This window comes from Paenibacillus mesophilus, assembly GCF_005938385.1.
Lineage (GTDB): Bacteria > Bacillota > Bacilli > Paenibacillales > NBRC-103111 > Paenibacillus_AB > Paenibacillus_AB mesophilus.
In genome coordinates, this window is record NZ_VCRA01000003.1 from 115,343 (window position 1) to 172,448 (window position 57,106).

The 57,106-nt window shown below is 53.0% G+C and carries 63 protein-coding genes, 1 tRNA gene and 1 other annotated feature (2 of these 65 cut by a window edge); of the genes, 7 read left to right on the top strand and 57 right to left on the bottom strand.

Annotated features, from left to right (window positions below):
- The 18 genes from FE783_RS05720 to galT form a co-directional block, all read right to left on the bottom strand.
- Positions 1-5 carry the start of an extracellular solute-binding protein gene (locus FE783_RS05720; protein WP_158301642.1) on the bottom strand. It extends 1,264 nt beyond the left edge of the window, so the window shows 5 of its 1,269 coding nt (coding positions 1-5); it begins with the start codon at positions 3-5; its stop codon lies beyond the left edge, outside the window.
- 627 nt (positions 6-632) lie between these two features.
- Positions 633-791: a hypothetical protein gene (locus FE783_RS37905; RefSeq protein ID WP_202916136.1), complete on the bottom strand. Its 159-nt coding sequence runs from the start codon at positions 789-791 to the stop codon at positions 633-635.
- Between the two features lie 55 nt (positions 792-846).
- Complete coding sequence (locus tag FE783_RS05725; protein WP_138878390.1) at positions 847-1,635, bottom strand: CheR family methyltransferase; 789 nt, start codon at positions 1,633-1,635, stop codon at positions 847-849.
- Positions 1,636-1,806: 171 nt separating this feature from the next.
- A complete protein-coding gene (gene ndk / locus FE783_RS05730) occupies positions 1,807-2,250 on the bottom strand; it encodes a nucleoside-diphosphate kinase (RefSeq protein ID WP_138878391.1) in 444 nt (147 codons plus the stop codon).
- A gap of 93 nt (positions 2,251-2,343) precedes the next feature.
- Complete coding sequence (hepT, locus tag FE783_RS05735) at positions 2,344-3,318, bottom strand: heptaprenyl diphosphate synthase component II (RefSeq protein ID WP_138878392.1); 975 nt, start codon at positions 3,316-3,318, stop codon at positions 2,344-2,346.
- Between the two features lie 4 nt (positions 3,319-3,322).
- Positions 3,323-4,174, bottom strand: coding sequence for a menaquinone biosynthetic enzyme MqnA/MqnD family protein (locus tag FE783_RS05740; protein WP_338015781.1), 852 nt, complete (start codon positions 4,172-4,174; stop codon positions 3,323-3,325).
- Positions 4,175-4,176: 2 nt separating this feature from the next.
- Complete coding sequence (locus FE783_RS05745) at positions 4,177-4,785, bottom strand: UbiX family flavin prenyltransferase (RefSeq protein WP_138878394.1); 609 nt, start codon at positions 4,783-4,785, stop codon at positions 4,177-4,179.
- Positions 4,779-5,654: a UbiA-like polyprenyltransferase gene (locus FE783_RS05750; protein WP_138878395.1), complete on the bottom strand. Its 876-nt coding sequence runs from the start codon at positions 5,652-5,654 to the stop codon at positions 4,779-4,781. The genes FE783_RS05745 and FE783_RS05750 overlap by 7 nt, the downstream gene beginning before the upstream one ends.
- Positions 5,644-6,381: a demethylmenaquinone methyltransferase gene (locus tag FE783_RS05755; RefSeq protein ID WP_138878396.1), complete on the bottom strand. Its 738-nt coding sequence runs from the start codon at positions 6,379-6,381 to the stop codon at positions 5,644-5,646. Before FE783_RS05755 ends, FE783_RS05750 begins: the two co-directional genes overlap by 11 nt.
- Before the next feature lie 12 nt (positions 6,382-6,393).
- Positions 6,394-7,257: a heptaprenyl diphosphate synthase component 1 gene (locus FE783_RS05760; protein WP_138878397.1), complete on the bottom strand. Its 864-nt coding sequence runs from the start codon at positions 7,255-7,257 to the stop codon at positions 6,394-6,396.
- 102 nt (positions 7,258-7,359) lie between these two features.
- On the bottom strand, positions 7,360-7,902 hold the full coding sequence (locus tag FE783_RS05765) for a hypothetical protein (protein WP_138878398.1): 543 nt from the start codon (positions 7,900-7,902) through the stop codon (positions 7,360-7,362).
- Between the two features lie 134 nt (positions 7,903-8,036).
- Positions 8,037-8,264 carry a trp RNA-binding attenuation protein MtrB gene (gene mtrB, locus FE783_RS05770; RefSeq protein WP_138878399.1) on the bottom strand — a complete coding sequence of 76 codons (228 nt, stop codon included), beginning with the start codon at positions 8,262-8,264 and terminating at the stop codon, positions 8,037-8,039.
- A 185-nt stretch (positions 8,265-8,449) separates the two neighbouring features.
- Positions 8,450-8,523 (bottom strand) — tRNA-Pro (locus FE783_RS05775).
- A gap of 110 nt (positions 8,524-8,633) precedes the next feature.
- Complete coding sequence (locus FE783_RS05780; protein ID WP_138878400.1) at positions 8,634-9,992, bottom strand: IS4 family transposase; 1,359 nt, start codon at positions 9,990-9,992, stop codon at positions 8,634-8,636.
- A 250-nt stretch (positions 9,993-10,242) separates the two neighbouring features.
- Positions 10,243-12,045, bottom strand: a complete 1,803-nt coding sequence (locus FE783_RS37910; protein ID WP_202916137.1) for a stalk domain-containing protein — start codon at positions 12,043-12,045, stop codon at positions 10,243-10,245.
- A gap of 246 nt (positions 12,046-12,291) precedes the next feature.
- A complete protein-coding gene (gene galE / locus FE783_RS05790) occupies positions 12,292-13,281 on the bottom strand; it encodes a UDP-glucose 4-epimerase GalE (RefSeq protein WP_138878401.1) in 990 nt (329 codons plus the stop codon).
- A 24-nt stretch (positions 13,282-13,305) separates the two neighbouring features.
- Positions 13,306-14,502 carry a galactokinase gene (locus FE783_RS05795; protein ID WP_138878402.1) on the bottom strand — a complete coding sequence of 399 codons (1,197 nt, stop codon included), beginning with the start codon at positions 14,500-14,502 and terminating at the stop codon, positions 13,306-13,308.
- Positions 14,499-15,482, bottom strand: a complete 984-nt coding sequence (gene galT / locus FE783_RS05800; RefSeq protein ID WP_138878403.1) for a galactose-1-phosphate uridylyltransferase — start codon at positions 15,480-15,482, stop codon at positions 14,499-14,501. Before galT ends, FE783_RS05795 begins: the two co-directional genes overlap by 4 nt.
- 224 nt (positions 15,483-15,706) lie before the next feature.
- Here galT and FE783_RS05805 point away from each other — a divergent pair, with 224 nt between their 5' ends.
- A complete protein-coding gene (locus tag FE783_RS05805) occupies positions 15,707-16,945 on the top strand; it encodes an ROK family transcriptional regulator (protein ID WP_138878404.1) in 1,239 nt (412 codons plus the stop codon).
- A gap of 110 nt (positions 16,946-17,055) precedes the next feature.
- Here FE783_RS05805 and FE783_RS05810 read toward each other — a convergent pair whose 3' ends face one another.
- The 25 genes from FE783_RS05810 to FE783_RS05925 form a co-directional block, all read right to left on the bottom strand.
- The gene (locus FE783_RS05810) at positions 17,056-17,331 is read right to left on the bottom strand and encodes an HU family DNA-binding protein (protein ID WP_138878405.1); all 276 of its coding nucleotides are present in this window, start codon (positions 17,329-17,331) and stop codon (positions 17,056-17,058) included.
- A gap of 137 nt (positions 17,332-17,468) precedes the next feature.
- The gene (gene spoIVA, locus FE783_RS05815) at positions 17,469-18,947 is read right to left on the bottom strand and encodes a stage IV sporulation protein A (RefSeq protein ID WP_138878406.1); all 1,479 of its coding nucleotides are present in this window, start codon (positions 18,945-18,947) and stop codon (positions 17,469-17,471) included.
- Positions 18,948-19,307: 360 nt separating this feature from the next.
- Entirely contained in the window at positions 19,308-20,054 is a 747-nt protein-coding gene (locus tag FE783_RS05820; protein WP_138878407.1) for a hypothetical protein, read from the bottom strand.
- A 34-nt stretch (positions 20,055-20,088) separates the two neighbouring features.
- The gene (locus FE783_RS05825; protein WP_138878408.1) at positions 20,089-20,430 is read right to left on the bottom strand and encodes a 2Fe-2S iron-sulfur cluster-binding protein; all 342 of its coding nucleotides are present in this window, start codon (positions 20,428-20,430) and stop codon (positions 20,089-20,091) included.
- Positions 20,420-21,079: a nucleotidyltransferase family protein gene (locus tag FE783_RS05830; protein WP_138878409.1), complete on the bottom strand. Its 660-nt coding sequence runs from the start codon at positions 21,077-21,079 to the stop codon at positions 20,420-20,422. The genes FE783_RS05825 and FE783_RS05830 overlap by 11 nt, the downstream gene beginning before the upstream one ends.
- Entirely contained in the window at positions 21,042-21,341 is a 300-nt protein-coding gene (locus FE783_RS05835; RefSeq protein ID WP_138878410.1) for a 2Fe-2S iron-sulfur cluster-binding protein, read from the bottom strand. Before FE783_RS05835 ends, FE783_RS05830 begins: the two co-directional genes overlap by 38 nt.
- A 15-nt stretch (positions 21,342-21,356) precedes the next feature.
- Complete coding sequence (locus FE783_RS05840) at positions 21,357-21,536, bottom strand: DUF2768 family protein (protein WP_138878411.1); 180 nt, start codon at positions 21,534-21,536, stop codon at positions 21,357-21,359.
- 154 nt (positions 21,537-21,690) lie between these two features.
- Positions 21,691-22,893: a fibronectin type III domain-containing protein gene (locus tag FE783_RS05845; protein WP_138878412.1), complete on the bottom strand. Its 1,203-nt coding sequence runs from the start codon at positions 22,891-22,893 to the stop codon at positions 21,691-21,693.
- Positions 22,894-23,077: 184 nt separating this feature from the next.
- Entirely contained in the window at positions 23,078-23,356 is a 279-nt protein-coding gene (locus FE783_RS05850) for a stage VI sporulation protein F (RefSeq protein ID WP_138878413.1), read from the bottom strand.
- 71 nt (positions 23,357-23,427) lie between these two features.
- Positions 23,428-24,474 carry an NAD(P)H-dependent glycerol-3-phosphate dehydrogenase gene (locus tag FE783_RS05855; RefSeq protein WP_138878414.1) on the bottom strand — a complete coding sequence of 349 codons (1,047 nt, stop codon included), beginning with the start codon at positions 24,472-24,474 and terminating at the stop codon, positions 23,428-23,430.
- Complete coding sequence (gene plsY / locus FE783_RS05860; RefSeq protein WP_138878415.1) at positions 24,471-25,103, bottom strand: glycerol-3-phosphate 1-O-acyltransferase PlsY; 633 nt, start codon at positions 25,101-25,103, stop codon at positions 24,471-24,473. Before plsY ends, FE783_RS05855 begins: the two co-directional genes overlap by 4 nt.
- Before the next feature lie 14 nt (positions 25,104-25,117).
- Positions 25,118-26,440: a ribosome biogenesis GTPase Der gene (gene der / locus FE783_RS05865; RefSeq protein WP_138878416.1), complete on the bottom strand. Its 1,323-nt coding sequence runs from the start codon at positions 26,438-26,440 to the stop codon at positions 25,118-25,120.
- Positions 26,441-26,638: 198 nt separating this feature from the next.
- On the bottom strand, positions 26,639-26,821 hold the full coding sequence (locus FE783_RS05870; protein WP_138878417.1) for a capping complex subunit for YIEGIA: 183 nt from the start codon (positions 26,819-26,821) through the stop codon (positions 26,639-26,641).
- Positions 26,822-26,824: 3 nt separating this feature from the next.
- The gene (locus FE783_RS05875; protein ID WP_138878418.1) at positions 26,825-27,736 is read right to left on the bottom strand and encodes a YIEGIA family protein; all 912 of its coding nucleotides are present in this window, start codon (positions 27,734-27,736) and stop codon (positions 26,825-26,827) included.
- The gene (locus FE783_RS05880; protein WP_138878419.1) at positions 27,733-28,362 is read right to left on the bottom strand and encodes a YphA family membrane protein; all 630 of its coding nucleotides are present in this window, start codon (positions 28,360-28,362) and stop codon (positions 27,733-27,735) included. The genes FE783_RS05875 and FE783_RS05880 overlap by 4 nt, the downstream gene beginning before the upstream one ends.
- Positions 28,363-28,486: 124 nt before the next feature.
- On the bottom strand, positions 28,487-29,713 hold the full coding sequence (rpsA, locus tag FE783_RS05885; protein ID WP_138878420.1) for a 30S ribosomal protein S1: 1,227 nt from the start codon (positions 29,711-29,713) through the stop codon (positions 28,487-28,489).
- A 122-nt stretch (positions 29,714-29,835) separates the two neighbouring features.
- Complete coding sequence (locus FE783_RS05890) at positions 29,836-30,414, bottom strand: lysophospholipid acyltransferase family protein (RefSeq protein ID WP_138878421.1); 579 nt, start codon at positions 30,412-30,414, stop codon at positions 29,836-29,838.
- A complete protein-coding gene (cmk, locus tag FE783_RS05895; protein ID WP_138878422.1) occupies positions 30,414-31,097 on the bottom strand; it encodes a (d)CMP kinase in 684 nt (227 codons plus the stop codon). The genes FE783_RS05890 and cmk overlap by 1 nt, the downstream gene beginning before the upstream one ends.
- Positions 31,098-31,250: 153 nt before the next feature.
- The gene (locus FE783_RS05900) at positions 31,251-31,499 is read right to left on the bottom strand and encodes a hypothetical protein (RefSeq protein WP_138878423.1); all 249 of its coding nucleotides are present in this window, start codon (positions 31,497-31,499) and stop codon (positions 31,251-31,253) included.
- 77 nt (positions 31,500-31,576) lie between these two features.
- Entirely contained in the window at positions 31,577-32,230 is a 654-nt protein-coding gene (locus FE783_RS05905) for a flagellar brake protein (RefSeq protein ID WP_202916139.1), read from the bottom strand.
- Between the two features lie 312 nt (positions 32,231-32,542).
- Positions 32,543-33,895: a germination protein YpeB gene (ypeB, locus tag FE783_RS05910; RefSeq protein ID WP_138878424.1), complete on the bottom strand. Its 1,353-nt coding sequence runs from the start codon at positions 33,893-33,895 to the stop codon at positions 32,543-32,545.
- Between the two features lie 130 nt (positions 33,896-34,025).
- The gene (locus tag FE783_RS37915) at positions 34,026-34,178 is read right to left on the bottom strand and encodes a hypothetical protein (protein ID WP_202916140.1); all 153 of its coding nucleotides are present in this window, start codon (positions 34,176-34,178) and stop codon (positions 34,026-34,028) included.
- A gap of 55 nt (positions 34,179-34,233) precedes the next feature.
- Positions 34,234-34,929 carry a glutamic-type intramembrane protease PrsW gene (gene prsW, locus FE783_RS05915; RefSeq protein ID WP_138878425.1) on the bottom strand — a complete coding sequence of 232 codons (696 nt, stop codon included), beginning with the start codon at positions 34,927-34,929 and terminating at the stop codon, positions 34,234-34,236.
- 116 nt (positions 34,930-35,045) lie between these two features.
- A complete protein-coding gene (locus FE783_RS05920; RefSeq protein WP_138878426.1) occupies positions 35,046-35,648 on the bottom strand; it encodes a genetic competence negative regulator in 603 nt (200 codons plus the stop codon).
- Positions 35,649-35,918: 270 nt separating this feature from the next.
- Entirely contained in the window at positions 35,919-36,215 is a 297-nt protein-coding gene (locus tag FE783_RS05925) for a hypothetical protein (protein ID WP_138878427.1), read from the bottom strand.
- Between the two features lie 162 nt (positions 36,216-36,377).
- On the opposite strand from FE783_RS05925, the gene FE783_RS05930 reads away from it, so the two are divergent.
- A complete protein-coding gene (locus tag FE783_RS05930; RefSeq protein ID WP_138878428.1) occupies positions 36,378-37,151 on the top strand; it encodes a polysaccharide deacetylase family protein in 774 nt (257 codons plus the stop codon).
- Here FE783_RS05930 and FE783_RS05935 read toward each other — a convergent pair.
- Both FE783_RS05935 and FE783_RS05940 read right to left on the bottom strand, forming a co-directional pair.
- Complete coding sequence (locus FE783_RS05935) at positions 37,108-37,314, bottom strand: hypothetical protein (protein WP_138878429.1); 207 nt, start codon at positions 37,312-37,314, stop codon at positions 37,108-37,110. The two genes, FE783_RS05930 and FE783_RS05935, sit on opposite strands and share 44 nt — an antisense overlap.
- The gene (locus FE783_RS05940; protein WP_138878430.1) at positions 37,301-37,909 is read right to left on the bottom strand and encodes a CPBP family intramembrane glutamic endopeptidase; all 609 of its coding nucleotides are present in this window, start codon (positions 37,907-37,909) and stop codon (positions 37,301-37,303) included. The genes FE783_RS05935 and FE783_RS05940 overlap by 14 nt, the downstream gene beginning before the upstream one ends.
- 79 nt (positions 37,910-37,988) lie before the next feature.
- Here FE783_RS05940 and FE783_RS05945 point away from each other — a divergent pair, with 79 nt between their 5' ends.
- The gene (locus tag FE783_RS05945) at positions 37,989-38,915 is read left to right on the top strand and encodes a hypothetical protein (RefSeq protein ID WP_138878431.1); all 927 of its coding nucleotides are present in this window, start codon (positions 37,989-37,991) and stop codon (positions 38,913-38,915) included.
- 311 nt (positions 38,916-39,226) lie between these two features.
- Positions 39,227-39,466: a binding site (T-box leader), on the top strand.
- Positions 39,467-39,590: 124 nt separating this feature from the next.
- A complete protein-coding gene (gene serA / locus FE783_RS05950; RefSeq protein WP_138878432.1) occupies positions 39,591-41,183 on the top strand; it encodes a phosphoglycerate dehydrogenase in 1,593 nt (530 codons plus the stop codon).
- A 412-nt stretch (positions 41,184-41,595) separates the two neighbouring features.
- Here the strand turns inward: serA and FE783_RS05955 are convergent, their stop codons facing one another.
- The 10 genes from FE783_RS05955 to FE783_RS06000 all read right to left on the bottom strand — a co-directional run bounded on the left by FE783_RS05955 (position 41,596) and on the right by FE783_RS06000 (position 51,262).
- Positions 41,596-43,407, bottom strand: a complete 1,812-nt coding sequence (locus FE783_RS05955; RefSeq protein ID WP_138878433.1) for an ATP-binding protein — start codon at positions 43,405-43,407, stop codon at positions 41,596-41,598.
- Between the two features lies 1 nt (position 43,408).
- A complete protein-coding gene (locus tag FE783_RS05960; RefSeq protein ID WP_138878434.1) occupies positions 43,409-44,128 on the bottom strand; it encodes a response regulator transcription factor in 720 nt (239 codons plus the stop codon).
- 25 nt (positions 44,129-44,153) lie between these two features.
- On the bottom strand, positions 44,154-45,413 hold the full coding sequence (gene ccsA / locus FE783_RS05965; RefSeq protein ID WP_138878435.1) for a cytochrome c biogenesis protein CcsA: 1,260 nt from the start codon (positions 45,411-45,413) through the stop codon (positions 44,154-44,156).
- Positions 45,410-47,092: a cytochrome c biogenesis protein ResB gene (gene resB, locus FE783_RS05970; protein WP_138878436.1), complete on the bottom strand. Its 1,683-nt coding sequence runs from the start codon at positions 47,090-47,092 to the stop codon at positions 45,410-45,412. Before resB ends, ccsA begins: the two co-directional genes overlap by 4 nt.
- 16 nt (positions 47,093-47,108) lie before the next feature.
- Positions 47,109-47,633, bottom strand: coding sequence for a thiol-disulfide oxidoreductase ResA (resA, locus tag FE783_RS05975; RefSeq protein WP_138878437.1), 525 nt, complete (start codon positions 47,631-47,633; stop codon positions 47,109-47,111).
- A gap of 75 nt (positions 47,634-47,708) precedes the next feature.
- Positions 47,709-48,458: a pseudouridine synthase gene (locus FE783_RS05980; RefSeq protein ID WP_138878438.1), complete on the bottom strand. Its 750-nt coding sequence runs from the start codon at positions 48,456-48,458 to the stop codon at positions 47,709-47,711.
- Between the two features lie 18 nt (positions 48,459-48,476).
- Positions 48,477-48,818, bottom strand: a complete 342-nt coding sequence (locus FE783_RS05985; protein WP_138878439.1) for a peptidoglycan recognition protein family protein — start codon at positions 48,816-48,818, stop codon at positions 48,477-48,479.
- Between the two features lie 143 nt (positions 48,819-48,961).
- A complete protein-coding gene (locus FE783_RS05990) occupies positions 48,962-49,504 on the bottom strand; it encodes a spore maturation protein (RefSeq protein ID WP_138878440.1) in 543 nt (180 codons plus the stop codon).
- Positions 49,505-49,510: 6 nt separating this feature from the next.
- Positions 49,511-50,110, bottom strand: a complete 600-nt coding sequence (locus FE783_RS05995) for a nucleoside recognition domain-containing protein (protein WP_138878441.1) — start codon at positions 50,108-50,110, stop codon at positions 49,511-49,513.
- A gap of 27 nt (positions 50,111-50,137) precedes the next feature.
- On the bottom strand, positions 50,138-51,262 hold the full coding sequence (locus tag FE783_RS06000; protein WP_238402910.1) for a D-alanyl-D-alanine carboxypeptidase family protein: 1,125 nt from the start codon (positions 51,260-51,262) through the stop codon (positions 50,138-50,140).
- Between the two features lie 311 nt (positions 51,263-51,573).
- On the opposite strand from FE783_RS06000, the gene murA reads away from it, so the two are divergent.
- Positions 51,574-52,878, top strand: coding sequence for a UDP-N-acetylglucosamine 1-carboxyvinyltransferase (gene murA / locus FE783_RS06005; protein ID WP_138878443.1), 1,305 nt, complete (start codon positions 51,574-51,576; stop codon positions 52,876-52,878).
- A 252-nt stretch (positions 52,879-53,130) separates the two neighbouring features.
- Here murA and FE783_RS06010 read toward each other — a convergent pair whose 3' ends face one another.
- Positions 53,131-53,862 carry a FadR/GntR family transcriptional regulator gene (locus FE783_RS06010; RefSeq protein WP_138878444.1) on the bottom strand — a complete coding sequence of 244 codons (732 nt, stop codon included), beginning with the start codon at positions 53,860-53,862 and terminating at the stop codon, positions 53,131-53,133.
- Positions 53,863-54,089: 227 nt separating this feature from the next.
- On the opposite strand from FE783_RS06010, the gene FE783_RS06015 reads away from it, so the two are divergent.
- Together FE783_RS06015 and FE783_RS06020 are read left to right on the top strand one after the other, a co-directional pair.
- Positions 54,090-55,514, top strand: coding sequence for an FAD-binding oxidoreductase (locus FE783_RS06015; protein ID WP_138878445.1), 1,425 nt, complete (start codon positions 54,090-54,092; stop codon positions 55,512-55,514).
- Positions 55,501-56,919 (top strand): (Fe-S)-binding protein, encoded by a 1,419-nt coding sequence (locus tag FE783_RS06020; protein ID WP_138878446.1) that lies wholly within the window; start codon positions 55,501-55,503, stop codon positions 56,917-56,919. The genes FE783_RS06015 and FE783_RS06020 overlap by 14 nt, the downstream gene beginning before the upstream one ends.
- Positions 56,920-56,991: 72 nt before the next feature.
- On the opposite strand, the gene ytfJ is transcribed toward FE783_RS06020, so the two are convergent.
- On the bottom strand, positions 56,992-57,106 hold the 3' end of the coding sequence (gene ytfJ / locus FE783_RS06025; protein WP_138878447.1) for a GerW family sporulation protein. It continues 431 nt past the right edge of the window; only the last 115 of its 546 coding nucleotides appear in the window; its start codon lies off the right edge, out of view; it ends in the stop codon at positions 56,992-56,994.

Genomic DNA, 57,106 nt, shown 5'->3' on the forward strand with positions numbered 1-57,106 from the left:
ACCATCTTCTCCGGTTCCCCCGACTTCCCCAAACACCCCGTAAGCGCTATCATCGCGGTCATGCCTAACAAAATGCATTTACTAATCGAATTACGACTTACTGTCATCAGTGGCAGCACCATCCCCATATAAAAACTAGTATTCCATTAATAATGTTGTCCGAATATAACAACACATACATAATATGGTATCACACTATTGGGAAAATTTGTAGTCATCCCACCTAAGAGGTGAACGCGCAACCAGGCATTGAAAATAAGTGTAGTTCGGTAGTAAAAATTCCACGAAAAAAAGCTTCATGACAAAGTCATGACGCGGCTGGTCAGCACATATGATCGTTCCCTACACGATACCTACAGCAAATACGCCTTACCTAATCCCCACAAACTGAAAGCGAGTACTAAGACCGTTCACGAAAGTGAACCGTCTTAGTACAGCAGCGTTCCAAGCACACAGCAGCGCCGAAGCGCCGATTCCCACACTTGAAGCGGGGTCTCGGGGCGGCAGCCATGAGTCCTCCCCCTTGGCAAAGGGGGAAAGAGGGGGATCGGTCATTAATAGGGGGATCGAAAAACCACAAAAAAGCACGCCCCGCCAGGGACATGCTTTACGATCGATGTCATTTTGTTCAATCATCCGTTAACGGGCTGCGGGTAGATCCGGGACGGGTCGGCCTTCAAGTCGTTCACCATTCCCATTACTTGCGTCGAATCGATCCCGAGAATTTGCGCACACTCCTGGATCGTGATGAATCCGCGCCGATAAGCCATAATGACCTTCCGTTTATCCATAAGGGTAAAACCTCCTGATCGTTCTACACCTTAGTATAGGAATTTATGGAAGCCTTTATACATGCGCCGTCCGTTTCCGGTAAATAAACGTATCCGCCGTCTCGAATTCGTATTGGCCGGGCGAGAAAATTTGCTCCGTGCTGCCGACGAACAGCAGGCCTCCCGGCTTCAAGGCCCGGCTGAATTTATGATACAGCAGATGCTTCGCCTCTTCGGTAAAATAGATCATCACATTGCGGCAAATGATCAGGTCGAATTGGGTGTCGAACGGATCGTGGAGCAAATTCTGCTTCGAGAAGCGGATTTGCTTCTTCAGCAAATCGACGATCGAAAACGTCATATCTTTCTGGTGGAAATATTTTTTGATATACGTCTGCGGCACGTCGCGAAGCGACCGATCCGGATAGATGGCCCGCCGCGCCTTCTCAAGCGCCCCCTCGTCGATATCGGTAGCCACGATTTGCGACGATTCGAGCACGCCGAGCTCAGCCATGATCATGGCGAGGGTATAAGGCTCTTCCCCTGTCGAGCATGCGGCGCTCCAGCATTTCAGCCTGCGGGAGACGCGGGCCATCTCGGGAATGAACTTGCGCTCCAATACTTCCCACCGGTTCGGATTGCGCCAAAACTCGGATACGTTAATCGTCATGCGATCCAGAAACTCGTAATACAGCTCCTTGTCCCGGACCATTGCATCGAAGAACGCCGTGAAGGAAGCGAATCCTTTCTTCGTGTATAACGTAGTGAGCCTCCGTTTCATTTGCGCTTCCTTGTACTGGGACAAGTCAATCGCCGAATATTGTTTCACTTTCTTTATGAACGTCGTGAAATCCAGGTCTTCCACCCTTGTCACCCCTAAGAAGATATACAGAGCTACTGCGTAGTAATGCATACGCTACTGCTTTTTCAATCGCAGCAGCTCTTGCGCTAGAAAAGAAAAAAATCCCGCATGCATTTATTCCATGCATACGGGACTTTTTCCTCCTTGCTAATGGGGAACGGTGTCGAAAAATTGTTAAATCCATTGCTGAATCGTCTTCGAATAATCGAGCAGCTCTTCCGGCTCGAAGAAAATATTGATCTCCCTTACCGCGTTTTCGGGAGAATCGGAGCCATGTATAATATTGCGGTTCGTATGTACGGCATATTCGCCTCGGATCGTTCCAGGTGCGGCTTCAAGCGTATTGGTTTTGCCCATCATGATTCTGGAGATGGCGATGACTTGATCGCCCTGCCATACCATCGCAAAAACGGGGCCGGACGTGATGAAGTTCATCAAGTCTTCATAGTAGGGTCTGCCGTGGTGCTCGGCATAGTGCGCTTCCGCTTTTTCCTTCGAAACCATCATCAGCTTGCTGGCAATCAGCGTAAATCCCCGGCGCTCGAAACGGCTCACGATTTCACCGATAAGACCTCTTTGCACACCATCCGGCTTGATCATCAAAAACGTTCTCTCCATAAACGATCCCCTCCGCACAAGCAAATTGTATCAACCATTGTTGGCTGATTTATGGGAAACCATACGTGACGGTCACCCGACAAAATAGCGCAATCAATAAGAACGGTTGCCGATAAAATAGGCGATATCGATCAAATCCCGCTTCGCACGAATATCCGGCAAAACGGACAAAGCATCGATGGCCCGATCGATGTAACGGGACGACAGCTTGTCTGCTGCCTCTATGTAAGGACCGTTGCGAATCATACGCAGAAACGGCGTGACATCCGTCTGTCCGTCGGCGATACGGATTCGCTCGATCTCGTCCAACAGGGCGTCGCGGATACGCGGATCTTCCAGCGCGCAAAGAACCGGGAGGGTAAGGTTTCCTTGGCGAATATCGCTGCCGGGAGGCTTGCCCAGTTCTTTCTCCGTTCCGGTTAAATCTAATATATCGTCGCGAATTTGGAACGCCATTCCTACGTTATAGCCGAATTTATACAAGATGTTATGAACGGCATCGTCGGCCTCCGCGGCCACCGCTCCTAGCTGGCAGCTGATCGCGATGAGCAGCGCCGTCTTCCGTTTAATGCGGAGCAAGTAGTTGCGAAGCGTCTGATCCGTCCGGAAGAAATAACGGATTTGCTCGATTTCCCCGACAGTCAGCTCCACGATAGCGTTGGACAAAATTTGATGGATTCTCGGATCGTTCAACTGCGCCGCCACAGTCAGCGCTTTGGCGAAAATATAATCGCCGGTATACATCGCGATGCGGTTATCCCATTTCGAACGGACGGTCAGCCGTCCTCTTCTCGTATCCGCATCGTCTATGACATCGTCATGAACGAGGGTCGCCATATGAATCAATTCAAGCGGCACCGCGATATGCTGCACCCGCTGCAGGTCGTACCGTCCGAACTGGGCGGAGAGCAAGACGAAGACGGGACGAATCCGTTTGCCCCCCGCTTTCAATAGATGAAGCGAGGTTTCCCTCAGCATCGCATGTTCGGTTTGAACGCTCTCCTCCAGCTCCCGCTCGACGTAAGCGATGTCTTTTTTCATTCGAGCATAAATATCCAATAGTTTCATTACGTCACCTGGTTACGGAATTATCGGTCCACATGTGGAGCGGCGCCGGTTCGCGCAGCAGCCCCAGCTCATTCGCATAGCGGAAATACAGGCTTAGCCCCCTCCTCTGCTCCGGACCGAAATCATGACTCAAATTATGAAAGTAGCCGCGCCAATAATCCAATGTACCGCCGATTTCGGCTTGCGCTTGCCGGACGATCGGCTCCGGATTGGCCAAGCCTGCCGCTTTGCTCTGCAAAAAGGAGTCGTGCACAGCGGCTACAAGGTCCGGATGCTCCCTGATCGTTTGCTTGCGAACGGCCCATACCGCGAATGACATCCATTGTCCGGTGTACTGCTGCCATAGTCCGCCCATATCGGACACTTCATACGGTGTGTCGGCCCAACTGGCCCGGATGGCGTCGTCGCCGATGAGCAGCGCCGCATCTGCATGTTTCATCATTGTATCCAAAGACGGCGCCGCATACACATAGTTCGGCGAGACGCCGACAAAAACGCGAAGTATGATTTTCAGCAGATTGACCGTGGTAGCCGAAGTCGTCGGCAGTACAACCGTGCAACCGTCCAGCTCCCGGAGAGGTTTTTTATGGAAAAGAAGCAAGGAATTCACTTTGCCGTAGGCGCTGACGGAAAGCTCGGGAAAAAGCTCGTACCGGTCGTGCGACTCCGCGTACGCAAACGAAGAGATCGCCCCCATATCGACCTCCCCGGCCAGCATCGCCCGGTTCAGTCCGGTCGGGACTTGCTCGATCCACTTCAGTCTGGAGCCGAATCTTTCGTGAGGAAAAAAGTGATAAATAGGCCAAACGTTCGTGTAATTGATTTTCCCGATGCGTATTAGCGAATCTTGGTGCATATTCATGCATCTCCCCATCGTCGAAACAATTCGTTGTCGATTCCCATGTTATCCATCACTTTGCCGACCATAAAGTCGACGAGCTCGTCCATCGATAAAGGTCTATGATAATAAGCCGGCATAGCCGGGACGATACTGACGCCCATACGGGAAAGCTTCAGCATATTCTCCAGGTGGATGGCGTGCAGCGGCGTTTCCCTCGGCACGAGGATCAGCTTGCGGCCTTCCTTCAGCATGACGTCGGCCGCGCGCTCCAATAAATTGCCGGATGCTCCGTGAGCAATCCCGGACAGCGTTCCCATGCTGCACGGCACGATTGCCATGCCTGCGGTCCGAAAAGAACCGCTTGCTATACTTGCACCGATATCGCCGATCGGGTAGTAGCGCGGTTTGAGCGCGAAACGCTCGAATTTGAGCTCAAGCGTCCGCTGACGGTGGGCCGAATCCCAATCAAGCTCTTCGTGCAGCACACGCCAGCCCGCATCCGTAATGACAAGATGAACCGGCAAATCGCGCTCGAGCAGCGCCTCGCACAGTCTGACGCCGTATACGGCTCCGCTCGCACCGGTCAAACCGACTACCCAGCCGGGACGGTTGTTGCTCTCTACCATAAGTAGCGCACCACCAGATCGAGGAATGTGAAAGAAAACACAACCACGCTCAGAACGCCATTCATCGTGAAGAACGCTGTGTTCAGCTTGGACAAGTCGTTCGGAGACACGATGTAGTGCTCATAGAACATGATGACGTAGGATACGACCAACCCCGCCAAATACCACCAGCTCAAGTTGGTCATGAGAAACAAGCACATCAAGCCGACGGCGGTAAAGACATGGAACAAACGGGCCAGCAATAAAGCCCGCGCGATGCCGAATCGGCTCGGAATCGAGTGAAGCCCTTCTTTACGGTCGTAATCGGCATCCTGGCATGCGTATATGACATCGAAGCCGGCTGTCCAGAAGGCGACGCTCAAATAAAGCACGACCGCAGTCCAATCGATGCTGCCCGTCACGGCTACCCATCCGCCGAGCGGTGCAAGCGCAATCGTCAAACCGAGAATAAGATGACAAGCCCATGTAAATCGCTTCGTGTAAGAATATATAACGGTCATAAAGACGGCAATCGGCAGAAGCTTCATCGCTAACGGGCTTAAATTCGCCGCCGCCCAGAACAACAGGGCGAACGAGATGACGATGAACAGCAGTACTTCGAGCGACGACAACAGCCCTGCCGGAATGGCCCGGTTTGCCGTACGGGGATTTTTTTTGTCTATCGCTTTGTCAATCAGCCTGTTAAGCCCCATGGCGGCGCTCCTCGCCCCGACCATCGCTAAGATAATCCACCCGATCTGGGCCCAGGAGGGGAGAGCGTCGAATTGAACGACCGATCCGAGCACCGCCCCCATGAACGCGAAAGGCAGCGCGAAAATCGTATGCTCGAATTTGATCATTTCCAAAAAGATTTTGACTTTATTCCACAAAACCGGCACCCTCCCGTTTCCTCTTTACCCCGATATGAAGTGCGGCGACGCCGCCCGTAAGCGGATATGCGCGAACGTTCTCGAGGCCGATGCGCCGGAAAATGTCGGCCAGCTGTTTATGGTCCGGAAAATGAACAAGCGACTCCGGGAGCCACTTGTATTGCTCATAACGTTTGGCGACCAGCTTGCCGATCAACGGGAGCACGCGTTGAAAATAAAAATAGTAAATCGACTTGAACGGCTGCCACGTCGGCTTCGACAATTCGAGGGAGACGACAAGCCCCCCCGGCTTGACGACCCTCTCCATTTCGCTCAGCACCTTCTCCAAGTCGGGTACGTTCCGAAGGGCGAAGCCGATAGTGGCATAATCGAAGCTGTTGTCCTCGAACGGCAGCTGCATCGCATTCCCGTGAATGAGCGAGATTTGCTTGTCCAAGCCGAGCTTGGCGATTTTCTGTTCTCCGAAATCGAGCATGTTCCGGCTGAAATCGAGTCCTACTACGTTCCCCGTCGCGCTCGCCTCGGCCAAGCTTACCGTCCAATCGCAAGTTCCGCAGCAGACGTCGAGCGCGGTCGCGCCGGGTTTGACGTCCATATGCCGCATCGTAAATTTGCGCCAAGCTTTATGACGGCGGAAGCTGAGCAAGTCGTTCATCAAATCGTACTTCGGGGCGATGTTCTCAAATACCGAGTGCACGAACCGTTCCTTGTTTGTCTTCATCTCCATATTCGGTTCACCTCACACTTCTTCCAACGCCCGCGTAGCCGTCAGCGCCTTGGCGAACGGATCTCCGATCCGGTTCAGCTCGTTCACCAGCTTCTCCGAGTCGAACTGCCGGATTTTGTCCGACAGCAGCTTAAACTGAAGCTCGAGCATTTGGAGCAGCGTCGCGCGAACATTGTATTTGTGGAAAAGCATCCGCAGCTTGCCGGGATCGGTATCCCCTTGCTGGAGCTGCTTCCTCTCCTCTTTCGTACCGACTTGCAGCAAATGCCAAAAAGCCCATCCGGATCGAACGTCGTTCCCCTTCTCGAGGCGGTGCAGCTCGTCCAGAAGCACTTCACAGCGCGTATATCCTTGCAGCATATCGTGCCAGCTGTTCGGCTTCAGCCCTTCCAGCACCCGGGAAAACGTCAAGTACAGCTGCATCTTGATCGTGACCGAAGCTTGAACGTACTCCTCCGCCGTCATTTTCCATTGCCTCATGCGCAGGTATAAATTCATCTTCAGCTTGTTCACCTCGCATATGGCGAACGCCATATGACGGGTCATCTCCACTTGTCCGGCTTGGGCCAATAGCTGATAAAACCGGCTGCTGAAGTAATCCCCCGCAAGCACTTTCAGCTGCCGGGAGCGGGCTTCCTTCTTTTCTTTGCGTTCGTTCGTTTCCGACACGAGGTCATGCGTATCGAGACCCATTTGGGCGAGGGACACGACGATGGCGTAAAGCTCGCTATTATCGACAAGATCCGAGCTTTTGCGCAGGAACGCGTACAAAAGCTGTGAACGAAAATTCGGTAGCTCCGGCAATTCCGTATGATCCCGGATCATATCATATTCAGTGTAAGGTTTCGTCGCATCCGCAACCGAGTAACTGTTCATACATGCCTCCGTGCCGCCGACAAGCGTCAATATTGCGTTCTTCCGTGCATCCAAATCATTATATCACAACAGCAAGCGCAGCGCACAATCTATTGTACATCTTCAGCGGCGATGCCGGTCAAGCCACTTATGCGTGTAAGTGAGGCTAAAATGTGAACTTAAAAACTGTTCTTTCGTTTCTTTCGTCTGCATTTCCGTTTGCTTGGAGGCTCCGGCGCTAAGGTCTGACCGTTTCGCATCCATCGCCAGCAGCAATTGGGGGTTTTCGCTGCCGGTTGTCGAATATTCCATTACCCGGATCAGCAGCTGCTTTACGTTTTTCGTACCCGCGAAGCCGAGACGGGCCAGCTCGTACAGATCGTCGTAAATCGGATCGGAATTCGTTTCGTTCGGCTTCGATTTCAAATCGACCGATAATATCGTATCATTCCATTCGACATGCGAAATATCCAGATGAAGCGGATACCGGACAAACAGATCGACGAGATTGCGGTCGGTAAGTGAAAGGGCATAATCGGCGCGGAATACGGGAGCGTCCGTACCGCCTATCTGCACGGTGCGGTCCAGCTTCGGCACTAGCGACAGCATTGCGGCGAATCCGATGGAAACAAGCAAGGCGATCGACGCCCTTTGGTACGATTTCACGACAGTTCCCTCCCGATACGGCTCTTATCTACATTGTACATAATAAAAAGGCAGGCTATGCCTGCCTTTCGCACGTTTTCGGGGGAAGGAACCGTCATCTCAAGGCCGATACGTTATCTGCGACAGCTTCCAAATTACTCCTCGGTATTCACCGTGCCGAACCGGGTCATTACGATCGCTTTGCCGCGGATTTTGACCGCCGAAGTATGCTCTGTAAACTGCGCGATCATAATTTCCCCTTTGTCCAGCTTCTCCGTATGGTGAAACCTCGTATCGTGTCCGCGCGTCAGTCCGATAACGTGAACGCCGTTTTCCTTTGCCTTTATCACAAAATAGTCGCCTTGCACCGTCTCATTGCTCATGTAAAGGTTCATCCTCTCTCTTCTCGACTCGGCTGTATTCCATTCCATCCTATCATGCGAAAATAGGTGCCGTTTGTCAAACGGTTATGCGTGAATAAAGGCCACTCCTGCCGTGTATGTAGAATACGCCGGAAGCAGTGGCCCTTATTGCGGGTAAATAATCTGATGCGAAAACTGCAAAATGATCGGAGTAACACGATTTGAACGTGCGACCTCACCCACCCCAAGGGTGCGCGCTACCAGGCTGCGCTATACCCCGACGATAAAAACGAATAGCTAAAGCTAATCCAATACTACCAAAGTTATATATTGCTAAATGACATTATAAAATGTTTGACGGCAATTGTAAAGTATTTGTTAGTTATTTACTCAAGTTTCGCAGCTTAATTTTGGCATCAAAGCCTTGATATAACTCGGCAAACTTGAAATCCATTGCTGTACTTGACTTAAAATGGCAGACTTCTCCCGTTTGTTCTTCGTTTGGGAGAGCTCAAGGAAGAAAGAGAAGATTTGCTGCAAAGCAGCTTTCAGGTCGAGGTCTCGGACTTCGTCGGAAAACTGAAAAAATAACCCGCCTAGTGAACGTTGATCTTGATGTTCACGTCGTTCCCACTCCATTAAAAGATAGCGAGTGAAGACAATCGTCGTATGGCTGATCAGCATATCAAAAGAACGGCCTTGGAACTCGGTTCCCAGCTTCAAATAAGACTTTGTGAATTTGAAGAAGGTTTCGATGTTCCATCGTATCCCGTAAATGCGGACAACTTCAGCATCCGTCAGTTCTACATCCGTGCTCAGTATGGCAAGCCATTCCCTACGGCTATTGCGATTTTGAACGAAAACTAATTTGATCGGCAATCCACAATCCGTCCGTACAAGGATCGAACCGAGCAGTTCTTTTTTGGTGGACCGAGGTAGTCCTGCGTGCAGTTCTTTTAGCGACATTCGTTTGTTGCCAACCTGGTAACGCTGTTTCATATCTTTGATCATACCGATCACATGTAAGCCTTTCGACATCAGGCTACGTAGCAACGGGGCTTGGGTGAACCAGCTATCCATCAAAACAAAATCCGCCGCAAATCCAAGCTGAAGAGCACGATCCAAGAGCGCTACGACGGCATCCGGCTTGCGAGAAAAAGCTTCCATACGCCGTTTGTATCCTTGCGTACGTTTGGATAGACGCTCCTTCATTTCGCAGAAACGATTCGTTAGTTTGGCGGAACTAAGCATAACAAAATCGATGGGTGCAAAGCTGAATCCGTCCGACCATCCAAGCGTCAGCATGTTGTACCCTCTCACGAAACGCCCCGTCGTATGGTCATGAACGCGTGCCAATAATTCTGCCTTTTTACAACGGTTTCGTTTCAGGACGGAGTCGTCCACAATAAAGGCACGAATGCGAGTGGCAGAGGTAAGCGACTCAAAGTGCTGGACGATCTTCAAGCTTAGCATCTGGAAGAACCGACGCCATGCAAACCCGGGATGATTCAGGAAACGGTAAACAACATCTTTTCCGGGCAGTGATGAACGGTGACTGCTTTCGAGCAAGCGAGACCAACTACGCTGCTGAAAAACTAACGTGAAGATGAGCTGGAAAACAGCAAGTGCCGGAAGGCCAAACGATTTTCGAATACCCGCTTGGCGGAGTAAATTGCCCAACTTCAAAGTAGCAAACATGCTTGAAAAGCGTTCCTCACACTTTTCAGACAGGGAGATGTGGTGTAATATAAAGGTTACGCACCTTTCTTGTTTGGAATGGTAATCTCGACAATTCCCATTTTACCAAACATAAAAGGTGTTTTTCTGTCAAGTTTGCTAGTTTTATGCCGAAATGTCAGTATCCTCAACACCTAAACGCGTTTTTCAAGCTGCGAAACTTGAGTTATTTATTGGGTTGGAATTAAGAAACAAATTCCGACTTCCATTGCACGATCGAACAAAGGAAAAAATCCGCCCGAAAAAGGACGGATTTCGGTACTTACTCTTTATTCTTAATAATAACTGAGCGAGAATAGTTATCCCACTGGACGTCTGCTCCAAGCGCTTCGCTTACAAATCGAACCGGAACCATTGTTTTTTCATTAATTAGCTGTGCAGGTACATCAAGCGTAACTTTTTTGCCATTAACCAAGGCTTCATTAGAATTTATCGTCAGGGAAATATTGATATCGTCTTTTGTTGCCGTTACTGTTTGGGTCGCCCCGTCCCATTCCACCTTGGCCCCGAGTGCTTCAAATATAGCTCGTAACGGGACCATCGTTCTACCGTCGACGTTAACAGGAGACTGATCATATTTCTGTAATTGGTCATCCACTAATACGATGATATCTTGTGTTTCATTGTAAGTTGTAAATTTGGGATTTGAAGTTGCTTTGCTGCCTGTCTTGGGGTCTACAACTTCTATGACAAGATAATAACCGCCCGTCTGAATGTTCATTTCTTTTATAGTTTTTGTTATCGGCTTCGCAGGATCGAACTTGAAACGCTGTATTTCATCTCCATCAACGTCCAGCAAAACGACAAAAAAATCATAATTCTTATTGACGGATTTAGTCGTTATCGTAAACGTGAATGTACCATCCCCATTCACGATAATGGTACCCGGGAACTCGTCACCTGAAGGGATAGATAGTTGAGGCTGCGGTATTGTCCAAGTAACCGAACTGGATCGGAGGACCTTATCTGAACCGTCTACCATTTCCATTTGCAATATATATGCACCCGGAACAAGCGACTTGCTGCTCAAGGATACTCTTGGATTACTTGGATATACGCGAGTCCTTTTCACCTCTTTGCCATATAAGTCGGTGATAACAAGGTAAAATTTTGTAGAACTGCTATAGGACTGTTTTTGAATAATGATTCGGATTGTGCCGTTTTGCGTTACTTCCACACCGCCTGGAAATGTTCCATTACCTAATCCGGAAGTATTCCCTTGCGATTGAGCTCCAGATCCGTTCGAAACTGTCCATTTGACCGGAACCGATTTAATCGTATCTTCTCCACTGCTCAATTCAATGATTATAGAATAGTTGCCTGGTTGTAAGGCCAGATCATTTGCCGTAATTCTAGGTTTCTTTGGGTCTATTGCAACCCTCTTGACCTCTTTACCATCAACATCAATAACGACTAAATAAATCTTTGCATTCGCATAAGCAGGTTGCGTTTGCAATGTAATAGTAATTGTGCCATCCTGATTGACGTTCACTTTACCCGGAAATGAGGCCATTGAATTGATGTAACCAATCGGTTGAGCTGATGAGGTTAAGGTCTGATTGCGGCATCCTGGTTCTGGTGCAATAGATATTGCTCCTGTGTTTTTTGGATCATAATTTCTTGCTTCCAGTTTGGCCATGTAGTTGTCTCTAAACGTAATGAAGTCTGTAATATTCATCGGAAGGTTTCGGGCACTAATGACTATATCGCCCAACTTCATGGATACGGTATAGTTTTTCCCGTCCTTCCCAAGTACCGTTTGCTGGACAGTCTTCATATTGATTATGGAGTCCACTTTGGCCCTTCTCGCTTCTTTGCCATCCTTAGACAAGAAAACGATTTCGATATAATCGCTGTATTCTTCGGGTATTAATACGCTTGCCGATAAGTAACCTTCCTTGGTTAATGTAGCTCCGTTAATAACTACATCGTTTAGAGTTGGATTAGGGATGGTGTATGGAGTTTGAACAGGAGCACATATTGCATTTGCTTCTTGCCCCCCTGTTCCCACCATCATAAATGCGGTTGCTAACATGAACAGACACATTTTCTTGATGAAATTCATTCTACGCTCTCCCTTTATGAGTAATATTTTCCAATACCATTAATATAATGCATTAGTCCCAAAATGACTACAATTAATTATGGCCCTATTGAACTATACCAGTCTGGAAAACGTAAATTTATTGCTTTTTAACACGAAAAGACCCCTCCCGATTTACCAATACAGGCAAATGGAGAGCGGTCTGACATGACATTTATTTATTTGTCTTAACGCAAAATAATAAGTTCTACGCCTCAACCTAACGGCTCAGTCCGCATAGCCGGCCGGGTTATGTTTATGCCAATTCCACGCCGTCTGGATGATCGTCCCGAGGTCGGCGTATTTCGGCCGCCAGCCGAGAACGGTCCGCGCCTTGTCGGAGGAAGCGATCAAAACGGCGGGATCGCCTGCGCGCCGGGGGGAGACAACAGCCGGAATCGGATGCTCCGTGACGCCGCGTGCCAGGTCGATGACCTGCTTGACCGAGAAGCCCGTTCCATTCCCAAGGTTGAATACGTCGCTCGAATGACCGGCCCGCAAATGCTGCAGCGCAAGATAATGCGCATTCGCCAAATCCATCACATGGATGTAGTCGCGGATGCAGGTCCCGTCTTCCGTCGGGTAATCGTCGCCGAAAATGTTTATCGCTTCGCGTTGTCCGAGCGGAACTTGCAAAATGATCGGAATCAGATGGCTCTCCGGCTTGTGATCTTCCCCGATCAAGCCTTCCGGATGCGCGCCGCAGGCGTTGAAATACCTAAGAGAAACGAATTTCAAGCCGTAAGCACGGTCGCACCAGCGGAACATGTTCTCCATCGCCAGCTTCGTCTCGCCGTAAGGACTCTCCGGATGGGTCGGTGCGGTTTCTTCGATCGGTACCCGCTCTGGCTCCCCGTAGGTGGCCGCCGTCGACGAGAAAACAATTTTGCTTACCCCATGCTCCACCATCGCGTTAACGAGCGAATATGTGCCGAACAAATTATTGTCATAATAAGCGAGCGGCTGCTGCACGCTCTCGCCGACCAGCGAGCTTGCGGCAAAATGGATGACTGCTTCAATTTCATTTTCACCGAATACCCGCTTCATGAAAGCCGCGTCGCGAATATCGCCTTCATAGAAACGGGCTTCGGACGATACGGCCGAACGGTGACCCGTTCTCAAATTATCGACGATAACGACTTGTTCGCCTTGGGAAAGCAATTCTACGACAGTATGACTGCCGATATAACCGGCTCCTCCGGTTACAAGAATGGCCATGCTCTTACTCCTCCTATTCCGCGATTACAATTGCAGCTCTTTAGCCCCATCCCCGATCTCGCAAACGTAGAACGAAGGAACGAGTCCCGTCTTAGCCGTATACTGCTCAGCCACGGTACGCTGAAACGTTTCCACCGCTTCGTCCTTCACGATGCTGACGTTGCAGCCGCCGAATCCGGCTCCCGTCATCCGGGTTCCGACGCAGCCTTTTATCCCGCTTGCCACCTCGTACAGCGTGTCAAGCTCGAAGCCCGTCACCTCATACAGGTCGCGAAGCGATTCGTGAGAGGCGTTCATCAGCTTGCCGAACGTAGCGAGATCTCCCTGTTCCAGACTGGAACGCGCTCTCAGCACACGATCGTCCTCCGTCACGACATGCTCCGCGCGATTGCGGATGATGGGGTCGGATATTGCGCTCTTGACCTGTTCCCATTGCTCGAGCGACAGCTCGCCGAGATTTCCCAGTCGAGGGAGCTTTTCCTTTAACAACTGTACCCCATCTTCGCATTGCTGTCTACGTTCGTTATATTTGGAGTCGGCCAATCCTCTACGTTTGTTCGTGTTCGTAATGACGAGCTTGCAGCCGTCGATGCGAAACGGCACATATTGATAGTCCAGCGTATCGCACTTCAGCATGACGGCATGATCCCGCTTGCCCATTCCGACCGCGAATTGATCCATAATGCCGCAATTTACCCCGACGAAGCGGTTCTCGGCAAGCTGCGACAGCTTCACCAGCGTAAGCATCGGAAGCTCGATTTGTGCCAGTGTCGAGATGGCCAGAGCCGTTGCCAGTTCGATCGATGCGGAAGAAGACAAACCCGCGCCGTTCGGCACGTTGCCTACATACAAAATGTCCGCTCCCCGAAGCTTGGAAGCGTAAGCTCCGTCTTCCAGCTTAAGCAGTTCGGCCAAAACGCCTTTCGGGTAATTCGCCCAGTCGTCTTCCTTCCGGAACTCGACGGCGGATACCGCAACATCCGCTTCCGCGGCGAACTGCATCGACCGGAATCGGTACATTCCGTCGTTCCGCGGTTTTACTAGCGCATACGTACCGAACGTAAGCGCAGCGGGAAAGACGTACCCGCCATTGTAGTCCGTATGCTCGCCGATCAGGTTGACTCTGCCGGGTGCGAAGAAGCACCGGACCCCCTCCGCATCTCCGAACCGTTCCGAGAAGGCACGGAGCAGCTCGTGTAAATCGATGGCAGACGTTGTCATGACATTCTCCCTTCCTTTCGCAAATAACGTTCATACGCTTCCCTCATCTTGGGAGCCGTCTCTTCAACCGCCATCGGATTGGCTGCCGCCCAAGCGCCCATCTCCGACGAGGCGTACCATTTGATTTTGTCTTTGTCGCGAAGCGGCGGATAAAACTCGATATGGAAATGGTAATAGCTCTCGACGTCATCGCCGTTGACCGGTCTTTGATGGAGAACCATCATATACGGGAACAGCCTGTCAAACAATTGATCCATCGTGCCCGTCGTATCTTTCAGCATTTGGGCAAGAGACCGTTTCTCCTCGGGGCTGAAGTCCGGGAGCGCCGTCATATGCCGTTTGCTGACAATAAAGACGCCGTAGGGGAAATCGGTAAAATACGGAAGATAGCATAAGAAATGCTCGTTCTCGATCACGATCCGCTTCCGGAATTCGACTTCGTTCTTGTTCATGTCGCAAAGAAGGCAGGTGCCGCTCTCCTCGTGATGGATTCGGCAGCTTTCCAGTTCCGTTTTCAGCTTGAGGGGCATGTGGGAATACGCGTAAATTTGCCCGTGCGGATGCGGCATCGTCACTCCGCATTCTTCTCCCCGGTTCTCGAAGATCATGACGTACTCGTGATTAGGATCATTCGACAGCTCGACGAAACGGTCCGTCCATACGCCGATCAGTTTCCCGATATGCTCGACCGGAAGCTCCGGCAGCGTCTTGGTATGCTCCGGCGAGTACAAAATCACTTCGCATTTTCCAAACGATTTCCGGGTTTTGTACAACGCCGTTTCAACCGGGTCCGGCTCGGGCGGATTCGGGCTCAGAGCCGGGAAATCGTTCTCGTACACATGGACGTCATACTCGTCCGGCACTTTGCCGGAGCCCGGACAAAACGGACAGTACCCTTTCGGCATATGCGGCCTGTTTTGCCGATTCGACGCGACCATGATCCAGTCGCGCAGCAGCGGGTTATAGCGCAGTTCAGCCATACAGCATCCTCCTTGCCCTCGCGGGCAGTCGCTACTTTGTTAATTAATTTAATAAAGTCTAGATGATTTAATATTACTCTCTCCTTCAGCGGAACACAATATAATTTTCGCAAAACCTTTATGCAATACGAAATCGCCGCTAATATATCGGTTGGATTGATTTCAGCAACTTTATTAGTTATTCTAATTAAGATAGCAAATGCGACAACAAGGACGGGATAGGAATGACGAAGCCTCTGACCGGCAGCTTTCAGTTGATGAAATCGTTGAACCGCTCCCTCGTCATGACGACGATTCGGAACGAAGGCCCGATTTCGCGCGCGGACATCGCCAAGCGGATCGCTTTAACGCCGCCAACGGTAACGAATATCGTAAACGAGCTGCTGGAAGAGAAGTTCATCGTGGAAAGCGAGATCGGCGCATCGAGCGGCGGACGTAAACCGATTCTGCTTAAGCTGAACTCGCAATCGTTCTCGATCATAGGCATCGACGTGGGCGGCAATACGATCAAATCGCTGCTGACCGATCTGGATGCGAACATAATCCGTGAAAACCGAAGAAGCATGCCCCCGCGGCCGAATGCGGAAACGTTTCTTGCCGAGCTCAATCAATCCGTATCCGACTTGATCGGGTCGGCCGGAACGGAACGGCCCGTAATCGGCATCGGCATCGGGATGCACGGCTTGGTCAATCCGGAGGAGGGAGTATCCGTCTTCGCGCCGAACCTTCATCTGAGAAACGTTCCTATCCGCGCTTCTCTAGAAGAGGCGTTCGGTCTTCCCGTCTATGTGGAAAACGACGTTGCGGCGATGGCTCTAGGAGAGCAATGGTTCGGGGGCGGCCAGGACACCGATCATTTCATTTGCGTGAACATCGGGGTCGGCGTAGGTGCGGGCATTATTTTGAACCGGCAAATTTTTCGCGGGAGCAGCTATTCCGCCGGGGAGATCGGACATACGACGGTCGATCTGAACGGTCCGCGCTGCAATTGCGGCAACTACGGCTGCCTGCAGACGCTTGTCTCAGGCCCGGCAATTGCGGAGACCGTACAGAATGAAATCGCTCTAGGCCGACGCAGCAAGCTGCAGCCGTCCGCTTCTGGCAGTCTGCAGTCGATCACAGGCGAGCACGTGTGCGAGGCGGCGAAGGAAGGCGATGAGCTCGCGATCGAATCATTCCGCAAAGCCGGCCGGCTGCTCGGCATCGGCCTGACGAACATGATCCATACGCTCAATCCGCAAAAAATCATTTTGGGGGGCGGCGTCGCGCAAGCCGGCCCGTTATTGACCGAACCGCTGGCCGAAACGGTTAAAGAGCGCGCGCTGGAGTCATCCGTCCGTCATCTGACAATCGAAGCGTCCCGGCTCGGTAATCGCGCGACTGCAATCGGTGCCGTTACGATCGTCTTGAGCCGTTTGTTTGCCGAGCCGCAACTGCCGAAAGAATCGGGCATCCGCCAGTAGCGGCCTTCCTTGCCCTGAACGTGAAAAAGTGCCTGACGTCATCAGACAGGCACTCGGAATTGCTGTACTTAGTTCGGATTTTCAATAAGCGGCACCATGCCCCTGCAAGGTCATTGCGCGCAAACGTCGCGCAGCTGCTTGCCGGGCTTAAAGGCCGGTACTTTGCTGGCCGGGATGTCGATTTCTTCACCTGTCTGCGGATTGCGTCCTTTGCGGGCGGAACGTTCACGAACTTCAAAGTTCCCGAATCCTACGAGTTGCACCTTATCTCCGCCTTGCAGCGCCTCGGTTATCGCTTCGAAGACGGCGTCAACCGCTTTCGTAATGTCTTTCTTGGACAAGTCGGTCGTCTCTGCCACTTTGGCGATCAACTCCGATTTATTCATGCCATTCACCTCCCCCCACGAGCTATTGCCGTTATTCTCTGTGTTCACCGTTTCATCGAAAAATATACGTAGACGCGGCAAAAAAACATACAGCCTCTCCCTTTGCGGAGAAAGGCTGTATGACTTGTGCTTTCTTCTTACAAAATGATGGCGATCAAGCCGCCCGAGCCTTCGTTAATAATTCGGCCAAGCGTTTCCTGCAGCTTGTAGCGGGCATTGTCCGGCATCATCGCGAGTTTCCCCTGGATGCCCTCCCGTACGATCGAGTTGAGCGAGCGGCCGAAAATATCGGAATCCCAAATTTTCAACGGATTTTCTTCAAAGTCCTGCATCAAGTAGCGGACCAGCTCTTCACTTTGCTTCTCGGTACCGATAATCGGGGCGAACTCGGACTCGACGTCGACACGGATCATATGAATCGACGGGGCCGTCGCCTTCAGCCTTACCCCGAATCTCGAGCCTTGCCGGATCAGCTCGGGCTCATCGAGCGACATATCCTCGAGACTAGGCGGCGCGATACCGTATCCGGTCGTCTTGACCATTTCCAGCGCTTCGGCGAACCGGTCGTATTCCCTTTTCGCATGGGTGAATTCCTGCATGAGCTGAAGCAAATGGTCTTTGCCGCGAATTTCGACGCCGACGACTTCCATCAAAATTTTATCGTACAGCTCGTCGGGCGCGTACAAATCGATCTCCGCCACGCCCTGCCCCATATCCATGCCGGCCAAGGCGGCCCGTTCTATGAAATCGTACGTATCGAAATTGGTCACGACGCGGTCGACGTCGCGCAGACGACGAATGTCCTTCACCGTATTGCGGACGGAATTTTCGAAGTGCGAGCGCAGCCAATGGTTCTCGCCGAGGACCATTACCCAGCTAGGCAAGTTGACGTTTACTTCGTGTACCGGGAACTCGTATAGCACTTCGCGCATCACTTGCAAAATATCGTCTTCCGTCATCGTAGCAACACTCGTTGCCATGACGGGGATGTCGTACTTGGCGGCCAGCTCGTTGCGAAGCTCGATCGTTTCCGGACTCGTCGGCTTGATCGAGTTCACGATCAGAATGAACGGCTTGCCGACTTCCTTCAGCTCGTTGATGACCCTCTCTTCCGCTTCCTCGTAAGAGGAGCGCGGAATTTCCGCGATCGAGCCGTCGGTCGTGACGACGACACCGAGCGTCGAGTGCTCTTGAATCACTTTGCGCGTTCCGATTTCCGCCGCTTCCTGGAATGGAATCGGCTCTTCGAACCACGGCGTAGTGATCATGCGCGGACCGTTCTCGTCCTCGTATCCTTTGGCGCCTTGCACCGCATAGCCTACGCAATCGACTACCCGGATATTGACATTCAGCCCTTCCGCCACATTGAGTCTTACGGCGTTATTCGGAACGAATTTCGGTTCGGTCGTCATGATCGTTCGGCCTGCCGCGCTTTGCGGCAGTTCGTCGGTCGCCCGGACCCGTTCGGCTTCGTTCTGGATGTTCGGAAGCACCAGCGTTTCCATGAACCGTTTAATAAACGTAGATTTCCCCGTCCGGACCGCCCCAACGACACCAAGGTAGATGTCTCCCCCAGTGCGCTCTGCGATGTCCTTAAAGATATCCACTTTCTCCAATGAGATCCCCTCCTAGGCAGGATAATGAACGAAGCAGATGTCGCAATCGGATTGTTGACGGCTGCCGGCCGCAGACTTCCCTCTCAGTGCGACGATACTCGTACATGTTTTTTACTACTAAAACTATATGTACTAGGTTTTGCGAATATGACAGAGAACATTTTAAAAGTTTCGGTCGAAGCTCGCATCGGAATCTATCGATCTACCAACCCCTTCAACGTCAATGCCACCCCTTCCATCACTATATGTCGGTGCAGGTGCACTTATTCGGGACGTTGCGGGAAAGTAGGCAAACAAAAAAGCCCCTTAAAGGAGGGGCTGAGGAATTCTGTCTTCAGGCGCATTCCGGATCGCAGCCGTTCAACGAGCCGAAGCTTTCGGCTCGTTGTCGGTCCAATAATAAGGAAATGATTTGACAGGCACGTAAGGAGCCTCGGAAACGAGCAGCGAGCGCAGGTCCAGATCGGCTTGCGCCGTCTTCATCCCTTTGCGCTCCATCGCTTTCATGATCTCGGGCGCGTAATCGATCGCAACCGTACCGTTCGAGCTGACCAGGTAGCTTAAATACGTTCTGGAATATACGCTTTCCGACTGGGCCGTTTTTTTGCCGAGCTTGGCAAAATCGAGCCGGTACACGTCTTGTCCCGCGGGCTCGCCCTGCGGAATCGCGCCGTTATTGGCCTTCCTGTACTCGTCGACCCATTTCTGGATATCCCCCGCTTTCTGATAGCCGGTAATGTCCATCAGCTTCACTTCCGGCTTCTGCTCCGGGTTGACAAGCACGAACAGGAACGAGCCGCCTTTCTCGAAGGCGATTCCCGGCACTTGTCCAAGGTACGGACCCTGGGTCAGCTTTTTTAAGTCGAGCACATATTTCTCATAGATCGGCGTTTCGGCTTCCGAATTTTTGATCGGCAGCACGCCATTTTTTTCTTTGTAACGATCGACCGCATTTTGCACGACCAGGATGCTCTCCGCTGCGGTCGCTTGGTTTTCTTTGCGCATTTCTTTCGGGTACATGCACCCGGATAGAACGGGAAGCAGCACGGTCAGCGCCATGATGCCCGCCACTCTCCCGGACACCCGGCGTCTTATATGCGCGAACATCGGATCCCCCCTTCCTGTCTCCACCCTACATGAGCTACCATTGCTCCTCTTCCCGCTGCTTGGCCAACTGCGCGCGTATCGCCGCCTTGAGCGGATCTTCCGGCACGCGCACGGTGCAGCCGCGCAGCACCTTGGCTTGGCAGGCCAATCGGAACCCCCGTTCGATCATCTCGCCGAGCTTCCTTCTCTCGTTTTCTCCCGGCCCGCTCAACCCCGCTCCGTCCTCCACAGTCACTTTGCACATCAGGCACGAAGCGTTCCCGTCGCATCTGGTACGGATATGGACTCTGGCTTTCTTGGAGGCGTCCAGTACGGTTGTACCGGGCTTCACTTGAACTTTTTTGTCGTCCGGCAAAAACCGGATTTCAGGGTTCATCGGGTTCCCCCTTCCGCCCTGACGGAATTCGAAAAAGCTCCTTCAAACGATCGACGTACAGAGGGCCGATCCGATTGTCTTGCAGCAGCTCGTTCAATAGAGGTATGTGCCTATCGGGCTCGCCCCGCATCGCTTCCGCCAGCGGCTCGAAACGATCCGGGCGATCGCGGAGAACATTAAACAGCAGCTCGTGCACGAGCGGCATGAACCGGATCGTCGCGCCCCCGATAAGCCCTTCGTAAGCGTAAGAGGCGAGCAGCGATTGGACCCGAACCTCGTATTCGGCCGCATCCAACCGCACCTTCAGGCTGCCGACAAGCTCCACCTGTACGCCTTCTATCGAGTAATGGCTAAGCAAGGAGCCATACATTCCGGTTTCGCTGTATATTTGCTCGTCAGTAGAATAGGCCTGCAGCGCACGATGAATCTCTCCTGCATGCTCCGCATCGACATATACGTCCAAATCCCTCGGAACGGCTTGAAGCTCGACCCCTTGCAGCAGCGCGCCGCAGCTGCCTCCCACAAGCCAAGCCGGTTCGCATTGCTTCAGCTCGGTACCCATAACGAGCAGAGCCCGCAGTACGGCCTCGGGAACTTTTGCCGTATGCGGCTCAAAAATACGGTTTGTTCTGGACGGCAATCGTTCCATCGCTTCTCACCTTCGCTTGGCATCCGAGCCGGTATCCCTGCTCGAGCTCCTCATCGTCCAAGCTGGCAAGCTCCGCCTTGGTCGGCTCGTGCAAGTAGTCCATCCCGTCCAATACGAGACAGCGGCAGCGGGAGCATGTCCCCCGGGTACAATTAAATCCCCAATCGACGTCCGCCGCAAGCGCCAGCTCCAGAATACTGCGTCCTGTCTCGGCGGCGGTCGTCTTGCGTTTGGTCCGCCCTATCAACTCGATCAACTGCATTCCCTCCGTCTTCCGTTATAAAATCGATAGCAGCATATACACGACGGACACCAGCAAGATGACAAAGGCGATCACCGACACGATTCCTCGTGTAACGCCCTTCAATTTGATCCTGGCAAACGAAATCAAAAAAGAAGCCAATACCATGAGCCCCATTCCGATAAAGGAGGCCCACATTTTATCCATGCTGCTCATTGAATCACCCTATATAGAAGTTCTATCGCCCCTGATTATAGCATTCCGCTACCCTTTTGTGAAATCGACGAATTCGCGAACAATGTCCGGCGGTTCCGGAACGAAAAAGAACCGCAGCGGCAGCTCCGCATACGGTTCATGCGATATTGCATATTCATCTCGACTTATAGGCATTCGCTTCGAACGACACGATGCTCGGGAAAGCGATATAATCGGTACGCGTAACGAACGGTCCTTTGTTATCATTGCGGATAAGCGGGTATGCGGCAGGCCCCGCTCCGTTCGATCTGGTTTCGTACCACGAAACGAAAGCGGCCGCTTCCGGCACGGACAGGTCGTACTCCTTCACGGCGCCGCCTGTCAGTACGATGTTAAGCAATACCCGGTCAGGCAAAGGTGCGAAAGGAACAACCGACGCCGGAGTGCTCGGTGCACTTTCCCCGGCACCGTTTACCGCCGTCACGACGTAGGAATAAACTGTCCCGTTCTCAACGGCCGAATCCATATAATAGCCGTAGACGCTGCTCGCCACTGTCGTGTAATTCCCGCCGGGGACGACGGATCTTTTAATATGGTAATAGACCGCTCCCGTGACCGTTTCCCACTGGAGCACCACTTGCCCGTCACCGGCGGAAGCCGTCAAATGCGCGGGTGCCGCAGGCGCGGATTGATACGGATACGCCCAGACGGGAGCGGAGTTCGCACTCTCCCCGAATTCGTTGAATGCCGACACGACATAGTAGTAAGGCGTGCCGTTTACAACCGTTGTATCCCGATGTTGCGTGCCTCCGTATACGGTTTGAACGACCGAGTAAGGGCCGCTAGGCAGCATCGACCTTTTGACCCGGTAGCCGGTTGCATAAAGATCGGCATCCCAGCTCAGCTGCACGGCGCCGTCCGATCCGGCCGCCACTAGTCCGGTCGGGGACGATGGCGCTATCGGGGAAACGGACCCGTAAACGTCCAGCTCGTAGACGCGGATGGACTGACCCGGATTGGCCGAAGTAAGCCGCAACGATTTGACGCGGTCGACGTCGATGGCGAACGGTGCGGAAGGAACTGTCGTCGACGCTCCGGCTGCGGCTATGGCGATTCCGTTCGAATCGATCATATAGAGCTGGGCATCGGGCGAATCCGCATAAAGAATAAAGCCGGTCAAGTCGACGGGACGCGGAAAGCTCCATACGATAGACTCGTTCGAAATCGTTTCGTACGTTTGCCACTGTCCGTCGGTGACGGCGAAGCGAGGGGGCGCGGGAGGAGACGCCGGCTTCCCTCTGAGCAAACCGGGCGCTGCATTCGTTTCCGCATAAACGGCCGTCCCTGCAAACATCATACACCATACCAGCATAATCATAACAAGCGTCTTCCTCAATTCACATCTCTCCTTAACGTTGGATTCGTATGGGGAACATACGTTCTCAGTATAGGAGATAGAGGCGAATGGGGACAACACGACACTTCGGACAACTTGGACCTTTCATGGAAAAACAATAAAAGCAAGCCCCGGTTAAAGGCTTGCTTCTGCTGCATGGACGAAGCTATTTCTTCATCATCATTTTCATCAATGCTTCCATATTGTTCGGATTCATCCCGCTTTTTTGTACGGCGTGCACGATTTCATTGACGGTCGATTCCGAAACCGGCACTTTGACCATGCTGGACACTTGCTTGATCAGCTGCCGAAGCTGTCTCTCGCTTTGGACGGTGGACGGCTTGACGCCGCTCGCCAGCTTGTAGATGTCTTTCTCGGAAACGTTTTTGCCCGATTTTTTCTTGACGGTATTGAGCACGTCCTTCGATATCTCTTTTCCGCTCATGCCTGACCTCCTCAACGTTACTTACCGTATTGTATGAGGACGCCACGATGAACGTGTAGGCGCTGTTCCGGTTAAAGCATCCATTTCTCACCGAACGAGTCGGCGATTTCTTCGATTTCGTGAGTGCGGACCCGCCCCATCAGGTGGCCTACCGCGAGCTGCGGCTCCTTGCCCGCAAACAGCACTTCGTGCAATTGATCGGTGATCGGCATCGACACCTCGTATTGCTTTGCCAATGTATATGTCGTCTTCGTCGTCTTAACGCCCTCTACGACCATGCCCATCGTTTGCAGCACTTCGTCCAGCGGCTTTCCCTGACCCAGCATATAACCGGCGCGCCAGTTGCGGCTGTGCTTGCTCGTACAGGTAACGACGAGATCACCGACGCCCGCAAGTCCGGAGAAAGTCAGCGCATGGCCTCCCATCGCTACGCCCAAACGGGCGATTTCCGCGAGACCGCGAGTCACGAGCGCCGCTTTGGCGTTGTCGCCATAGCCAAGCCCGTCGGAGAGACCCGCCCCCAGCGCGATAATGTTTTTGAGCGCTCCGCCTACTTCGACGCCGGCGACGTCCGGATTCGTGTAGACGCGAAAATACGAATTGATCAGCGCGTCCTGCGCTTCCTCCGCCGCTGCGAGCCGATCCGCGGCTACGACAACCGTTGTCGGACAGCGCTGGATCACTTCCTCCGCATGGCTCGGACCGGACAATACGACGAGACGTCCCGGATCGATCTGCGGAAGCTCCTCGGCGAGTACGGTCGTCATCCGCTTCATCGTCTCCGGCTCGAAGCCTTTGGTCGCATGAATGACCGCTGCGGAAGGTTGTATGTATGGCTTCGCAAGCCGGGTGACCTCCCTCATCGCATGAGAGGGGGAGGCGAATACGATGAGGCCGGCGCCGGTCAGCGCCTCCTCCATCGATACGGTTGCACGGATGCTGTCCGACAGCCGGAAATCCCCGGTATACTTCCGGTTCCGGCGATCCCGGTTTATTTCATCGGCTTGATCCTGGGAGCGAGTCGTAAGCGTTACTAGAAACTCGTTGTCCGCCAGTACGGAAGCAATCGCCGTCCCCATGCTTCCGGCTGCGATAACCGCCGCTTTGCGCATGCTCATCCCGCTTTCTCCTTCCCGCCGGACGATCCGCCCGTCTTTTGGCCGATTTTATTTTCTTTGCCCTTCACCAGCTTGACGATATTCGTCCGGTGACGGACAATCGCGAACAAACCGATCAGCAGCGTAGCCCAAAAAATGTCGCTCGGAAAATCCATAAAACCTACTAATATTGGAATAAGTGCGGCAAAAACGAGCGAGCCGAGCGATACGTAGCGGGTCAGAACGATAAGCAAAATAGCGGCGGCGCCGGCGATCAGCGCCGGCACCAGACACAAGGTCGCCGTCACGCCAATCGTCGTCGCGATTCCTTTACCGCCTTTGAATCCGAAGAACACCGGCCAGTTATGTCCCGCAATCGAAGCAAGACCGGCCAGCACCGGGATATAGGAAACGTCCGCACCGGCACCCAGCCATTTGCCGATCCATACAGCGGCTATTCCTTTCCCCGCATCGAGCAGCAATACCGCGATCGCAGGTCCGACACCGATGACGCGCAGCGTGTTGGTTGCTCCCGCGTTGCCGCTGCCGTGCTTGCGGATGTCGATTCCTTTAAACAGTTTCCCGTACAAAAAGCTGAAGCTGATCGAGCCGAGCAAATATGCAAGCAATACCGGAACAAACGTATGCACGAGCGACTTCTCTCCTATTCGTCGTCTGATTTTTTGCGTGTAAACAAGCGGATTGGCGTTCCTTCGAATCGGAAAGCCGAACGAATGCGGTTTTCCAAATACCGCTCGTACGAGAAGTGCATCAATTCCGGATCGTTGACGAACAGCAGTATAGTCGGCGGCTTCACCGACACTTGAGTGGCATAATTGATTTTGAGTCTTCTGCCCTTGTCGGTCGGAGGCGGATTATAGGCGACCGCATCGGAGACGATGTCATTGAGCAGGTGCGTCTGGACGCGCATCGCGTGCTGCTCGCTTACTTCTACTACAACCGGCAGAAGCTTGTGCAGCCGCTGCTTCGTCTTGGCGGAGACGAAGACGATCGGGGCGTAAGTCATGAACAGAAAGTGGTCGCGTATTTTTTGCGTAAACTGCTGCATCGTTTTGTCGTCTTTGTCCACGATATCCCATTTGTTCACAACAAAAATGGCCGCTTTCCCGGCTTCGTGCGCATATCCGGCAATATGCTTGTCCTGCTCGATGATGCCTTCTTCCCCGTTAATGACGACCAGAACGACATCGGACCGTTCGATTGCGTGCATGGCCCGCATGACGCTGTATTTCTCCGTCGTCTCGTACACTTTGCCGCGCTTGCGCATCCCGGCCGTATCGATAAGCACGTATTTCTGTCCGTCCTTCTCGAACGGCGTATCGATCGCATCGCGAGTCGTCCCCGCCATGTCGCTCACGATGACGCGCTCTTCGCCCAATATAGCGTTGACAAGCGACGACTTGCCGACGTTCGGCCTGCCGATCAAAGCAACGCGGATCGTATCCTCCCCGTATTCCTCTTCTTCCTTCTCGGGCAAATTGTCCACGACCGCCTGGAGCAAATCCCCGATGCCGATGCCGTGCGACCCCGATATGCCGATCGGATCCCCGAAGCCGAGCGAATAAAACTCGTAAATGTCGTCCTGCCGTTTCAAGTTGTCCACTTTATTTACGGCCAATATAACCGGTTTTTTCGCGCGGTACAGCATCTGGGCAACTTCCGAATCCGAGCCGGTCATGCCGGACTTGCCGTCGACCATGAAAACGATCGCATCGGCCTCCTCGATCGCAAGCTCGGCCTGCATACGGACCGACTTCAAAATTTCGTCTTCCCCGTCGATTTCGATGCCGCCCGTATCAATGATGCTAAACGATTTGCCCATCCATTCCCCGATACCGTATATCCGGTCACGCGTTACGCCGGGCTTGTCCTCCACGATCGCCAGCCGGTCGCCGATAATCCGATTGAATATGGTCGATTTCCCGACGTTCGGGCGTCCTACGATCGCCACGATGGGACGTGCCATGCCGATTCAACTCCTACTCCGTAAAGCCTTCGGCCAAGCAAAGCCCGCCCTATAGGCGAGCTTTGCTTCCCGAGGATTCCCTGCACAAAAATGATCACGCCTACCATCATAACAAATTCATCCTACAAAGTGAAGGTGTACCCCGTGCCGCTTAGGTGACGCAGCCGCATGATGAGGACGACACCGTTCGACGGACCGTCAATCGTTGTGATCGACCAGTATCATCGTTCCGTTCTTCAAATCATGGGCGTTCCCGTCCAATATTTTTTCCAGCAGAAAAGCGACATCCTGCTGTTCCTTCTCCGTTTCGACAATAAAAATGGGTGCGCCCCCTCCCACTTGCTCCCGTTTTGTCGAAACGACGGCTAAAATTTTTCCCATCGCTCATGCTCCCCCCTTATTCGGCTGCGCTCCGGACTCGGAAGGCATTCTTACCGCGCTCTCCAGCAGCGGGACGCGAAGAAGCACTTGCCTCGCTTTCTCGGCATCACGCTCCTGCGGCAGGATGAACAAACCGAGACGGCCATCCTTCATATCGAGCTTGCCGAGTGGAACGAGAGACGGCTCTCCTGAATCTCGATACACCCCGAGAATCGTAGCCAAGTCATGCAGCATCGCCTGACGCTGACCCAAATTTGCGAGCGATACCCGGAAGTTGCGGTTTTTCGGCTTTACGATCAGCCCCAGCGCGTGCTCGCGTATGACGTCGCGGTCTGCCGACAGTCCCACGTTCATGATGTAAATGTCGCCGACATATAAATCCGGCCCTTCCATCACGACGTCGGCAATCTCGACATCGGCCGCATGGGATATCGACTTCCCGGATTTAAACCATTGGGAGATCAGAATCGCCGCGGTGCCGAACACGATTCCCCAATAAGGGCCCCACAATATCGTGAATAACGAGCCGGTGAACGCGGTGAAGATGACCAAATAATTACGGCCCTCGAACACCATGGCGATCCCTTCGATGTAAGTGCCGCCCCGGGGTACGAGCTCCATCTCGTCCAGCTTCGTGAGCGTGTTGCGCTCCATATTGCGCACATCCCGGAACTGTTGGGCCGCTACCGTCAAAAAAGTAATCGCCGTGTAGTTTTTATCGAACAGCGAAGGAACGGCTACCGCTCCCAAGGCGGCGGCGATCACTCCGAGCGAGATGTGGATAATCCGGCCGTGCGGATAAGTCGGATATTGCCTGTAATCGGTACGCAGCATCGTGAGTCTGGCGAGCATGCCGAACACGACACCGACGATAATGCCTGCCGTGTAGCGATGCTCGAACAAATGATCGGTCATTTTCTCAACCCTCTCCACCGGTCCATAATACTTTTGGAAGCGTAACGCACGGAAGCGGCCGCATTTTCACCCGCCACTGCAATCATTCTCGCGGCAAAAACAGTCAGCCACCATTCATCCTGAAACTGAAGTCCGCCGAACGGAACGGCTGTGCGATCCGGGTGCACGAGCCTGTACAAAGCGCTGCCGCACAATAAAGCGAGGCTTAAGCAGGCAATTTGATCCTTCGCTTTGCGGATGAGAACGGCCGCGAGCATTGCCGCTATCCAAGCCGTGCCCGCCCAGCTCCGGTATGGCAGAAGAAACGGGTCCAAGTCCCCCAAATGCTTCAATAAATAATATACCGAAGCGAGAAACAGACTGAGGGAAACATAGTGCAGTCCCGTAACGATCGAGCGGCGGTCAAGCAAAATCGGCATGGCGACGGCGAAGAGGACGACAACCGTGCCGTTGATCTCGATACCGTCCCTCAAGCGGAAATGAAACAGCCCCGACAAACACCATGCCGTAAAAAAGATCACGATCGCGTAATGCGGGATTCCGGGCAGCAGCATCGATTTCCAACCGCTGGCAAGCAAAATAAGCGTGATGGAAATCAAAATGAATGTCAAAAAACCGGGATTCATTTTAAGTTCACCTAGAAAAGTATGTCGTGCTTGTTAGTATTTGTGACTCTTCCGCTTTTAATCCCGGAGAGCATCGGTTAAAACAAAAAGACGGTTTCCCGAGGAAACCGTCCCGTCGCTTCTTTTATTTGAACTTGCTGAGCTTGTCGCCGAACCGTTCGCCGAGCGTCATGCTCAGGCTTTCCCGTGGAGGAATCGGCTCGCTGCTGTTATTCCCGCGGGATCCGCCGCGCTCGCGGTCCGGTTTGCGCTCCGGCTTCGCTTGCGCTTCAGGCGCTTCTTCCGTTTCCTTGATGCTAAGGGAAACCCGCTTCTCGGCCGGATTGAAGTCCAAAATTTTGACGCTCACTTCTTGACCGTCCTTCAGCACTTCATGCGGAGTGCCGATATGACGGTGAGCGATTTGAGAAATATGAACGAGCCCTTCAACGCCCGGAGCGATTTCGACAAATGCGCCGAAGCTGACGAGGCGTTTAACCGTACCCGTTACGATCTCACCCGGTTGGAACTTGTCGGCCGCTTGCTGCCAAGGACCCGGTTGGGTGGCGCGGATGCTCAGGCTGATCCGGTCGTTCTCCGGGTCTACCTTCAACACTTGCACCTGAACCTTGTCGCCCTCTTGAACAACCTCGGAAGGCTGCTGCACATGATGCCAAGCCATTTCGGAAATGTGAACCAATCCGTCGATGCCGCCGATATCGACGAACGCGCCGAACTGGGTCAACCGTTGCACGGTTCCGTCCAGCTGTTGGCCGACCTTCAGCTCGCCCATCAGCTTCTTCTTGTTTGCTTCGAATTCTTCGTCGAGCACGTCCTTTTGGGAAAGAACGACTTTGTTTTTCTCGCGGTCGAGTTCTTTCACCTTCAGGCGGAGCGTGCGTCCTTTATAATCCGAGAAATCTTCCACGAAATGGCGCTCGACCATCGATGCCGGTACGAAGCCGCGCAGACCTACGTCCACGACGAGACCGCCCTTTACGACTTCCTTGACTTGAGCTTCGATGACGGTGCCGGCTTCCAGCTTCGCCTGCAGCTCGGTCCACGATTGCTCGCTGTCGACGGCCCGCTTGGACAGAAGCAGCTTTTCCTTGTTATCGTCCAGACTAAGCACTTTCAATTCGAGCTCCTGACCGATTTGTACCGCATCGGCTGCATTGTCCAGGCTGACATTGGACAATTCCTTGAGCGGAATAATGCCGTCGTATTTATAACCAATATCGACAATGGCTTGGTTATCTTCAATTTTTACGATTTTTCCTTTGACGACATCGCCTTTTTTGTAAGCAACTACGTTGGACAAATCTTGATCTGCGGCTTCCGCGGTTTCCTGAACTTTGATTTCTTCTGACATTTGATTACCTCCTCGACTGACAACCCTAACTGATCACCAAACATTATAGCTTAGTATAATTCCAAGATACCATTTCCATACGCGCGAATCAACGTATGGGCGGCATCCGGATGTTGAACGTTTTACGAATGAGCTTCGATCAATTTTCTTATGGATGCCATAATATGCTCGGTGGCCTGTTCGAGCGAATCCGAATTTCCCGCTTCTCTCATGGCGGACAAGTCGACCGGCTTGCCGTATACGACTTTCAATTTGCCGAACAATTTGTACTTCCCGATAATGGCAACCGGTATGACGGTCGCCCCGGAACGTACGGCGAGGCTTGCCGCGCCTTTCTTGCCCATGCCGCCTCCCCGGGTGCCTTCCGGGAAAATGCCGAGCACGCCGCCATCGCCGAGCAGCTGCAGCGCATGACGGATCGACTCTTTGCTGACGCCTCCCCTTTTGACGGGAAATGCGCCCAGGTTTGCGATAAGCGGTCCGAACAACGGAATTTTGAACAATTCCGCCTTGGCCATAAAAAACACTTTGCGTTCCAGAGGCGTTCCGACCAGCGGCGGATCCAATGTGCTGATATGATTCGAGCACAGAATGACCGCTCCTTCGGCCGGAACGTTGGCCCGACCGGATGCTTGTATCCGGAAAAACGTTTTGAAGAAGACGCGGCATACCCACCTGCCGAATCGGTACAACTTCGTCATTATCGAATCCCCTTGCCTTCCGCCGATTTCGCGAGCTCCAGTATACGATCCGCCACCTGCGGAATGGACATGCCGCTCGTATCCACCAGCACGGCGTCAGCCGCTTTCACGAGAGGAGAAGCTTCACGCTGCTCGTCCATCCTGTCCCGCTCGGCAATTTCTTTCTCCAGCTGCTCGAGCGAAACGTTCTCGTGCTTCGCCTTCATCTCCAAGAAACGGCGCTCGGCACGCTCCTTGACGCTTGCGGTCAAAAATATTTTCAACTCGGCGTCCGGCATGACATGTGTTCCGATATCCCTTCCGTCCATCACAACCCCTTTGGCTTTCGCCATCTCCTGCTGCTTGGCTACGAGCAGACGGCGAATTTCCGGAATGGCCGCGACCGCTGACACGTTCTGGTTGACGGCGACCGATCGGATGAAGTCGGTGACGTCTTCTCCATTCAACAGAACCTGCTGGGATGCCTCCCCCGGAAGCAGCTCGATGCGGAGCGCGGAAGCCAACTGTACAAGGTCCTCTTTGCGTTCGGGAGATATTCCCGATTGAAGCGCTTTCCACGTAACGGCTCGATACATCGCTCCGGTATCGACGTAAATGAAGCCCAGCTGCTTCGCCACGAGTCGGGCGACGGTGCTTTTGCCGGCAGCTGCGGGCCCATCGATCGCTATATTCAATTTTTCCAACGGAAAGCGTCCTCCTTGCGGGTCGTTCTCGCGATGAATTACAAAAAAAGCAGGCCAAGCCTGCATCTCGATGAAAATTATACCACACCGCCGGAACCGTTGCAAAAGAAGTCTTGCATTTACCCTTCGTGAAGGGGCTTTCGGGCAAAAAAATTACGACCCGTGTCCCGGGCCGCTTCGTTCGAACGGAATGCCTTCCAAACGTTCCACCTTTACCGCCCACTGCCGAATGGAAGGGACGGACAGCAGCAGTTGCGCGGCTATCAACAGAGCGAGACCGGTCCATATCGCTCTGCGAAGCAGCCGCTCCACCCGGTTGGACACTTCCACGAATTGCGCTTCATATTCTTCGGCACGCGTCGGCTGTATGGACTGCTGCCGCTCGTCATCGATGTTGGACATTGGGGTTCCCACCGTTCGCGGTTTTGTGATGCAGTATCCCCATATAGCCAACTTCTCAAACGGACGGTCGTACCGCCTTACCTTTTGCGGAAATCGAGCTGACGCTCGAAGCAATAGCGGATTATGCGCTGCCGCTCCACATCGGCTATTTCCGTAAACTGTACCATAACGACCAGCTTCCCGCTCTCAAGCGGTTTGATCCGCACGATTTCGCCCTTGAAGTTGGCGTGCTCGATCGATCCGTTGCGGTACGGTACAAGCAGCCAGCAATTCAGTATATCGTGCGCTTTGATCGGAAATCGGCTTTCGCACAAAAACGATATTCCCCCGCCGCCAACATCGTCGGTCATGGCCGTAAACATAATTTGCTCCGTTACTTTAACGGCTATTTCCAATTCGCCCGGCACGCGCAAAAAGTTGCGGCGCTGCACCTTCGTTATTTGATCGGGCTCCGGCGGCTTGATCAGGACGAGCCGGATTACTTCTTCCTTGAAACCGAGAATGACGGTGTTGAAGTAATTTTTCACTCCGCCTTCCGTAATAAAGTGGGCGTTGATCTGGTCGCCCGCATACAACCTCTTCAATTTCCCGGTCCCGACCTGGATTGGAACTTCCATGGAAATATAATTCGCGTTAACATCCGCTATACGCGATTTGTAAACCAATTGAGCTTCTTCAGGATCGATCGAGTTCACCTGTATATATAAAATTTCGTTCACCTTTGGAAGCACGCCAATGGACCTCCCAATCACATATGTAATACTTTAGACCTATAAATGCCGATGTAGTCCTATTATATCATGGCAGCGGCGGGATAGAACAACAAAAATTGCCGCGGCCGAAAAAAGGATAAATCTAATGAAAGAAAAACGTCTATCGACGTCCTTCAAGGAAGTGCGACCGCGATTTAAAAGGTAGTTTTTCTTGGTAAAGAATGTCGCATTTCGCTTTAACACTTTAGCGAACCTAAACATTCTTTAACAATAAACAAAGAAGAGAAAGCCGTCAAGACGGCCCTCTCCTCTTATCATCCGCTTCGAAATTTATGAAGAAACTTCCCCATCCGTCTGCTTCAGCTGCTCCACCTTCTCCTCCGCACCGGTATCCCCATTTATGTAAATCCGGTATATCGAGCCGTTTACACGTCCCGTAAACTGATAGCAGAGCACCTCTTGATCGATATCGTTTTTGATTAACGCGAGCGAATCGCCGCTAATTTTGAAGTTCGAGTTCAACGATTTTTTCGCTTGCTCGAGCGTCATCGCCGGATTTTTCAGATCGCGCTTTTTGTGCTCGAAAATATAGTCCGCCGCTTGCAGGCCCACTACTTCTCCGTTGTCCAGAGCCACTTTCACCGTTAATTTGTCCGGAAAAACGATGACGTCGTTTTGCTTGGCCGCGAACGTCAGATTGGCAACATTATGGTAAGCGTCGAAACTGATCGGCGTCATCCCGGGATAATCGTGCGCATCGAGAAACGACTGCGCGACTTGGCGGGCTTGGTCCGGATTTACCGCCGGCTCGCCGATGCTGCGGTTATCCATGAACCAGATCAGCTGTCCGCCTTTTTTCGTAAAATCCATCGCCACTTCGCTGCCGCTTTCGTTTTTGGCCGATAGGCTGTAGGAGTTGTATTCGGTGCCGCTGCCGTTCTCCACGACGCGAATATCCGACAGCGTCCGTCCGTTCATCATTTGCGCCGCTTTTTGTTTGATCTCGTCCTCCGTCGTTTCGTTGCCGGAGAGCGCCGAGTACGTTCGTTTCTCGAACATGGCGGACATGGACGGGCCCCAGTTCACTTCTTCATACTCGCTTACTTTCTTGTCCACTGTCTGAAAGCCGTCGATAATCGTATTGTCGAGCATCTTCTGCTCGGAGGCGAGCGCCACTTCCACGTCCATCCAGCGCAAGCTGCTGGCAATGACTTTGGACTGCACGTCGCGCAAATCTTTCGATATTTCTTTGGAATGCTCGTATAGAGCGGTCAACGTTTTCATTTCTTCCTCGTTCAAAGGCTCGTTCGTCAAATCTCTGACTGCGGCCCGGTACGAGAAGTTGGAAATGTTGCTCAGCAGCTCCTCCGTTTTGTTGAACGGCAGCAGCGTAAGCGGCAGCTGGTTGATCTCGCTCTGTGCCTGGCTGGTCAACCTCCAGACGTTGATGAGACCTTTCCGCTGCGAAGCATAGGAAGCCGAATTAAGCGCGAGCGTATTCCCGAGCTCCGTATGCAGCTTGTCCACGTGAAACGACAAGTCGTGGAACGCCCGTTGATACTGGTTTTCCGCTTTGATCAAAATCGAATTTTTCTCCTGGTTGACTTGGTACCCCCATAACACGGCTCCGATCAGCAATACGGTCATGATCGGGAACATGATGGCGCTAAGCCTTCTGTACATATTGAGCCAGCTCCTTCCTTTGCCACATTTGAGAATAGCTTTCGCCGGAGGAGAAACCTTTATGCACAAGACGACTCCAAGGGAACAAAAAAAAGAAGCTTTGCCCATGCAAGCTTCTTCGGCGGAGCGACTACTCCATCTCGATATCGAAATCGCTCTTATTGTTGCATAAACATTGCTTGAAGCCGGTCTCGACGCGCTCCTTCTCTTTCCTGCCGCGCAGCACGAACTTTTCTCCGCAATGCTTGCACCGTATTCTCACCTTGACACGAAGTCCGTTCATGGAAACCTCCGAATGGCAGCATTAATGCCTTTACCCGGAAGTATAACCCATTTTTTCACATTTTAATCTCTTCTTCCCTGCGGACGGCTCGGAACGGAGACTTTGCATTGGCCCGATTGACATTGCCCATCCCCCGCACCCACAAGAACACCATGAGCGGCACGATAAGCCAAACCCAATACGTCTTCGTTTGCAATAATATATAATCGAACAACCCGTGCCAAACAATCGGGATCGCGAGCGATTTGAGCAACAGCCAGTTTTTGCTTGCGGGATCCCCGAACTTCGCCTTTCCCATGTAATATCCCATCATGACGGCAAATAAGGCATGACCGGAAACGGGCAAAAAGGCGCGAAACAGCAGTGCGGAGAACGAGAACGAATTCAGCAGGGCGTATATGACGTTCTCCAGCGTGGCGAATCCTAACGATACGGACACCGCATAGACGATCGCATCGTACGGCTCGTCAAACACCGTATGCTTATAAATGGCATAGTATAGGATGAACCATTTCAGAAATTCCTCGACGGCGCCCGTAATGCCGAACGCGAACAGGAAAGGACTCTCCCCCAATCCGACCACGAGCGTACGTTGGAGCACCATCGTCGGGAAGACGAGCAGAACTCCGTACAAAAAGACGCGGGCGACCATATGGATTGGCTCGGAGTCATACAGATCTTTCAAATAGAAGTAAACGAGCAATGCGATGCCCGGCGCCACGGCGGCCGTGATGACCGAGAGCCACTCCATACGTCTATCCCTCCTTTTGCTGATGAACATAGGAAAAAGCATCCGCAAAAACGTCCGTTTTCGAAGATGCTGATTTATCCGAATTCGAGCAAACTCGATTTATGACGACCCGCGGATCATTTATGGAAATGCTCGCATAGAACGCGGATTGCGGAGTCATCGATTACCCGTTTGCCATACTCGTCCAACACTGCGGTTGTTACCGAAGTAGCATCCCCGTACTCGGACAATATGGCGATGAGAGCTTGATAATGCGGCTCCTCCATCTCTTCGGGGTCGATTTGCAAGATCCACTTGTTCTTATAGGAATAGAGTACCCCTTCGGCAACGCCGATACGCGACGCTACATGAGAAGCCTTCAGCAAATGCTCGAAGTCATGGAACGCATAAGAGATGATGTCGCTTTGTTCGAGCGTAACTTCCATCTCGTACACTTCTTCCGCTTCTTCCTCGTCAACCGGGTCGGAAACGTTCTGCACCTTGCCCCGGGTCACGATGACGACCATACCCTGCGCCTGAAGAGAGAACACCTCTACCGCAAGCGGGCCTGAAGCATCGAATCCGAGCTCGGAATGAGCTTGCTCCATCATTTCGCTGAACAGCTCATGGACTTTCGGTATTTCGCGCCACATGTCCTCTTTCTGTATACCGCGCTCCGTTAGGTCGTCGAATGTCAGGAAAATCCGTATCTTATCCCCACTTAAGCGTTCAATTCTCATGACAGGACCTCCCTCCCACTTCTGATAACAGAGTATGATGCGATTCGACGATTGGTGAGCCAAAGATAACGGGCATGTATAAACTATGTTACCATGTTTTCGAGGGTGATGCACTATAAAAGTTCACTTTACTCAATTATCGGGCCGCCCTATTTTTCCCTTGTCCCGTAATGTTTCTTATGTACGCGCGACACTTGCTGGATCCGCGAAAATACACGGTAATGCAAAAAGTCCGGCTCGGGTAGAGACGGACTTTTTGCATGGGTTTGCTTACTGAGTCATGTACGATTGTTCCGATTTGTTCATAATTTCATCAACTTGGCTTTTGACGGTCGGATCATCTTTGATCAATTGTTCCACTTCATTCATACCGGCTGCGTTCCAATCACTTCCGGAAAATTTGTTGCTTGCGGCGTTGACGTTGGTTTTGGCCGAATGAGCCCCTTTGCCTGCCGAATGGCTCGATCGATTCGATAATCCGGCGAAAGAAAACGATCTGTTGCTGTTGAAATAAACGACGGCAGCCGCGCCGACCAAACCGCCGAATAAGAATGCGCCCATTCTCATTGCTTGTCCCTCCTGATTATCTGATATGACATCATAATTAGCATATCCGTCCGGCGGAGGGTCATTCGTGATAAAAACAGGAAGTACGCGAAATAATATGCTGATGATTGCGCTACAACACGACATGAGCCTGCATCAACATCAGGAGGAGATATACGCCAAATGAAGACTAGTCGAATATGGGGGCAAGCTTTGGCAGCGGCTGTTCTGCTTATAATTTTGTGGACCGCCGGAAGCACCGTTCAAGCCGCGGGTAAACCGGAAATCGCCAAGTTATACAAAATGAACAACCATTATGATATCGTTCCGATCGACCCGTCCGGCAATAAAAAAGTGGTCTTATTGACGTTCGACGATGGACCGAAGGACAAGACGCGGATCGAACAGATTCTGGCCGCGCTCGATAAACATAAGGCCAAGGCGATTTTTTTCGTTAATGGCTATCGGGTCCGGAACAATCCGGAGCTGCTGAAGCTGCTGCATGATAGAGGCCATACGATCGGCAATCATTCCTGGGACCATATCGATTTGAAGAAGGAGCAAGCCGAACGGATTACCCGACAAATCCAAGACGTTCAACAAATTGTCAAAAGTACGATCGGAGTTGATCCGAAGTTTTTTCGCCCTCCGTTCGGATCCTCCAATGAATTCGTCAAAAAGCTGGTCAAGGACGAAGGCATGCTGTTCATGACTTGGTCCAACGGCTCGGAGGACTGGCTCTCGTCGAACCGGACGCCAGAGGGTGTGGTCGGACGCGTGCTGGAGCAGCTTCACCCGGGCAGCAACATCCTGATGCACGAATTGCCTTGGACGGCTCATGCGCTCGACGAGTTGTTGACGAAGCTGGCGGATCGAGGGTACGGGTTCGTCGACCCCGACTCCATCGATACGACTATTTCAGCATTTGTTCCCCGTACAGCTGATACCAGAAAATGATGCCCATCGTAAGCAAAACGAGCAGCACGACGAGGCTGGCATGAAAAATGCGCGTCGCTTTGGTGTTGTCCGACGAATGGATGACGCGTCTCGGGGGAAGACGCATATCTTCTTCGCTCGGCATACTGCGCGCCGTATCTTCGGAATAGTCAGCCTTCTCCAAGTTCTTCATCCTTCCGGTAACGTATGATGCATCCCATCACGAAATCGATTATGAAATGAGCGGCGATCGGCGCCCAGAGCGAACCGGTCCACGAATACAAGCTGCCCAGACCGTAGCTGATCGCGAAAACCATCCCCGTCATGAGCCAGTGACGCAAATAACGGATATGAATCGCGGCGAACAGGATACTGGTCCAGTACGGTCCGAACGCATGCTGAATCGCGCCGCGGAACAACAACTCCTCGCACACGGCCACAACGAACGAAAGAACGGCGATATGCCATAACGGACGCTGGCCGAACAGCTTCTTATTAATCCCCCCGTCATCCGTCACTTCTTCCGGAACCCATCTGGCGATCAGAAAGTCGAAGATCAGTACGCCTGCAGCAAAAACGACAGCCCACCCCCAAGCGGATATATGCTCGGGAAACCGCAACAAAGAAAATAAACTTTGGGACTGAAAAAACACGATCGAAATGCCGAGAATACATGTAATGGCTTGCGTCAAGTACAAATTGACGAGAAGCATCCGGTCATCCAGCTCGCTCGGGTCGACTTGGCGAATCCGGATGTTTCTGAAGTTTATTTTTTTCATGTTTCCTCCGGGATACACGGTTCACATTTTGGGTATTTTCACCTATACTTAGTTCAAATACGGGTCAAGGAGTCATGGCATGGATAAGCGTCTAAACCGTTCGGACTATTTCTTTTCACTCATCTTCGTCTTTTTGCTCGTCTGCGTGGCCGGCGCTTTCTTCTTCGGAGTCGAGCTCGGCCAAACTCGCACGGAATCGAAATACAACGCCTTAATGGCCAAGCAGGAAGAAGCGGCCAAAAAGCCCGGAGCTTACGATCAACAGCATCTCGTCTCTTTCTACCATACGATATACGCGCCTTACCGCGAATTTACGAACAGATGGTTCGACAAGCTGAAGGAGGTCGAGCTTCAAGGCGACGCGGCGGATCCTTCATCGGTCATGAAAGATTTGTCGAAGACGGCAAGCGACAAATATGACGAAATATCGAAGTCCGTTACGCCGGAAACTTCCCCGCTTCTGGGAGAAGCGCACCAAAATTTGTTGAAAGGCCTCCGGCTGTTCTCGGATACGGCCAAAAAATTTCAAGCGAAAGCAAACTCGATGCATCCGAGCGTATTGCTGACCGAAGTCGACAAGGACGCCTTCTTTCTGGAAGCCAAAAAGTTTGCGCTTCAAGGCCAGCAGCAATATTACACGGCTATCGTCAAATGGAACGAGTCGGTCGATCCTCAAGTGCAGGGCACCGGCTTGCTCGCTCAACAGTCCTTTACGCTTAAAGACTGGAGCCAGATGAGCCTTAACGTCAAAAATGTCGTAGTGTCCACCATCCTGATGAACGAAAAGCGGTACTTGTCCCTGTATCCGCAAGACATGACGGTGCGAATCGACGAAATGATCTCGAACGGGCAAGCCAAAAAAATGAACCTGAACGACATTCAGGCGATTACCGATTTGCTTGCCGACACGAACGCAGCCCGCAAAGGCGACTTTATAGCCCGCAAGGACAAATGGTACGCGGGCGAGACGAAACCGCAGCTTCCCTTCTTCTACGAAAATAAATAGGAAAACGTTTCATCGCACTTCTTTGAAGATATCGAAAAATGTCGGCAAATTCAAGGAAAACCCGGGGGCTCTCCCAAAAGTACTCGGAATTTACTACGAAAGCCCGCTTCACTTTTGGGGCTGGTTTTCGGGGGCTCCCCCAAAAGTACCCGGAATTAGCTACGAAGGCTTGCTTCACTTTTGGGGGACTAATTTGTGTCCATTTTTTGACGGTAACCGTTTTCCAGCGTTTCCCGATGTCATAAATATGTCTTAAAATAATTGACACATCCAAACCTGACATGATAAAGTTATTAAAAATGAAACCACAAGAAACGATAATGACGGAGATTAGTATAATGGAGCCCTGCAGAAAGCCGGTGGTCGCTGCGAACCGGTGGCGTTCCTTGTACGATCCACTCCCGAGTCGATGCGCGAACGATTTCTCTTAAGCGCAAACGGTAGAGCCCGTTAACGCTCCTGGTCGGCCGATTGGTTTGACCGAGTAAGGCTGGACGTGTGAGCGTCCTGCGAATTAGGGTGGCACCGCGAACCGAACTCTCGTCCCTATATACGGTATTCCGTATGGGACGGGAGTTTTTTGCATTCGTTCTTTTGGTCAAGGAACGGCTTCGTTACGTATTGCGCGGCAGTTCCAAACTCATACTGAAAGTAAGCTTAAGGAGGAGTATGAACATGTACAAAGTATTGGTATCGGATCCGATCAGCGATCTGGGATTGCAGCAGCTGACGGACGCAAGCGATGTGGAAATTGTTAAAAAGACAGGGCTTGGCGAGGATGAACTCGTTTCGATCATCGGTCAATTCGACGCTTTGCTCGTCCGCTCGCAAACCAAAGTTACCCGGCGCATTATGGAAGCCGGAACGCAGCTGAAGGTAATCGGCCGCGCGGGAGTCGGCGTCGACAACATCGATCTGGAAGCGGCAACGAGCCTCGGGATCGTCGTCATTAACGCTCCCGACGGCAATACGATAACGACGTGCGAGCATACGTTTGCGATGATGATGGCGCTGGCCCGCCATATTCCGCAAGCCTATATGAAGACCGTCACCGGCGAGTGGGACCGCAAATCTTTCGTCGGCGTCGAGCTGCGCAACAAGACGCTCGGCGTACTCGGACTCGGACGCATCGGCACCGAGGTTGCGAAGCGCGCCATCGCCTTCGGCATGAGTGTGCTCGGCTATGATCCGTTCATGACCGAGGAACGGGCGGAGAAGCTCGGAATCAAGCTGGCTTCGGTAGACGAGATCGTTCGGAACGCCGATTTCATGACCGTCCATACTCCGCTGACGAACGAGACGCATCATATGATTGCGCGTCCGCAATTCGAAGTGATGAAGAAAGGTATGCGCATCGTCAACTGCGCCCGCGGCGGCATTATTGACGAGCTCGCGCTCGTTGAAGCGGTTGATCAAGGGATTGTCCACGGAGCCGCATTCGACGTATTCGAGCATGAGCCTCCGGCAGCGGATCATCCGTTCCTGAAGCATCCGAAAATTATCGTTACGCCGCACTTGGGCGCATCTACGATCGAGGCACAGGAAAATGTGGCGATCGACGTGTCCGAGCAGGTTATTCACATTTTGCGCAACGAGCCGTTCAAAAACGCCGTCAACATGCCTCCGATTCCGGCCGAGCTGTTGAACAAAATACAGCCGTACTTCAAGCTTTGCGAGAAGCTGGGCAATTCCTTGGCGCAAATGACCGACGGCGCCGTTCGCGAGATTACGATCAATTACTCGGGGGAATTGGCCGATCTCGATACAAACCCGCTCACCCGTTACGTATTGAAGGGCGTTCTATCCCACCATTTGGGAGCTGAGCAGGTCAATGCAGTCAACTCGATGCATTTGGCCAAACAGCGCGACATCAACATCGTCATCCAAAAGTCGATCTCGACAAAAGGGTTCACGAACCGGATCACGCTAAGCCTGAAAACGAAAGAAGAGGAGCGCTGGCTCTCCGGCTCGCTGCTCGCGGGCTTCGGCGAACGCATCGTGCAAATCGGGCCATACCCGGTGGATATCGCTCCGGAAGGTCATTTGCTACTCATCTCGCATACCGACAAGCCCGGCATCATCGGACGAGTCGGCACCTTGCTCGGCAACAACGACGTCAATATCGCCACGATGCAGGTTGGCCGTACCGATGTCGGCGGCTCCGCCATCATGGTGCTGACAATCGACAAGCAGGCTCCGAAGGCCGTATTGGAACAGCTGTCCAACATGCCGGAAATTAAACGGGTAAGAGAGATCACCCTCGGTTAAGCCGCTTTAGGCCGCATTGTTTCACGTACAACAAGATTTGTCGCGTTCGTTCAACATATTCCTCCAAAGTAATTGCATTTCGGGGAAAAGCGGTGATAAAAAATGCGCTTTTTCTCTACTTTACGCAAAACAGGGCTGTTCCGATTCGTTTCGAAACAGCCCTTACTTTTATCGAGAAAATCAAAAGAGAGACTTGAAACACCAAGAGGAGTTGGGGAGGTACACGGAAAGCGAAGCGGCTGACTTTAAAATTGAGTAGTAACCGCTGAATTCTAATCAGACAACTCGATTTTAACGGAAGTGGAGTGTATTCCCCCACCCTTTGCCTTCACCGCTTCCTCTCTTTCCAGATTTTCTCCATTAACTCAGGGCTGTTCCGATTTGTATCGGAACAGCCCTGTTTTATTAACCTCTATGCTCTTTCCCTATTCGGGATTTTAATATAGAACGTCGTCCCCGCTCCAAGCTCGCTCTCGGCATGGATCGTCCCTTGGTGGGCGTCCACGATGTTTTTCACAATCGCGAGGCCGAGTCCGGTACCGCCCGAGGAACCCCGGGTCCGCGCTTTGTCTGCTTTATAGAACCGTTCGAAAATATACGGCAAATCTTCTCTCGGGATCCCTCGGCCCCGATCCACGATTTCGATCAGAACGCTCTGATCTTGCTCCTCGGCCTGGACGCGTATTTCGATCCACGCGCCTTCCGGCGTATGCCGTGCCGCGTTATCAAGCAAATTCGTCAAAACCTGTTCCAGCCTGTCTTCATCCGCATGCCGCAAAGTAATGCCGGTACCCGGAAACGTCAGCTTCAATACGATGCCCCGTTCCTTGCATAGAGCGCTGAACTTGCGGTGAACTCTTTGGATGAGCGGCTCCATGTCGAATTCACGGAAGTTTAGCTCCATATGCCCCGCTTCCATCCGGGCAAGATCGAGCAAATCTTTCACCAGCCGCCCCATCCGGAGCGATTCGTCGTGAATGACTTGGGCGAGCTCGCGCCGCTCCTCCGGGGTTGCCGCGATATCGTCGAGCAGCGCTTCGCTGTAGCCCTGAAGCATTGAAAGCGGCGTACGCAGCTCGTGCGACACATTCGCGACGAAATCTTTACGCAGCTTGTCCAGACGGTGCTCTTCCGTTACGTCGCGGAGGACGGCGACCGTTCCCCGCAATCCTTCCAACGAATAAAGCGGTGCCATGACTACGGAGTATACATTGCTGTGGACATGAACCGTCGACGTCACTTCTTTGTTGCCGCTCACGACTTCCGCGAACAAAGATTGAAGAGGCCCGGGGGCGAGCGATCCCTCCTCAGAAAAATCGCCATCTGCTTCCGCCCAGCCGAGCGTCCCCCATTCCTCGACGAGTCTTTCCCCTTGAGGATTGGTCAATATAACTCTACCGTCCGCATCCAGCGTAATCACCGCATCCGTCATGCTTCGCAGCACACTGGACAAGTGCTCTTTCTCGTGATTCAAAGCATTGATCGTCTCGTCCAACCGCCCGGTCATCTGATTGAAAGCGACCGCCAGCTCGCCGATTTCATCGGAGCCCGTAACCGGTACGCGCGTCTTATATTCGCCCAATGTAATGAAGTCCGCCGCTTTCTTCATTTGGATTAGCGGCTGCGTGATCCGGGTCGATAAAAAGAATGCGAACAATGTTGTCAGTAGGAAGCCGATGACGCCGGCAATGACGAACAAATTTTGAAAGTAAGCTTGCGTGTAATCGAGCGAGATTTGCGCTTGATACAGAATAACGATCCCCGTCACATTGCTGCTGGCGTTTTCCCGCTGAGGAACGGCGACGGCAAGAAATCGCTTGCCGGAGTGCGGATCGAAATAGATCGCCGGAGCCGTCCCGCCCTGCAGCACTTTCCCGAGCCTCTCAGGTTCGAACAGGTCGGTGGCATGCAGCTTCGGAATTTGCGTCACCTTGGAAGCCGGTATCGTCTCCTCCAGCCTTCTATCCAGGACGATCATAGCCGCATCTTGAGCATCCAGCAATTCCGCAACTGCATTGACGTACGAAAATTCCTCTTTATGAAGCGTAAGATCAATCGACACTTTCTCCGCCATCTTCTGCAGGCTGCGCTCCTGGTCTTTCGAGTTGGCGAAGTTCGTATCGAGAAATTGTCCCATAAAGACGCCGTTGATCACAAGAACAACGGCGACTAATCCGATAATGGTCATCCATAGCTTTCCGACTACGCTTTTCCACAGTTTCACTTTATTTCGGCACCTCGAGCTTGTACCCGACGCCCCATACGGTCGTAATCATCGAGGCCGCTTCGGGCGATACTTTATTCAGCTTCTCGCGAAGCCGCTTCACATGCGTATCGACGGTGCGCAAATCGCCGAAAAACTCGTAGTTCCATACATCCTTGAGCAAATCTTCCCGCGAGAACACTTTATCCGGCGATGTGGCCAAATAATGCAGCAGCTCGTATTCCTTCGGAGTCAATGCCACTTCCTGTCCGCCCGCCGTCACGCGATGGGCGTCATGCTCGATGATGAGATGCGGGAAGACGATGTTGTTGCTCGCATGAATCGCATCCTTCGCCAAGTAAGCGGTAGCCGAAGAACGGCGAAGAATCGCTTTTACCCGGTAAATCACTTCCCGGGGGCTGAACGGCTTGACCACATAATCGTCCGCGCCGACCTCGAACCCTTGCACCCGGTTCGCTTCCTCGCCTTTGGCGGTAAGCATGATGATCGGCGTCGCCTTAACTTGCCGCAGTCTCGCGCATACTTCCGTTCCGTCGATGCCGGGCAGCATCACGTCGAGCAATATCAGGTCGTAATCGCCCTCCAGCGCCTTCGTCAGCGCCGTCTCGCCGTCTTCCGCCTCGTCGATGACGTACCCTTCCTTCTCGAGATACATCCGCAGCAAGCGGCGAATCCGCTCTTCGTCGTCCACTACCAATATGCTCGCTTTCAAATCAACCATGTACTGTTCACCCTCCTTCTAAATGCTACACGCCTGCATACGAGTGAAGCCCTGCGATGATCAGATTGACGCCGACATTCGTAAACATGACGACGACGAAGCCGATAACCGCCATCCATGCCGATTTGCGGCCCTGCCATCCGCGGGAAAGTCTAAAGTGCAGGTATGCCGTATAATAGAGCCATGTTATGAGCGCCCACACTTCCTTCGGATCCCAGCCCCAGAACCGTCCCCACGCTTCATGAGCCCATATCATCGCGAAGATGAGCGCCCCGAGCGTAAACAGCGGAAATCCGATCGCGATCGCCCTATAGCTGATTTCGTCCAAATCCTCAGGGTCCATGCCGCTTGTAGCCGGCTGAATGGCGGCTCCGATCTGCTTGCGCAAGATGAGCCTAAGCAATACGTACAAAATAAGACCCGCGATAAGCGACCAGATGAACGTGTTCAGCTTCCGACCGGCATTGATGCCGTTCATCCACGAAGGAGCCGCGAACAAAGGCTCGTTCATGCCGAGAAACGGCTGCATCGTTTCGGCTTTGCTGTTGAACGGCTTCACGATCGGAGGCAATACGTAGTCTACCGTGCTCGTCTCCACATATTCTTGGCCGTTCTGATCGATTTTGGTCACTTCGCTGACAAACCTGGCCTCATACCCGATTCCTTTGAATACAAATACGGTTATGACGAACGCAACGGTCGTGAGCACGACGAAAATGACGACCTCGACCCCGCGCCGTTCGCGGCGGTCCGCTTTCGACGTCCCTTTAAAATTGACGACGCGCAGCAAGTACATCAGCCCCGCCGCAAACCCGACTGCAAAAAACGCTTCGGCGAAGGCGGCCGTCGTTACGTGAATTTTCAGCCAATAGCTTTGCAATGCCGGGATAAGCGGTTGAATATCCGGCGGAAATACTAGCGCATAAGCCAAAATAATGACGCACACCGGCATCGCGAACATGCCGAGCACCGTAATCCGGTAAATCGAATAGACGATAACGAAAGCTAGCGCGATCATCATCGAGAGGAACGTCAGAAACTCGAACATATTGCTGACCGGTATATGGCCTGCCGTGTACCAGCGCGTAAAGAAATATCCGAGCTGGGAGGCGAAGCCGATCAGTGTAAGCACAAGCCCGAACTTCCCCCATCGTTTCACATGGTTCTCCGGATCACGGGAGCTCCACTTCTTCCCCGTTACGGCAATGCCGTACACAACGAACGACAGCGTATACAAAATAAAAGCAATCAATAGAAATGTTCCGCTTAGCGATTCCGTATTCAAGATTTGTTCACCTCGTTGGCCAACTGCTTCGGAGCGACTTCAATACCCATCTTGTTCAGCATCCCCGCTACTTCGTTTCGCAGCCCGTACCAGTTTTTATTCGTATGTGCGCCGAGCGACAGCTTGTTTCCTTCGTCAAACCGGATCCAGATGCGCCGATGCTGCCAGTACAAGCCCATGACGACACCGACAAAGAACAGTCCCCCTCCCGCAAAAATGTAAGGCAGCGCCGTATCTCTGCGAATGTTCAAATAGCTCGTGTAGTTGGCGATCTCGACATCGGCCATCGAATTGACCGAGATGTCCCACACGCTCCCGAACGCGCCGTTGATTTTGTCCTGGCTGTACTTCTCTTTGTCGATCTCACGCGGAAAGTACAAGTAGGCTTGTCCCTCCGCCGGCATCCCCGGTCCGGTAATCGTAAAGACGAACGCAGGCGCATTCGGCTCGTTGGATACTGTAACCGGCACCCCTTTATCGTTGATCGAGAAATCGGGGAAATAATCTTTCAGCTGCAGCTTGTACGGACCGGCCTCGTACGAATCGACCGGGTTTTTCATCTTTAAAGTAAACGGGCCGTACGATTGACCGGTTTGCTTGTTTTTGAGCAGCGGCTTGACGGACAGCAGTCTGGGCGTCTGCGAATAGTCGAACTGGAAGGCGAGCAGCCCTTTGTAGTTCAGAGGATGATTAACGGTAATGCTCTGCCGGGAAAGCTCGCGAAGCTTCGGCTCGCCCCCCGTGCCGTCGCAGTCAGCCGTGCACTCGTACAAAACCGCTTTCGTCTCGTACAGCTTCGCGACCGTCTGCCCTTTGTCCCGAAACTTCTCGGTCATTTCGTCTTCCGTGTAAAACTCTACATTAAACTGCTCGTTTTTCAAATAATAATGAGTTTCCGGAATTTTCGTCGGTTCCCCCTCGAGAAACCCGACATACTCGTCCAGCTGCCAGCCCGGAAGTCCCCTCATCAGCACCGCCAGCAAAAAGATGATCAGACCGATATGATTGACATACGGTCCCCACCTGCTGAAACGGTGCTTCTCCGCAAGCAAGGCGGAACCGTCCGTGTGAACCTTATATCCTCTCTTGCGAAGCTTGGCGGCCGCCTCCTCCACCCATGCTTCGGGGTGAACAGGCTTGGAGTCGGCCGACACGATCGTATCGGTATATACGATCCTCTGTCGTAAAATAAAGTTCAAATGTTTGCGTATTTGCTGCTTGCTGAGAGCCCGATAAAGCGGCAGCACCCGGTCCAGACTGCAGATGACGAGCGAAGTTCCGATACAGACGAGCAGTCCGATAAACCACCAGGACCCGTAAGTGTCGGACAACCCGAGCTTGTAGTACAGATCGCCGGTCCAACCGTAGGTGTCTTTGTAATATTTGGCCGGATCGATGTTGAGAAACGTATTTTCCTGCGGGTAAATCGAACCCAATATGGAGCCGAGGAGCGTGGCCAATATGAGATAAATCGCCACTTTGACCGATGAGAAAAAATTCCATACCCGATCGAGCACGGACGGGTTCGCCTTCTGGGAACGCCGGGCTACGCCGTCGTAACGCATCTCGAGAGGGGTATCGTCGCCCGGCTCGTCATAAAGCGGTTTCCCGCACGACTCGCACAATACGGTTCCCGCATGATTTTGGTGCCCGCATTCGCATTTCGTGTTCACAATCACGGGGTGAATCGCTCCTTTACAGTTTCAGCATCGAACGGACCGTCTGCTCGATGTAGTCGTCGTCCATTTCCAGCACCGCGATTTTGACGATTTTACCGGCCGGATCGATGAAAAAGGTAGTCGGGTAATACCGGACCGCGTACCGGTCCCGCATTCTCAGCTCCTTGTCGAACAGCACGGGAAACGTGACGCCGGTTTGCTTGACATAGCTTTGTACGGTCACCTTGCTTTCGTCCAGATTAAGACCGAGCACGACAAGCCCCTTATCCTTCCACTTCTCGTACTGCCGCTGGATCGCCGGCATTTCACGGATGCACGGCTCGCACCAGGAACCCCAGAAATTAACAATAACAGGCTTGCCCCGGTAATCGGACAGCTCTACCTTGTTGCCGTCCAGCCCTATTAACGAAAAATCAGGAGCAGTGCTCCCTTCCCTCGGAATGTCTTCCTTGGCGAACAGGCTGCTCCCTATCGTATAGGCTCCGATCAGCAAAACCGCGGTCAAAATGATGCTTTGAATCCATTTCCTGTTCTCGCGCAACTCGGATCACCTACATTTCGTATTTATGAATGCGGCTACACCCATTATAGCGAAATAGATCACTAAAATACGGCGTCATTCCGTACTTTTTTGAACATTATGTGACTGTAGCGCGCTCTGCCGCAGCTCCTCGATTTCGGATTTGGTCAACGCCCGATGTTTGCCTCTCTGCAGCCCGGCAAGCAGCAGCGTGCCGAACTGGATGCGCTTCAGCTTGATGACGGGAAACGAAATCGCTTCGAACATCCGGCGCACCTGACGGTTGCGGCCTTCATGGATCGTGATGGACACAATCGTCTCGTTCTTGTCCGGATTAATATCCACGTACTCGACTTCGGCAGGCGCGGTCATTCCGTCCTCGAGCTTGATGCCCGTGCGCAGCTTGTCCAGCAAATCGCCGTGCGGCACCCCTTTCACAGTAGCGTGGTACGTCTTCGGCACATGATGTCTCGGATGGGTGAGCAGATTCGCGAGCTCTCCGTCGTTCGTCAGAAGGAGAAGCCCTTCGCTGTCATAATCGAGACGCCCGACCGGGTATACCCGTTCTTTCACGTCCTTGAAATAGTCGCTTACGACGTTGCGGCCCTCCGGGTCGGACGTGCTGGTGATGACGCCCTTAGGCTTGTTGAACAACAAATACTGCATGCGCTGACGGTTGATCGGCCGCCCGTCCACTTTTATCGCATCGACGGCGGGGTCGACCTTGACCCCCAGCGTCGTGACCGTCTTGTCGTTTACTTGGACCCTGCCCGCTTCGATATATTCCTCGCATTTGCGGCGGGACGCTACGCCCGCTTGAGCCAAAACTTTTTGCAATCGTTCCATGGAATGGTCACCTCAACCCTAATGATAACCATCCTTTGGAGAAATCACAAGTTCGGACCATGGAAAGTGTTTCCCGGGGCAATTTGCGCTGTGGGAGATCAGATCGGCCGGGTCGATGCCGAACGTTTCCGATATGCGCAGAACGAGCTTCTGCAGTACGAAAAACTGTTCTTCCTTGAAGCCGGACAACGTTTCTTCCGGCCGCGAAAAGTCTCCCTCCACGCAAATATGGATTCTTGCCGGGTCTGTCGATTCGGATGCCGGGATGATCGTACCGCTGCGCGTAATGTAGAAATCGTATCCTTTTCCGTTGATCGACGTGCAGACGGATTGATGAATCGTAATGCCGGTCGGCCGCATCCGCGCTTCACCTCGCCTCTCTAGGGTGCTCCATTATATGTAGGCACGCATCCGGAGGTGCGTCCGCCTCCGAGCGGAATTAAGGGCCGACCGCTTCCGCGATCGACCCCGGTTTCCTTCCTATTCAATTGATAGCTGGCCGTTCAACCTGCCGTTGTGAATACGATCAGGCAAATCGCTACCGCAGCTACGAAACCGACGAGATCGGAGAACAGCCCCACCTTCAGTGCATATCTTCCTTTGCGGATACCAACGGCTCCGAAATAGACGGTCAGCACATAGAGGGTCGTATCCGTGCTTCCTTGAATGGTGGAGGCGATGCGTCCGATCATCGAATCGGGCCCATACTGTCCGATCAGGTCTGCCGTATAAGCCAAAGAGCCGGAACCGGTAATCGGTCGGAGGATGGCTAACGGTAGCACTTCCCCCGGCACTCCGACGAGCACAAGCGCCGGCTTCAGCCAGCCGATCAGCAGATCCATGGCGCCCGAAGCGCGAAATACCCCGATCGCCACCATCATGCCGACGAGATGGGGAATGATTTTCACGGCCGTATCGAACCCGTCCTTGGCCCCCTCGACGAACGATTCGTATACGGGCACTTTCTTGTATACCGCAAATAGCGGAATGAGCACGATCAATACGGGAATCGCCCAGGCGGACATCACGGAGACGAGCGAGTACAAGCGCGATCATCCTTTCGGCACGGTTTTGGCAAGCAGCCGCCTTCGGCACCAGCGGTCGGCCAATATGGCGGCTAATGTTGCGACGGCGGTAGCAATAAGCGTCGTTCCGACGATTTCAGCCGGATTCGCGGAATTGTAATTCATTCGGATTGCGATGAGCGTAGTCGGAATCAGCGTGATGCTCGCGGTGTTCAACGCCAGAAGCGTACACATCGCGGGACTCGCCGTCTCTTTGTCCGGATTCAGCGTCTGCAGCTCCTGCATCGCCTTGATTCCCATCGGAGTGGCGGCATTGCCCAGGCCGAGCAGGTTGGCGCTCATATTGGACATGATGTACCCGACGGCAGGATGATCCTTCGGAATATCGGGAAACAGCAGCCGGACGATCGGGCGAAGCAGTTTCGCCAAAATGCCTAGCAGCCCGGAATCCTCGGCAATCCGCATCATGCCGAGCCAGAAAACGAGTATGCTGATCAACCCGAGGCTGATCGTAACCCCGCTCTTCGCCCCGTCGAATACCGCCTTCGTCACTTCCTCTATGTTGCCCTGCGCTGCCGCAACGGCAAATCCGGCTGCGATGAAAAAAAACCATATCCAGTTAACGATGACGTTCCCCCCCTTTCGTCAACCGATCTATTCCTGCAGGACGAACAGCCGCCGTACAACCTCCTGTAGCTGCAGCCGCCACAGCAAGAAGCCCGATTCCTCGTACCGCACGCTTTCCTGGAACTCGAAGGTCGCCTGCTCCTTGGCCGTCAGCCGCGGACTATTCTCGTCATAGAGCGGAACGGAGCCGATCTTCGTCCCATTAAGCGAGAAAGTGAGCGTTCCCCGTTCTCCGAGCCGGTAGGCGGAAGAGTTCGGATCGAGAAGCGCCGCTTCCTTGCGAACGGTGCTGCGCTCCTCCTCAAGCAGCGGATAGGAGAACGTTTGCCCGACGACAATAGGCATATTTTCAATCCGGTCGCCCTTCTTGACTACCTGCTCCAATGGATAATATCGGAAGCCATGATCGAGCAGCTTGCGGTGATCGAGCCAATCGTCGGGATCGTTCAGCGTAACGACCGCCAGCTGCTGGCCGTTTCTCGTAGCCGAGGAGACGAGGCAGCGCTTGGCGAGCTTCGTATAGCCGGTTTTGACGCCGTCCGCCCCTTCGTAAATCGAGAGCATCTTGTTTTTGTTCGACCATTTGTAATCCCAATCCTCATTCGGATTCGGCGCGGACTTCGTTTTCGTTTTCACTATATCGCGAAAGACCGGGTTCCTCATCGCGTAAGCGGTCAACTTGGCCATGTCGTTCGCCGTGGAAAGGTGGCCTTCCTCATCAAGTCCGCTCGGATTTTTGAAGCGCGAGCGAGTCATGCCGATCATTTCCGCCTTCTCGTTCATTAAATGGACGAAGCCTTCGAGCGAGCCGCCCACATGCTCCGCAATCGCTGTCGCCGCATCGTTGCCCGATCGCAGCATCAGCCCATACAGCATATTCTCGAGGCTCATCTCCTCACCGGCTTTCAAATAGATCGAGGAGCCTTCCTTCCCGGCCGCATTGCCGCTTACTTTGACCGGATCGGAAAGCGTTCCGTGCTCGATAGCCGTAATTGCGGTCATAATTTTCGTCAAGCTTGCGATCCTCATTTGCTTGTCCCCGTTTTTGGAAACAAGCAGCCGACCGGAGGCGACGTCGACCAGCGCCGCGCTTTCCGCATTCGTTTGTACGCCGGGCGGCGCCGCGACGGCAACCCACGGCCATACCAGCATTAGTATAAGCGACGTTCCGACGATCCGCAGCGCAATATTGCCATACCCGTTCATGGTTCGCTTCTCACCCCGATCTTTGGCGCAGGACGCCGATTGGTACAAGTATATGCTTATCCGATATCGATATATGACCCTCCGTGCAGGTTCTTCGAGCGCCTCCGATTCGGACGGGCCTTGAATGGCTTGGTCTCGCCTTCCCCTTCCCATGGCGAAAAAATAGTACTTTCGGTTCCTTGTCCTTATTGACTTTCCGGGGCAAACATGAATAAATAGTAAAGGTGACGACTTTACCGGAAAGTGGGAAACTCAAGTTGAATATCATCCGTTTGGAACGATCCGGGCCGGTCAGCGGCTCCGTCAAGATACAAGGCTCCAAGAACAGCTCGCTCGCGCTTATGGCCGCCTGCTGCTTATCCGATAGTCCCGTTACGTTGTCGGGCGTACCCGACATTTACGATATCCGCGTCATATGCGACATAGCCGAGAGCGTCGGAATGAAGACCGCTCGACACCTGAACGGTGACATAACGCTGGATCCGCAACACATCCATACCGCCGACATCGATAAGGAGAAAGCATCCTCCTACCGGGCGTCGTACTACTTCATAGGCGCCCTGCTCGCCAAGTTCGGCAAAGTGACGATCGGCTTTCCCGGAGGCGACAATTTCGTATCCAGGCCGATCGACCAGCATGTGAAAGGCTTGAAGGCGATGGGCGCCGAAGTCGCCTTCTACGACGAACATTACACGGTGGAAGCGAAGAAGCTAACCGGTGCCGAAATCTACTTTGATACGATTACATCAGGCGCCACGATCAACTGCATGCTGGCTGCCGTTCTCGCCGAAGGCCGAACCGTGCTTCGCGGCGCGGCCAAAGATCCGGAGGTCGTCGATACGGCGATAATGCTGAATGAATTCGGCGCGAAAATATCGGGAGCAGGCACCGATACGATCCGGATCGACGGGGTGAAATCGATCGGCGGCGGACATCATACGGTAATACCGGATCGTTTGATAGCCGGTGCGTTCCTCATGTGTGCGGGCATAACCGGCGGATCGGTAACCGTTACGGATGTCATCCCGGACCATCTCGGCTCTTGTATCGCCAAATTAAGCGAAATCGGACTCCGGATCGAGCTTCACGATCAGAGCATTACGGCATCGTCCGGCGGCAAGCTGAAGGCGACGCGCGTACGTACGGCGATGTATCCCGGGTTCGCGACCGACCTGCAGCAGCCTTTGACCGCGCTGCTGACTCAGGCTCATGGCAAAAGCATCATTACCGAGAAAATATATCCGAAAAGATTCCAGCACGTCGCCCAACTGCGCCGGATGGGGGCCGACATCGAATTGCGCGGCAGCTCGGCGTTCATCCGCGGAGGAGTTCAGCTTAAAGGAAGTTGGGTTCACGCCACCGACATTCGCGCCGGCACATGCCTGCTGCTTGCCGGACTCGCCGCCGAAGGGACTACGTATATTACGGGCGTCGAGCATATCGAACGCGGTTACGAGGATGCGATTTCGTCCTTTCGCTCGATCGGAGTCCGGCTGAACCGGGAGCAAGTAGACGCCGCCCATGCGGCGGAGAAGCTCAGAATCGGGTCGGCAAAGCTATAAACTGCGTTATTTCACATCATAATCAAAAGCCTCAAACACCCCTTATTTTGGAGGAATCCTCCGATTTACTAAAATAAGAGATGTTTGAGGCTTTTATTTTAACCGAAGTGGCGCATTTCGCCTGATGTATGCCGAATAAGAGTCGCGAACAACTCTTATTTCCGCCATCTTTCATTTTTTCTTATCAATAAGAGTCCCGAAAGACCGTTGTATTGCTGCCTCAGCGGCACCTGCTCGTATGCGCATGTTCGGTTATCGATCTCCAAGGCCCGTCTCGGCAATCGCTTTGTGCAGAACGCCTTCCACTTTCCCTAGATGGGTCATCATCGCCTCGAATGCCCGCGACTCATCCTTTTCCCGGATCGCTTCGAAAATGTCGGAATGCTCTCTAAGCAGCCTGTGCGCTTCCGCCCTTTCCCCGTAAAACCACAGCCGGCGCGACTCCTTCATACTATCGTGCAGCCGCTCGGACATCGACTCCATCATCGAGATGAGCAGGGAGTTGTGCGTCGCTCCGGCCAGCTTCAGATGAAACCGAACGTCCGCTTCTTCCCCTTTCGCTTCATCGTGCACATACGTCTCCATTAGCTGCAATTCCTCTTCGATCGAGCTTAAATCCGCTTCCGTCCGGTTGCGGGCGGCAAGTGACGCGCATCCGGTCTCCAATATTTTTCGCACCTCGAGCAGCTCGCGGATCGATTGAGCGCTTGCAAACAGATCGGCACCGTCGGACTGCCCCGGTTCCTTCGGAAGCTCCGTGCATACCGTAGTGCCTCCGCCCTGACGGATTTCGACCAATCCCATCGCTTTCAGCGCGCTCAACGCCTCGCGAATCGTCGAACGCCCTACTCCGAAGCTTGACGCCAAATCGACGACCGAGGGAAGCTTCGTTCCCGGGGCGAACTCTCCGGACAAGATGCGATTCTTCAACTGCTCCATGACAAGCTCGTAGCCTTTCAAGGGCTTGACTTGATCGAATGCCATTCCTAAACCGATTCCCTTCCGTACCTGACATGAAATGCCGGGGCTCCCGACTGCGGCGAATCGGAACAAGCTTCCCTGCCCCGCCTTTCGTGGGGATTTATTGTATACATACATTCTATAGTAAGCTATAATGAGAGAAAAGTCATCTGATGACCTGATTAATTTTTAACTGAGAAAATGCTTACGAAGCAAGTTTTGCTTCGCAAAACTTTTTAGGAGGACTCAGTATGTTGGAACAGTCCATTCGCGCCAAGCTCATCGACATTGTCGGCGCATCGTGGTTTAAGGACGATATGGAAGCTTTGGTCAGCTATTCGTATGACGCCACGCCGATGCAGCAAGCTCTGCCGGACGGCGTTATTTTTCCGTCTACGACTCAGCATGTATCGGAAATATTAAAGATTGCGAACGAATACCGGATTCCGATCGTCGGCCGCGGCGCCGGCAGCAATCTTTGCGCCGGAACGGTGCCGCTCGAGGGCGGGCTTGTCATGGTGATGAACCGGATGAACAAGCTGATCGAGATCGACGCCGACAATTTGACCGCCACGTTCCAAACCGGCTTGAACACGAAGCAGTTCCACCTCGAAGTCGAGAAGCTCGGCTTGTTCTATCCGCCGGATCCGAGCAGCATGATTATTTCGACGCTCGGCGGCAACATTATGGAATGCGCAGGCGGATTGCGCGGTCTGAAGTACGGCACGACGAAGGACTACGTCATCGGGCTGGAGGCGGTTTTGCCGAACGGCGATATCATCCGCACCGGCGGCAAGCTGTACAAGGACGTCGCCGGATACGACTTGACCAAGCTGCTTGTCGGCTCTGAAGGCACACTCGCCATCGTAACGGAAGCGACGGTCAAGCTGATCCCGGCTCCGAAATACAAGAAAACGATGGTCGCCATGTACAAAGATATATATGCAGCCGCGCGTTCCGTCTCCGCGATCGTCGGCAACCGGATTATACCGGCAACGCTTGAATTTCTCGATAACGCCACGATCCGCGTCGTCGAAGGGTTTAACAAAATCGGCCTTCCCGTGGAGATGGAAGCGATCCTGCTGATCGAGCAGGACGGCTTGGACGAATCGGTCGTGGAGAAAGATATTATCGAAATCGTCCGCATCTGCAAAGAGCAGGGAGCCGTCGAAGTGAAGATGGCGGCCGACGCCGCGGAAGCCGAGAAGCTGATGCTCGCACGGAGAAGCGCCTTGTCCACATGCGCCCGCATCCGCCCGACGACGATATTGGAAGACGCTACCGTTCCCCGCTCCAAAATAGCCGAAATGGTCATCGCCATTAACGAAATCGCCAAAAAATACAACGTGCAAATCTGTACGTTCGGCCACGCGGGGGACGGCAATTTGCATCCGACCTGTACGACCGATGCGCGGGATGCCGATGAAATTCACCGGGTCGAGATGGCGTTCGAAGAAATTTTCGAAGCCGCTATCGACTTGGGCGGCACGATAACCGGAGAGCACGGAGTCGGCGTCATGAAGGCTCCATACCTGGAATGGAAAGTAGGAGCGGCCGGCATCGAGCTGATGAAGGGGATCAAGCAGGCGTTCGACCCGAACAATATTATGAATCCCGGCAAAATATTCGCCAAACATTCGCGGAAAAGAGTGGTGATCGATCATGGCAGCCGTTAACGACACAGCGCACAACCACCCTCCTTCCAACTGGGGCGCTTCCCCGGAGAAGAAGCCGCTTAATCCGCTCGCCCAGACCATGAAGCTGCAGTTGAATTACGACGAGCTTACGAACTGTATGCGGTGCGGATTTTGCCAGGCCGCATGTCCGACCTTCCTGGAAACGGGACTCGAGGCCGCTTCTCCGCGCGGCCGCATCGCACTGATGAAAGCGGTCGTCGACGGAGTCATGGAGCCGGATCAGACGTTCCGCGAACAAATGGATCTTTGTCTCGGCTGCCGGGCGTGCGAGCCGGTATGTCCCGCAGACGTCAAGTACGGACATCTGCTTGAAGAGACCCGCGATTCGTTGGAACAGCACGGGGAGCACCGCTGGTTTATCAAGGCCGCACGCCGCGTCGCCTTCAAGGAGCTGTTTCCGAAGCCGAAACGGATGAAGCTGCTGGGCAATGTGCTTCGCGCGTATCAGAAATCGGGTCTGCAAAAAGTGGCTCACGGTACGGGCGTCATGAAGCTGTTCCCGAAAAATATGCGGGACATGGAAGCCATCCTGCCGGAAGCAACCGGCAAAGGCGTTGTAGAAACGTTCGGGACACGCGTACCGGCCAAGGGCCAAAAAATCGGCACCGTCGGCATGTTTCGCGGCTGTCTGATGGATATTATGTTCACGAATACGAACTTGAAGACCGTGCAGCTGCTGAGCGAAGCCGGGTTCGAGGTTATAATTCCGGAGACGCAAAATTGCTGCGGGGCGCTTCACGCCCATGCCGGGGAGATCGGGCAAGCGAAAGAGCTGGCCAAGAAAAACGTCCGCGCGTTCCGGGAATCAGGCGTCGATTACATCGCCTCCAATGCCGGTGGATGCGGAGCGCTGCTGGTCGAATACGACCACCTGCTCCACGATGAGCCGGAGTTTGCGGACGATGCCAAATGGTTCGCGTCCCGGGTTAAGGATGTCAGTCATCTTCTGCTGGAAAAAGGCCGTTTGCCCGAATTTGCCCATCCGGATAAAGCCGGCTCGAACGGAGAAACGTTCACGATCACTTATCAGGACTCCTGCCATTTGCGCAACGTCATGCGTTCGTCCAATGCTCCGCGCAACCTGATGAAGCGTGTGGCTAACGTCAAATTCGTCGAGCTGCAAGGGGCGGACCGCTGCTGCGGCTCGGCGGGCATCTACAACATTGTGCAAACCGATATGGCCAATCAAATATTGGAGCACAAGATGGAGCATGTCAAAGAAACGAATGCGCATATGCTTATCACAAGCAATCCGGGTTGTTTGCTGCAAATGAAGCTCGGCATCGAGCGCGAGCAGTTATCCGAGAAAATGGAAGCCGTTCATATCGTGGACTTCCTCTACGATCGAATATCGTCCAACCAGCCGCAGCACAAAACGGATTGAATGATGAGGAAAAAAGGCTTCCCTGCCACCTATAGGTGGTTTGGGAAGCCTTTTTTGTTCTAATGATCGCGTTCAGTCGATAACATTCGATGGGTTTGTAGTGAATATCGTATTCGTTGCAGCAGCATTTGGAGCCATATTGGTATTCATGGCCGCATTAGGCATCATATTGGCATTCATGGCCGCA

Bases quoted from the DNA above. Each gene is read 5' to 3' on its own strand.
- FE783_RS37905 (WP_202916136.1), bottom strand. From the start codon at position 791: ATGGATAAACGGAAGGTCATTATGGCTTATCGGCGCGGATTCATCACG.
- ndk (WP_138878391.1), bottom strand. From the start codon at position 2,250: ATGGAGAGAACGTTTTTGATGATCAAGCCGGATGGTGTGCAAAGAGGT.
- hepT (WP_138878392.1), bottom strand. From the start codon at position 3,318: ATGAAACTATTGGATATTTATGCTCGAATGAAAAAAGACATCGCTTAC.
- FE783_RS05740 (WP_338015781.1), bottom strand. From the start codon at position 4,174: ATGCACCAAGATTCGCTAATACGCATCGGGAAAATCAATTACACGAAC.
- FE783_RS05745 (WP_138878394.1), bottom strand. From the start codon at position 4,785: ATGGTAGAGAGCAACAACCGTCCCGGCTGGGTAGTCGGTTTGACCGGT.
- FE783_RS05755 (WP_138878396.1), bottom strand. From the start codon at position 6,381: ATGGAGATGAAGACAAACAAGGAACGGTTCGTGCACTCGGTATTTGAG.
- FE783_RS05760 (WP_138878397.1), bottom strand. From the start codon at position 7,257: ATGAACAGTTACTCGGTTGCGGATGCGACGAAACCTTACACTGAATAT.
- mtrB (WP_138878399.1), bottom strand. From the start codon at position 8,264: ATGAGCAATGAGACGGTGCAAGGCGACTATTTTGTGATAAAGGCAAAG.
- FE783_RS37910 (WP_202916137.1), bottom strand. From the start codon at position 12,045: ATGAATTTCATCAAGAAAATGTGTCTGTTCATGTTAGCAACCGCATTT.
- galE (WP_138878401.1), bottom strand. From the start codon at position 13,281: ATGGCCATTCTTGTAACCGGAGGAGCCGGTTATATCGGCAGTCATACT.
- FE783_RS05795 (WP_138878402.1), bottom strand. From the start codon at position 14,502: ATGACAACGTCTGCCATCGATTTACACGAGCTGCTCCGTGCCTTCTCG.
- galT (WP_138878403.1), bottom strand. From the start codon at position 15,482: ATGGCTGAACTGCGCTATAACCCGCTGCTGCGCGACTGGATCATGGTC.
- FE783_RS05805 (WP_138878404.1), top strand. From the start codon at position 15,707: ATGACGAAGCCTCTGACCGGCAGCTTTCAGTTGATGAAATCGTTGAAC.
- FE783_RS05810 (WP_138878405.1), bottom strand. From the start codon at position 17,331: ATGAATAAATCGGAGTTGATCGCCAAAGTGGCAGAGACGACCGACTTG.
- FE783_RS05820 (WP_138878407.1), bottom strand. From the start codon at position 20,054: ATGTTCGCGCATATAAGACGCCGGGTGTCCGGGAGAGTGGCGGGCATC.
- FE783_RS05825 (WP_138878408.1), bottom strand. From the start codon at position 20,430: ATGAACCCTGAAATCCGGTTTTTGCCGGACGACAAAAAAGTTCAAGTG.
- FE783_RS05830 (WP_138878409.1), bottom strand. From the start codon at position 21,079: ATGGAACGATTGCCGTCCAGAACAAACCGTATTTTTGAGCCGCATACG.
- FE783_RS05835 (WP_138878410.1), bottom strand. From the start codon at position 21,341: ATGCAGTTGATCGAGTTGATAGGGCGGACCAAACGCAAGACGACCGCC.
- FE783_RS05840 (WP_138878411.1), bottom strand. From the start codon at position 21,536: ATGAGCAGCATGGATAAAATGTGGGCCTCCTTTATCGGAATGGGGCTC.
- FE783_RS05845 (WP_138878412.1), bottom strand. From the start codon at position 22,893: ATGATTATGCTGGTATGGTGTATGATGTTTGCAGGGACGGCCGTTTAT.
- FE783_RS05850 (WP_138878413.1), bottom strand. From the start codon at position 23,356: ATGAGCGGAAAAGAGATATCGAAGGACGTGCTCAATACCGTCAAGAAA.
- FE783_RS05855 (WP_138878414.1), bottom strand. From the start codon at position 24,474: ATGAGCATGCGCAAAGCGGCGGTTATCGCAGCCGGAAGCATGGGGACG.
- der (WP_138878416.1), bottom strand. From the start codon at position 26,440: ATGGCACGTCCCATCGTGGCGATCGTAGGACGCCCGAACGTCGGGAAA.
- FE783_RS05870 (WP_138878417.1), bottom strand. From the start codon at position 26,821: ATGGGAAAAATTTTAGCCGTCGTTTCGACAAAACGGGAGCAAGTGGGA.
- FE783_RS05875 (WP_138878418.1), bottom strand. From the start codon at position 27,736: ATGACCGATCATTTGTTCGAGCATCGCTACACGGCAGGCATTATCGTC.
- FE783_RS05880 (WP_138878419.1), bottom strand. From the start codon at position 28,362: ATGAATCCCGGTTTTTTGACATTCATTTTGATTTCCATCACGCTTATT.
- rpsA (WP_138878420.1), bottom strand. From the start codon at position 29,713: ATGTCAGAAGAAATCAAAGTTCAGGAAACCGCGGAAGCCGCAGATCAA.
- FE783_RS05890 (WP_138878421.1), bottom strand. From the start codon at position 30,414: ATGACGAAGTTGTACCGATTCGGCAGGTGGGTATGCCGCGTCTTCTTC.
- FE783_RS05900 (WP_138878423.1), bottom strand. From the start codon at position 31,499: ATGTCCAACATCGATGACGAGCGGCAGCAGTCCATACAGCCGACGCGT.
- ypeB (WP_138878424.1), bottom strand. From the start codon at position 33,895: ATGTACAGAAGGCTTAGCGCCATCATGTTCCCGATCATGACCGTATTG.
- FE783_RS37915 (WP_202916140.1), bottom strand. From the start codon at position 34,178: ATGAACGGACTTCGTGTCAAGGTGAGAATACGGTGCAAGCATTGCGGA.
- prsW (WP_138878425.1), bottom strand. From the start codon at position 34,929: ATGGAGTGGCTCTCGGTCATCACGGCCGCCGTGGCGCCGGGCATCGCA.
- FE783_RS05920 (WP_138878426.1), bottom strand. From the start codon at position 35,648: ATGAGAATTGAACGCTTAAGTGGGGATAAGATACGGATTTTCCTGACA.
- FE783_RS05925 (WP_138878427.1), bottom strand. From the start codon at position 36,215: ATGAGAATGGGCGCATTCTTATTCGGCGGTTTGGTCGGCGCGGCTGCC.
- FE783_RS05930 (WP_138878428.1), top strand. From the start codon at position 36,378: ATGAAGACTAGTCGAATATGGGGGCAAGCTTTGGCAGCGGCTGTTCTG.
- FE783_RS05940 (WP_138878430.1), bottom strand. From the start codon at position 37,909: ATGAAAAAAATAAACTTCAGAAACATCCGGATTCGCCAAGTCGACCCG.
- FE783_RS05945 (WP_138878431.1), top strand. From the start codon at position 37,989: ATGGATAAGCGTCTAAACCGTTCGGACTATTTCTTTTCACTCATCTTC.
- serA (WP_138878432.1), top strand. From the start codon at position 39,591: ATGTACAAAGTATTGGTATCGGATCCGATCAGCGATCTGGGATTGCAG.
- FE783_RS05960 (WP_138878434.1), bottom strand. From the start codon at position 44,128: ATGGTTGATTTGAAAGCGAGCATATTGGTAGTGGACGACGAAGAGCGG.
- FE783_RS05980 (WP_138878438.1), bottom strand. From the start codon at position 48,458: ATGGAACGATTGCAAAAAGTTTTGGCTCAAGCGGGCGTAGCGTCCCGC.
- FE783_RS05985 (WP_138878439.1), bottom strand. From the start codon at position 48,818: ATGCGGCCGACCGGCATTACGATTCATCAATCCGTCTGCACGTCGATC.
- FE783_RS06000 (WP_238402910.1), bottom strand. From the start codon at position 51,262: ATGCTGGTATGGCCGTGGGTTGCCGTCGCGGCGCCGCCCGGCGTACAA.
- FE783_RS06010 (WP_138878444.1), bottom strand. From the start codon at position 53,862: ATGGCATTCGATCAAGTCAAGCCCTTGAAAGGCTACGAGCTTGTCATG.
- FE783_RS06015 (WP_138878445.1), top strand. From the start codon at position 54,090: ATGTTGGAACAGTCCATTCGCGCCAAGCTCATCGACATTGTCGGCGCA.
- FE783_RS06020 (WP_138878446.1), top strand. From the start codon at position 55,501: ATGGCAGCCGTTAACGACACAGCGCACAACCACCCTCCTTCCAACTGG.